Here is a 56,934-nt window from a genome sequence, read left to right as displayed (position 1 = left end):
AACAGCGTCGCGGCACTCAGGATGCCGATGCTGGCGTTCGCCTGCGCCTTGTTCAGCCCGACCAGCGTCAGCGTCCGCGTTTGCGCCGACGATGGGCAGTAAAAGCCCGCGAAGTTGCTGCCGCACTGCGCAAGCGAGCTATCGCCGAAGAAGTAGGCGTTCGAGCCCGAATCGAGGAAGGCTTGTACCTGCGTGCCGTTGAACACGCTGTTGTCCATGTCGCCGAAAGCGTCGGTGGTGAAAAGCTGGACCCCGGTGAGCGCGTTGTTCGCCTGCGTGCCGACGCCGAACACCAGTGTGCCGGTGGCCGACGCTGCGCCGGTATTCGACACCGGCGGCATCTGCACGATCACGCCGTTGTTGTCCACCGGGAAAAACGGGACCGGATTGGCCACCTGCTGCGCGAGTGGCACCGCCGTGCGGGCGCAAGACACGCCGCCCGGACAGGCGAAGTAATTGCTGAATTTGGCGGCCTGCGCCGGGTCCGAGCAGGTCGTACCGCAATCGGTGGGCGACGTGCCGATGCCGAGAATACCGTTGGCGCCGAGATCGTCAACCTTGTTCTCGGCCTGGCCGCTGCCGCAGCCGGGCGTGGGCACCGTGCTCGAATCCTTGTCGCCGATGATCTGCATCGGAACCGCCGCCGTCGTGGTCTCGCCGCCGATCGCGATGGTCGCCGTGCGCACCGTGCCCCACGTGAAGCCGTCCGCGAAGGTCGCGCACTCGGCGAGCTGCGCGCCGCTGCCGCTGATGGTGCTGACCGGCAACGCATTGAGCAGCGAGGCGTTCAGGACCGAGCTGACCACGCGCAGCCCGTAGGAACCGGTATCGACCTGGATGTTGTCAATGGTCTGACAATTGGTAGTTGAGCCGGGCGCGCAGATTCTCACGCTGACCGCCGGGATATTGATGACGCCGTTCACGCCCCGGCCGACGGTGATGGGCACTGTATTCGCCGCAGTCGCAGCGATCGGCTGCTGGGTCGGACTGGCCGGCAGCGAGCCGCCGTTCAACGTGGCCGAAGAATCGTTACTGGAGCCGCCACCGCCGCCGCACGCGACGAGCGCGGACACCAGCGCCACGGCCACGACGGCCTGCATCCAACCCTCGAGCTTCACAGCAATATGCTTGGTTCGCATGTCTCGTCCTCGCTATTACTGGATGTCTGAACCGCTGACGCCGGCGGGCAGCGCAGGGGGCAACCACGCCTGGCCATTGAACGAGCCCATGTGACCGCCGGAGCGCACCACGAGGCCGCTCTGGTCGACCGCGACCGGGCCGCGGCCGCCGCCGCGCGCCGCGCGCACCGCTTTCACGCCGGCCACGTACTGCGGGAAATAGCTGCCGAGCAGATCGTTCAGATCCGGCATTTGCGGGCCGCGCCAGGCGATGCCGAACACAGAGCCGTCCGAGGCGAGATATTCGCGGACCACGGTGCCGTTGCCAAGCGCCGTCTCACGCACGGTGTAAGACGTGGAAGCTGTAGCGGACGACCCGGCGTTGGACGCGGAACGCATCACGCTCTGCGCCGCGTTGACAGCGCTGTTGCCGGGCTGAACGGTACGCGACGAGACGGACGCGCCCGTGGGCGGTGTCATGGGGGCGCCGCCCAGTCCAGCATGAGCGGACTGCACGACGATTAGCGAACAGGGCAAGGCAAGCGCCGTAACAATCCCGGCGCGGCGTACACGACTCCACATAACAAGGCTCCTCCCGAGCGGCCGCTCGGTTCGCACGTGATGCAAACCGGCTGCATGTACGCAGATCATACGGCACCGCTGCGGTCGCACCGTGGAGGGTTTCTCCCCATCGTGCCACCGACCGGCATGTGTCTTCACCGGAGCGCCGTGCCGCTGCTTGAGCCCGTAGTATGCCTGTGGTTTGTGTCGGCAGACAGCAAGCACACGCGGGGGCGTGGCTCGCTATGGGTCCCGGTTGGACCCGGCGCCTTTGGTGGGCGGGCGCGACGTGGCGTCGCGCCGACGGGGTCAGAAGCCGAGGCTGGCCAGAAGATCGTCCACTTGCGACTGGTCCTGCACCACGTCCGTTTTGCCTTCCGGATTGATTTGCGGACCGTTCAGCAGATGCTCGGGGCTGCCGGTCGACGAGACTTCGGCCGCCAGTGCCGCCGCGTTCGCCGCGAACTGCTCGCGCCGTTCGAGCGCGATGTTCTCGACCAGCACGCCGAGCAGCTGTTGCTCGATCAGATACACGACATCCGTGATCTTCTTGATGACCTGGCCGGTCAGATCCTGGAAGTCCTGCGCCAGCATGATCTCCATGAGCTGCGAGTTGGTCCCGCTGGTCGCCTCGGGCACGCCGCGCAGAAAGGTCCGCGTGTCGTTCATCAACGCGCGCACTTCCTCGCGCTCGATCGGCGCCGCGTACCACTGCTCCCAACGCGCGTCGAGTTCGCCCGCGTCTTTCTGCAGCTGCTCCTGAATCGGCTTGGCGATGTCGATAGCGGACAGGACGCGCTCAGCGGCCTGCTCCGTCATATCCGCGATGTACTTCAGGCGGTCGCGGGCATCGGGCACGGCTTCGGCCGCACGCTCGACATGCTTGTCGAGCCCGAGCTCGCGCATCGAGTCGCGCAGCGTGCGCGTCAGTTGTCCAATGCGAGCCAGGATACGGTCGGACGCGAAGTCGCCGCTCTCGTTGCCCGCGTCGGCGCCTTGCGCGTTGGTCGGCAGATTCACATCAGCTCCCGGTCTTGGCCATCTTCTCGAGAATCTTGTTGAGCTTCTCGTCGAGCGTCGCGGCCGTGAACGGCTTGACGACATAACCGCTCGCGCCGGCCTGCGCCGCCGCGATGATGTTTTCCTTCTTCGATTCGGCCGTCACCATCAGCACCGGCAGGTGCGTGAGGTTGGCGTCGGCGCGGATCTCCTTGAGCATGGCCAGACCGTCGAGGTTCGGCATGTTCCAGTCGGAGATCACGAAGTCGTACGTGCCACCACGCAAGCGCGCGAGACCGGCTTGACCGTCTTCCGCCTCGTCGACGTTCGAATAGCCGAGTTCCTTGAGGAGGTTGCGGACGATCCGGCGCATCGTCGGAAAGTCGTCAACAACCAGAATCTTCATTCCCTTATCCATTTCATTCCCTTTGCTTGATCCATGGTGCGGCGCCTGACCGCTCAACTCGCGCCTCAAACCAGCGCCTCAAATCCTACCGGCCCGCATCATACCCGCTGAACGCGGTCGCCCATTGCCGAGAGACGCGCCATCACACGTCGGCTCATTTCCGGCAACGCGGCAATCTCGTCCGCCGCGCCAAGCGCAATCGCTTCACGCGGCATGCCGAACACAATACAGCTCGCCTCGTCCTGCGCAAGGGTGTACGCCCCTGCCTTTTTCATGTCCAGCAGTCCGGCGGCGCCGTCGCGCCCCATCCCGGTCAGAATCACGCCGACCGCGTTCTTGCCCGCGTGCTGCGCGGCCGAACGGAACAGCACGTCCACCGACGGACGATGCCGGTTGACCGGCGGCTCGTCCGACAGGTGAGCAATATAGTTCGCGCCACTACGCGCAAGCAACAGATGGGCATGGCCGGGTGCAATGTAAGCATGTCCCGGCAGCACGCGTTCGCCGTGCTCTGCCTCTTTAACGGTAATCCGGCACAAACCATTGAGGCGTTGTGCAAAAGATTTTGTGAAGCCCGGCGGCATATGCTGCGCGATCAACACCGCGGGCGCATCCGGCGGCAGCGGCACCAGCACTTCGCGGATCGCTTCCGTGCCGCCCGTCGACGCGCCGACGATGATCAGCTTCTCGGTACTGAGCAGCGGATTGTTGAACAGCGGTGCGGCGCCGACCGTCGCCTGCGCGGCATGTGCAGCCGCGTGCTGCACCGGCGCGGCCTGGCGCACGCGTGCGCGCGCGGCGGCGCGAATCTTGTCGGCGAGCTTTTCCGAATAGTCGAGCATGCCGTCGCGGATGCCGACCTTCGGTTTGGTGACGAAGTCGACCGCGCCGAGTTCCAGCGCGCGCAGCGTGATTTCATTGCCGCGTTCGGTCAGCGACGAGACCATCACAACGGGCATCGGCCGCAGGCGCATCAGCTTCTCGAGGAAGTCGAGGCCATCCATGCGCGGCATTTCGACGTCGAGCGTCAGCACATCGGGGTTGTGCTGCTTGATGAGATCGCGCGCGACCAGCGGGTCCGGTGCGGTCGCCACTACCGTCATATCCGGCTGGCCGTTGATGATTTCCGTCATCAGGCTGCGGATCAGCGCCGAATCGTCGACGCACAGTACTTTGATCTTTTGCACAGCGCTCACGCCTCCTCTGTAGTTCTGGCGTTGTTTGAATTAATCGGGCGCGTGCCGAACAGTTCGATGCGCGGCTTTGCTGCCCCTGCGCCCGCACTGCTCGCTGCTGTTCCCGTTGCTCCGCCGGCCGCCGAGCCGAACAGTTCGACCTTGGCTCTCGACGCGGCCGGCGCCGAGAACAGTTCCACCCGCTTGCGCGCCGCGGCGAGCCGCTCGGCGCGTGCCTCGGCGCTCCGCCGCATCAGCGCCTGTTCGCGCTCGGCCACGCCCGCTTCCTGCTGCAGGCGCAACTTCTTCACCATCACCTGGCCGGTGCGCGGCATGAACGCCACCTTGCGCGGATGCGAGCCCTGCAAGTCCTCGGCGACGATGCGGATCTTCTCCACCGCGAGATAGCGGCGCACGAACTCCGAATTGCGATCGCCGATGTTCATCGTCGTCATGCCGGCGAGCACCGCGCCGCCGCCGAATACCTTGGCCTCGAAGCGCTCGCGCCGGCCGCCGGCCTTGATCAGTTCGTTGATCAGCACTTCCATCGCGTAAGCGCCGTAGCGCATCGAATCCGATGCGGCCTGCGCGACGTCCGCGCCGTCGTCGGGCAACATGAAGTGATTCATGCCGCCGATGCCGGCCGTGCGATCCTGGATGCAGGCCGCGACGCAGGAACCGAGCACGGTGACCAGCACCATGTCTTCGTGCGTGGTGTAAAACTCGTTCGGCAACAACTTCACGCCGGGGCGCTGGAAGTGGTTGTCGAAATACAGATTGGTGGCGATCGGCAGGGCGCTGCTCATACCGTCACCCCGCTCGCCGCTTGATGCGATGCCGGCGCCGAGCCGCGGGTCGCCGTCGGCGTACGCGCGCCGCTTGCATCACGCGTCAATTCATATACGGTCTGGCCGCGCAGCTTGAATGCCTGCGTGACGTACGTGAAGTTCTCCGAGTGGCCGGCGAACAGCAGGCCGCCCGCCTTCATCAGTGGCTCGAAGCGCGCGAGCACTTGCGCTTGCGTCGGCTTGTCGAAATAGATCATCACGTTACGACAGAAGATCGCGTCGAACTGCGAACGCAACTGGTAATCGCGGTCGGTGAGATTGAGTTGCTCGAAGCGCACCAGCGCACGCACTTCCGGGCGCACCTTGACCATGCCCGCGTGCGCGCCAGTGCCCTTCAGGAAGAAGCGCTTGAGCCGCTCGGGCGAGAGATGCTTCACCTGATCGAACTGATACATGCCGGCTTCGGCCTTGGCCAGCACCTGGGTGTCGATGTCGGTGGCGAGCACCGATGCCTGACGCGCGCCGCTGTCGCCGAGCGCTTCGATCAGCGTCATCGCGATCGAGTACGGCTCTTCACCGGTCGAGGCCGCCGAGCACCACACCGAAACCGGCTGCGGGCGGCGCGGCACGAAATCGGCGAGGATCGGAAAGTGATGCGCCTCGCGGAAAAACGCCGTCAGGTTGGTGGTCAGCGCATTGGTGAACGCTTCCCACTCGGCCGGATCGTTTTCCGCTTCGAGCAGATCGAGATACTGCTTGAAGGTGTCGAGACCGCGGGTGCGCAGACGGCGCGCCAGACGGCTGTATGCCATATCGCGCTTGTGATCCGACAGCGAAATGCCCGCGCTGCGGTGAATCAGTTCGCGAATGCGAGCGAAGTCCGCCGACGTGAATTCGAAATCCCGCGACTGTTCGCCGGATCTAACCGGGTCTGGACGTTCGGGACGTTGCTGTGCGCGCGTTGCCATCATGAGTGTTCCTGCCTGCGATACGAGCCATCCCGTATTCCGCCCAGCAACTCGCCTTGGGAAGAAGGGATTGTGTTCGCGGGGTCGCGCCCGCCCGCGAGTTCCGCCACCATGCAGTCGGCCCGCGACACGCCGATAAAGCGTGCTTCGATGATTCGCCCCTCATGGAGCGAGATGCCGAATGACCGCATGTCTTCGTGCCACTTCCTAGAATGTTTCCCAGTCCGCGTCCGAGCCCGCCGTGGCTGCGCTGACCGCGGCCGGACGTGCTGCGGATTCGGATGCCGCGCGGGCTGTCTTCGGCCTGAGTGCCGGTTCGACGCGCGCGGCGCCTGCGTCGTGATTGCCCGGCGCCGATGGGGTGCTCGTTGCGGCTGTGCCTGTCGCCGGATGCGCTGCGCCGCCGTTCACGCCTGCATGCTGCGCGAGCTTGGCAGCCGGCTTGCTCTTGCTGCTCGTCACGCGGGATGCGGCCGGTTGCGGACGGGTTGCCGCCGCGCTACCGTGTGCCACGCCGCCGGCCACTTTCCAGCCATTCACCACGGCCTGCAACTGACGCGTCTGATCTTCGAGCGAGGCCGCCGCGGCCGCCGCCTGTTCGACCAGCGCGGCGTTCTGCTGCGTGACTTCGTCCATCTGCACGACCGCGCGGTTCACCTGTTCGATGCCGCCCGACTGCTCTTCGGACGCCGCGCTGATTTCGCCCATGATGTCGGTCACGCGGCGCACGGCCTGCACGATCTCGTCCATCGTCGTGCCGGCACGGCCGACCAAAGTTGAGCCGCTTTGCACCTTGTCGACCGAGTCGCCGATCAGTTCCTTGATTTCCTTCGCGGCGCTGGCGCTGCGCTGCGCGAGACTGCGAACTTCGCCCGCCACCACGGCGAAGCCACGGCCCTGTTCGCCGGCGCGCGCGGCTTCGACCGCCGCGTTCAGCGCGAGAATATTGGTCTGGAAGGCAATGCCTTCGATCACGCCGATAATGTCCACGACCTTGTTCGAACTGGTCGCGATGTCCTGCATGGTCGTGACGACCTGGCTCACCACGTCGCCGCCGCGCGTGGCGATGTCGGATGCGTTGACGGCCAGCTGGCTCGCCTGACGCGCGTTCTCGGCGTTCTGCCGCACGGTGCCGGTCAACTGCTCCATGCTCGATGCGGTTTCCTGCAGCGAGGCGGCTTGCTGTTCGGTGCGCTGGGACAGGTCGGTGTTGCCCATCGCGATTTCGCGCGCGCCGGTGTCGATCGATTCCGTGCTGCTGTGAACCGCCCTCACCATTGTCGACATGCTGTCCTGCATGCGCTTGATGCCGGCGAACAGCCGCCCGATTTCATTGCGGCTGAAGACGTTGATCGATTCGGACAGATCGCCTGCGGCGATGCGCTCGAAGCACGCGGTCGCGTCGGCGAGCGGCTGCACGATCAGGCCGCGCAGCGCGAAGCGGACACCCACCACCACCAGCAGCGCGAGCACGGTGACGGCGATGATCAGCGTCGTCATCAGCGAGATGTTCGATTGCGCGCTCGCCTGCTGATCCACGGCCTGCTGCTGCAAGCTCTTGACGACCGCCGAGGCCGCGTTGTCGTAGGACACGAACATCGGGCTGATCTTCGTATCCGCAATTGCGTGATAGGCGGCCAGATCGTTCGCGCGCAGCGCGGCGAACTCCGGCTCGAGGCCTTCACGCATCACCACCGTACGGCGCGCCAGCAGTTCGTCGAGCTGCGCCTGCGCCACGCCGTTTTTGGGCGCGTCGAGATACGTCTGCCAGCTCTGATTGCCCTTGCCGTACAACTCCTCCGCACGATCGAGCACCTTCTTCGCCTGCTCGGTGTCGCCCGACGCGCTCAATGCATTGAAGCGGTCCAGCGACACGCGCGAGCGCAGCAGGTACGCCGAAGCATCGTCGAGCGCGTGAATGGCGACCAGATCGCCGCGCGCAATGCGGTCGAGCGATTGGCTCGCGCCATTCAGCGCGCTCAGCCCAAGTACGCCGACCACCACGGTCAGCGCGACCAGAATGATCCCCATCATCGTCAACGACGTGCGAATCGACCACCTGCTCAACATTTCGATGCTCCCTGTCCCAATCGTTTCGTGAAATCTGCCGCTGTCAGGCGCCGAGCGTTTCGATCAGCGCCATTTCGCGGCTGGTCATGAGCTTCTCGATGTCCATCAGGATCAGCATGCGGCCGTCGACGGTGCCCAGACCCGTGAGGTACTCGGTCGTCAGCGTGGCGCCGAATTCCGGCGCCGGCATGATCTGGTCGATGGCGAGCGTCAGCACATCCGACACGCCGTCCACCACCATCCCGACCACGCGATGCGCGACGTTCAGGATGATCACCACCGTCTGGTGGTCGTACTCGACGCGGCCCAGATGGAACTTGATGCGCATGTCCACGATCGGCACGATGATGCCGCGCAGATTGATCACGCCCTTGATGAACTCGGGCGCATTGGCGATCCGCGTTACATTGTCGTAGCCGCGGATTTCCTGCACCTTGAGAATGTCGATGCCGTACTCTTCGGCGCCGAGCGTGAAGACGAGGAATTCCTGACCGCCGGCGTCTGCCTGCTGCGCGTCGCGGCGGCTATTGGCACCGCTCGCATTCGCGACGCTCGAATTGATGGATTGGACTTCTGCCACGTTAGCCCCCAAACGGTTGGGATGAAATGAGTTGAGTAAGTGTTACTGTTGCGGCGAATGTGACGGACATCATGCGAGGCTCATTGCGCCATGCGCGTGGCGTGTTTCGCGGTTCAGCGCCGCCACGTCCACGATCAGCGCGACGCTGCCGTCGCCGAGAATGGTCGCGGCGGAAATGCCGTGCACCTTGCGGTAATTCGTTTCCAGGTTCTTCACGACCACCTGCTGCTGGCCCACCAGTTCGTCGATGAGCATCGCAAAGCGGCGCCCCTCGGTTTGCATGATGGTGACGATGCCTTGCGTCGGTTCCTGCTTCGCCCCGTCGACGTTGAACACTTCGTGCAACGCCACGAGCGGCAGATATTCACCGCGCACCCGCACCACGCGCTCGCCGTTGGCCACCGTATAAATGTCTTCGGCTTGCGGCTGCAGCGACTCCATCACGAAGTTCAGCGGCAGAATGAAGATCTCGTTACCGACCTTGACCGACATGCCGTCGAGAATCGCCAAGGTGAGCGGCAACACGATGCGCGTGGTGCTGCCCTTGCCGGCGTGCGAGGTGATTTCCACGTGACCACCCATCGACTGGATGTTCCGCTTCACCACGTCCATACCCACGCCGCGGCCCGACACATCGGTGACCTGCTCCGCCGTCGAGAAGCCCGGCAGGAAGATCAGGTTCCAGACTTCTTCGTCGCTCATGGTCTCGCTGACCTGCATGCCCTGCTTGGCCGCCTTCGCGAGAATCTTGTCGCGGCGCAGGCCCGCGCCGTCGTCGCTCACTTCGATGACGATGTTGCCGCCGTGATGCGCCGCCGACAGCACCAGCTGACCGGTCGAATCCTTGCCCGCCGCGCGCCGTGCTTCCACGGTTTCGATGCCGTGGTCGAGACTGTTGCGCACGAGGTGAGTCAACGGATCGATGATCCGTTCGATAAGGCTCTTGTCGAGTTCAGTCGCTTGACCGAAGGTGACGAGTTCCACTTCCTTGCCGAGTTTCGCCGCCAGATCGCGCACCAGTCGCGGGAAGCGGCTGAACACGTAATCCATCGGCATCATGCGGATCGACATCACCGCTTCCTGCAGATCGCGCGCGTTGCGCTCGAGCTGCGCCATGCCGTTGAAGAGGCGATCGTGCAGCGCCGGGTCGAACGTGCTGGTGGTTTCCGCGAGCATGGCTTGCGTGATCACCAGTTCGCCGACCAGGTTGATCAATTGATCGACCTTTTCGACGCCGACCCGAATCGAGCTGCCTTCCGCGCCGCCGGCTGCCGCAGCCGGACGTGCTGCTTTGCGATCCTGCTCCGCGGGCGTGGCTGCGCTCGCTGCGCTTGCCGCTGCCGCGGGTTGCGCCGCTGGTTGAGCCACAGCCGGCGCGGCCGCGGCCGGTGCGTCGAACAGGCCGTGCGTGGCCGTTGATGCGGGCGCAGCGGTGCCGGCCGCCGGTGCCGGCGATGCTGCATGGTCCGCCTGAGTTGCCTGTGCTGCTTGCGCCGGGGACGAATCGGCAGCGTCGGGCGTTCCAGGTTCGCCTTGCTGCGCGTCGTCCGCCGGTGCGGTGCCGCGGCCGATCACGATCTGACTTTCGTCGATCACGAAACAGCACACGGCGATGATGTCATCGGAGGTCACATCGGTCGCGAGCCACAGCGTGAGATCGCCGCCGCTCTTGACCTGCCCGACGATGTTGCCCAGGTTGCCGAGCTCTTCAGCCAGCAGTTCCTGGTCCTTCTCACCAACGCCCCGTAGCGTAATTTTCAGATGGGGACCGGTTTCCGCGCCGTCTCCCGTGGCTTGCCCGGTCTGTGCCGGTTCGCCGTCAATCCATTCACCCGCCGCCTGCACCGCCTGTTCGACGACGTGCTCCGGCGGGGTACCGCCTTCAACTGCTTGTGTTTCAACGGGCGCCACGCTCGCGGCAGCGGACGCGGACGCGGACGCAGCCGGTGCCACGCCGTCACGGCTTTCCGCGTTCAGGCGTTCGAGCTTCGCGCAGATCGCCTTCGCAGTCGCCGCGTCCGGCTCGGCGCTCGCGCGGTAATCGGCGAGCTGGCCGGACAACACGTCCTTGGTTTCGAGGAACGTGTCGATCATGTCCTTGCGCAGCACGAGTTCGTTATTGCGCGCGCGGTCGAGCAGCGATTCGAGAATGTGCGTCGTTTCCGTCAGCGCGGTAAAACCGAACGTCGCCGCGCCACCCTTGATCGAATGCGCCGCGCGGAAAATGGCCGCGAGGTCTTCGGGGTCCGGGTGAGCGATATCCAGATTGAGCAGCAACTGCTCCATCTGCGCGAGCAGTTCGTCCGCTTCGTCGAAGAACGTCTGATAGAACTGAGTGATGTCGAGTGTCATGCCTGGGTCACCGCGAGAGTTCCTGTCTTGGCTTGGGCTGCCGTGCCGCCGCGTCGAGAGCTTCTATAACTGGGTCTATGTGTGGCGCTTACGCGTGGTCTGGCTCGGCTAGCGCCGCCACCAGTTCGGTCAGCATGTCCGGGTCGAGCGGCTTTTCGATCCAGCCGGTCGCGCCCGCAGCCCGTGCCGCTTCCTTGAACGGCTCGCCCGATTCCGTCGTGAGGACGAGGATGGGCGTGGCCTGGTAAGCCGGGTTGTTGCGCAGCGCGGCGATCAGATCGAGGCCGGTCTTGCCCGGCATGTACTGGTCGGTGAGCACGAGGTCGAACGACATGGCGAGCGCGTTTTCGAGCCCTTCGTTGCCGTCCGCCGCGAGCGTCACCTCGTAGCCTGCCGTCGTCAGCGTCGCGGCGAGAATCTGCCGCATCGATGCCGAATCGTCGATTGCCAGGATGTGCCTGATCATGAAAACCTCGCTGCACGTACGCTATGGTTCGTCCCGCCGTCCGCGCCGGCAGGGCGCGTGAAGCGGCGGGGCAACCGCTGTCTGTTACTGGGCCGACGGCACTGCCGCCGGCAACTTCGGTGCAACCGTTACCGGCTGCGCAAGCTTTTGCAGCAACGGCTTGGAGCCGGCTGCGTCGTCCGACAAGGTGGTCGTGGTGGAGTCGTCATGATTCAGCGCCTCCTCCGACTTCCTGTTCAGCACGATGATGCTGATGCGGCGGTTCTCCGGATCCATGGGGTCCGCCTTGTTCAGGTTCTGCGTCGACGCGAGGCCGAGCACGCGCATCACCTTCGCTTCGTCCATGCCGCCGCCGATCAGCTCGCGGCGCGACGCATTGGCGCGGTCCGCGGACAGTTCCCAGTTGCTGTAGCCCTTCTCGCCGCCGGCGTACTGCGCGGCGTCGGTGTGGCCTTGCACGATGATGCGGTTCGGCACGTCGTTCAGCGTGTGGCCGATTTCGCGCAGGATGTCGCGCATATACGGCTCGACCTGGTCTTTCGCGGTTGCGAACATGGGCCGCTTCTGCGAGTCGACAATCTCGATGCGCAAGCCGGTCAGCGTCGAGTCGATACGGATCTGCTGCCTGAACTGGCGCAGCACCGGATTCGCCTCGATCGCGGCCATCAGCTTGACCTGCAGATCGTGCAGGCGGACCTGCTCGCGACGCTCCAGTTCGCCCTGCAACTGCTTCACCGAGTCTTCGCTGCCGTGCGCGACGCTATGCTCGGCGCGGTTGTTCGAGCCTTCGCTGGTACGCGTCACGCCTTGCGCGTCGGTCGAGATATCGCGGCCGCCGCCTTTCAGGATGCTCGAATCTTCCGCGCTGCGGTCGCCGCCCCACAGCGTGATCTTCAGCGGCTGGTTGAAGTAGTCGGCAATGCCTTTCAACTGCACCGTGGACGCCGAACTCAGCAGCCACATCAGCAGGAAGAACGCCATCATCGCGGTCATGAAGTCCGCATATGCGAGCTTCCACGCGCCGCCGTGGTGGCCGGCTTTCTTCGGCGCGGCGCGCTTGACGATAATGGCGCGGTCTTTGTCCTTGCTCATCGGTTCGGTTCCCGGCGCCCTTTATTTGGCCTTGACGCGGCGCACGTGCTCTTCCAGCTCGGCGAACGACGGGCGTTCGGTCGAGAAGAGCACCTTGCGGCCGAACTCGACGGCGATCGCCGGCGCGTAACCGTTCAGGCTGGCCAGAATCGTCACCTTGATGCACTGGAACATCTTGGTCGACTCGGTCACGCGCTGTTCGGCGACGCTCGCGAGCGGCCCGATCAGCCCGTACGAAAGCAGAATCCCGAGGAAGGTGCCGACCAGCGCCTGGGCGATCATCTCGCCGAGCACCGCGGGCGGCTTGTCGGCGGAGGCCATGGTGTGCACCACGCCCATCACCGCAGCCACGATACCGAACGCCGGCATGGCGTCGCCAACCTTGTTCAGCGCGTGAGCCGGCGCTTCACCTTCCTGGTGATGCGTCTCGATCTCCTCGTCCATCAGGCTTTCGATCTCGAACGCATTCATGTTGCCGCCCACCATCAAGCGCAGGTAGTCGGTCAGGAATTCGATGATGTGATGGTCGGCGAGAATCTTCGGATACTGGGTGAAGATCGGACTCTTCGACGGATCGTCGATGTCCGCTTCCAGCGTCAGCGTGCCTTCCTTGCGCGCCTTGGCCAGCAGGACGTAGAGGAGCGCCATCAGCTCCATATAGACGTCCTTGTTGTACTTCGCGCCCTTGAACAGGGTTGGAATGACGCGCAGCGTCGCCTTGATCGTCTTCATTCCGTTACCCAGAATGAATGCGCCGACGCCAGCGCCGACGATCATCAGCACTTCAACGGGCTGCAGCAGCGCGCCGAGATGGCCGCCTTCCAGCGCGTAACCGCCGAAAACGGACAAAAGCGTCACGAGTGTTCCCACGAAAATCAGCACTGCCGAGCCCTCACAAAGAAGCGACGGTGACCGTCGTTAATCTGGTTTACGGCAACGAAGCGGAAAACTTTGGCGGAAAAGCGGCTCGTCGCTCCGGTGTAAACCAGAGGCGGATGCGCCGGTCCGGCTGGACCGGGGGTCTCGCGGACGGGCTGGAAGGCCCGCCACACGGGAGATGCAAGGCGGCTCGCACGGCGGCGGCCGCCCTGTGGGTCAGGCTTCGAGAGAGGCGAGGCTCTCGCGGACCTGGGCGTCGGCGAATTTCTTTGTCTTACCGGCGCGTGAGGGCGGCTGGCACAGGCCGCAGACGAACGCATGCTGCGGATCGTGCGCATGCGCGACAAAATGCCCCCCGCAGCGGCAGCAGGCTGTCATTTGCAGCATTCCGGAACTGAAAAAGCGCACCAGAGTCCAGGCGCGCGTGAGACTGAGCACAGGCTCGTCGTCGTGCAACTGGACGTGTTCCAGGTAGAGCCGGTAGCTCTTCACGATCGACTGGATTGTCGGGCAGCCGCCGTGGCCGGCCATGAACCGGTAGATGTTGTAGAACAGCGAGGAGTGAAAGTTCGGCTGCCAGGTCATGAACCAGTCGGTCGAAAATGGCAGCATGCCCTTGGGCGGCGAAACCCCTTTCAGTTCTTTATAGAGCTTGATGAGCCGGTCGCGCGACAGGCTGGTTTCCGCTTCCAGCAATTGCAAACGCGCGCCGAGCTCGATCAGTTCGATCGCCAGGGTGATTTCCCTGACTTCGAGCACAACACTTTTATAGGCCATCCGTTTGCGTTTCCCCCGTCCTGATCGCTTTGTTTGAATTACAAGGTGCCATCAGCCGAGGTGCTCGACTGGCTGGCTTGCCATCAGGATCGCGGAATGCGCCTGGGCCACGGCGCTGGATTTGCCTTTGTCCGCCAGAGCGGACAGCACGGCATGGTCGTCGAAACGGAAACGGCACAACACCTGATTGGACGCCGCCAGCTTGACGGTCTGCGCCAACGACAGATTGGCGAGCACATCGGCTAACTGGTCCGAAATCCCCATGCGAAACATGCCCATTGGCTTGTCTTCGCGCAGCAATCGCTGGGCGAGCAGGAGATAAGACAGGTTGACTTCTCTGATCTCATTGAGCATTTCGCTTGTCGCGCTCATGATTCCCCCGGGGTGTATCTGGCTGGTCAGGCCGTTACGGAAACGTTTGCTCGGACGCGCGCACTTAAACGCACGAATCGGCTCGTTTCTGGTCTTGCGAGCATTGTGTCGAAATGGGGAGCGGACGAAAATCGGACAGACACCCAGCCTTGTTGACGGATTAATCCGTCATTCGTGTAGGAATTTTTCCTACAAAGACAAGCCGGGGAGCGGTATGGGAAGGAGTAAAGGCGCGCGATGCGAACATTTCCATGCGCCCTAAACACGCTGCCTTCTCTGATGTGGACCAAACGGTGAGTTTGATCGACTCATGGCCCGCACCGTTACAGCGGTGAGTGAGAATTATAAGACGTTTTCACTTCCCTGCAATGCGCACTGTGTAGGCGCCACGTTCCACGTTTCAGGCCCGCGCCTTGCTGGTGGCCTTTCGGCGTTCGAATAATCATCGGGCGGCGTTCGCTATTCAGGGAACTGCGCGGCCGGGCGACCTGTAACGCGCCATGTTTCGCGCTGTAACAACATTAAGCGTTTGAAAAATAGCTCGAATTAGCGCGGCCGATCCCGATAATGAAGCTAAGGGATTACCCGATGCAGGTTCGGAACACCCCGGGCGGCGGCTTACCGCGCCCAACCGTCCGTTAGGCATTCGCTCCTCGCTCTACTCGAGCGCCGCTGTGCGATGCCGTTCTGATTAGGAGAAAACGAATGCGAATCGCACAAATTGCGCCGTTGTATGAAGCTGTTCCGCCGAAACTTTACGGTGGCACCGAACGCGTCGTGTCGTATCTGACTGAAGCGCTGGTCGATCTCGGCCACGATGTCACGCTGTTTGCGAGCGGCGACTCGGTCACCTCGGCGAATCTCGACGCCTGCTGGCCTCGTGCGCTGCGTCTGGACCCGACGATCCGCGATGCGCTCGCTCCGCACGTCCTGATGATGGAGAAGGTGCGGAAGGTCGCGCATGAATTCGACGTGCTTCACTTCCACCTCGACTACATGCCGTTCCCGCTCTTCACGACAATGGACACGCCGTTCGTGACGACGCTGCACGGTCGCCTCGACTTGCCGGAACTGCAACCGGTGTTCGATGCATTTTCCAACGTGCCGGTGGTTTCTATTTCGGATTCGCAGCGCGCGCCGCTGCCGCAAGCGAATTGGCTCAACACGATTTACCACGGTCTGCCGGAGCAACTGCTCACGCCGCAAACCCACAAGAAGCCGGAGTACCTGGCGTTCCTCGGCCGTATTTGTCCGGAGAAGCGCGTCGATACAGCTATCAAGATCGCTGCACAAAGCGGTTTGCCGCTGAAGATCGCCGCCAAGGTGGACAAGGCCGACCAGGAATACTTCAAGCGCGAAATTGAGCCGTTGCTGTCGTTGGCGCATGTGGAATTCGTCGGCGAGATTAACGAAGCGCAGAAGCCCGAATTCCTTTCCGGCGCCAAGGCGCTGCTGTTCCCGATCGACTGGTCGGAACCGTTCGGCCTCGTGATGATCGAGTCGATGGCGTGCGGCACGCCGGTGATCGCATTCAACCGCGGTTCGGTGCCGGAAGTGATCGACCACGGCGTGACGGGTTACATCGTCGAGGACGTGCAAGGCGCAGTCGCGGCGCTGCAGCGCCTGGACGAATTGTCGCGCACCGAAATCCGCGCGCAGTTCGAACGCCGCTTCAGCTCGAAGACGATGGCTCAGAATTACGTGGACGGCTATTCGGCACTGATCGACGCCACGCGCCGCCCGGTATTGCGTCAAGTCGCGGTGGGCTAAACGCCGCGTTCAAGCGGCCGGGCAGTTCTCGCTCGGCCGCTTGAATGTCGAAAGTCGCCGCTTACGGCGTTTCCGATTTGCCGACCGATAACCAGCCGATTTGTCGTGTGAATCGTTTGCGCGATCGGCAAACCTAGATTATCCCGCTTCTTTGTCCAAAAAGCCGCCCCTCGAGGGCGGCTTTTTAATACGGGTATGGATGCGCTTCCATCGCAGATTAGCACTCAACGAATAAAGGCCGAGTGCCAATCAACCTTCAGTTGGCTTTCGCCCCGACCGGCGATCAGCTTAAGCCGCGCCAATCAGAAAACGCTCGCGATTCTTACCGACGATCCACTTGGGCGGTTTGCCACGCCCGCTCCACGTATTGCCCGACTTCGGATCCTGGTATTTCGCCGGCAACGGCGCCTTCTTGGGTGGGCGGCCCCGCTTGGCGGCGACCGCAAAGCCGAGGTCTTGAGCCGTCAGACCATATTCAGCGATCTTTTGGCGGATGTCGGCGACCACATTGTCGATTTCAGTGCGCCGCGCTTCTTCTGCCTGTGCCTGCAATTTAGCGATCTGCGCCTTGAGGTCTGCATATTGAGACATTCCGGTTCTCCCTTTTTCTAGAACTCATTGGCTCGCAGACTAACTGCAATTATAAAAATTCGCAATGGACAAGAATACCGATTTAGCAAGATATCCTCTGATAATTATTAAGACCGGCCAATTGTAAAACGCCATCTTTATCTCGCAATAAAAAGGTAAAGGCGACACCACATTGACAATTCTTGACACCTGATTTGGCGGCCTTTCCCTAGAATTGCCCGCTCAAGGCATGCAGACGGATTTAGTCGCGCGTGCCAGCGGAAGGCCCCATCTTTTTAGGATTACCAATCATGCAGTTGTCAAAGCGCCTCGCTGCCGAGTTGTTCGGCACTTTCTGGCTCGTGCTCGGGGGCTGCGGCAGCGCTGTCCTCGCCGCCAATTTCGCCGGCCCGGTTCACGGTCTGGGCATCGGCTTCGTGGGCGTGTCGCTCGCGTTCGGCCTGACCGTCCTGACTATGGCTTATGCAATCAGCCACATCTCCGGCTGCCATCTGAATCCGGCGGTAAGCGTCGGCCTGACCGTCGCGGGCCGCTTTCCGGCGCGCGATCTGCTGCCGTACATCGTCGCCCAGTTGATCGGCGCGGTGCTGGGTGCGCTGGTGCTGTCGCTCATCGCGTCGGGCAAACCCGGCTTCGACCTCGTTGCCAGCGGCTTTGCCAGCAACGGCTATGGCGAACGCTCGCCGGGCCACTACTCGCTCACCGCGGCATTCATTTGCGAAGTGGTGATGACCGGCTTCTTCCTCTTCGTCATTCTCGGCTCGACCGACAAGCGCGCGCCGGCTGGCTTCGCGCCGATCGCCATCGGCCTGTGCCTCACGCTGATTCACCTGATCTCGATTCCGGTCACCAACACGTCGGTCAATCCGGCACGTTCCACGGGGCCGGCGCTGTTCGTCGGCGGTGCGGCGATGGATCAATTGTGGCTGTTCTGGGTTGCGCCGATCCTCGGCGCAGTGATCGCGGGCGTGTTGTACCCGGTCATCGCTGAAAGCCGCAGCGGCAATTCGCAGAAGCTGGCGCTCGACTAATTCGCGCGCAGTCATTTCGGCAATAAAGCGGGCGCCTCGGCGCCCGCTTTATTTTGCGGCCGATGGCGCCGGGTCTCGATATCGCCGCGATGACGCACTCGCGCCCGCTGCTAGAATCGTGCGACTTCCCAAGCTCGCACAGGTGCTCCCTATGAAGCGTTTCCGCGGATTCCTGCATGGCGTCGCGCTTGCCATCGGCGGCTTGTGCTCCGGTGTGCTGGCGCTACCCACGGCGCATGCGGCCGACGGCCGGACGGAAACGCTCGTGTTCGTGCGGCACGGCGAGAAACCCGCCCAAGGCTATGGGCAGCTGAACTGCCAGGGACTCAACCGCGCGCTGGCCTTGCCGGCGGTGATCGCGGCCAAGTTCGGCAAACCGGATGCGATCTACGCACCCGATCCCGGCCAGCAGAAAGACGATGGCGGCAAGCCCTACTACTATATCCGGCCGCTTGCGACGATCGAGCCGACCGCCATCCAGTTCCAGATGCCGGTGCAAACGCCGTATGGTTTCGCTCAAATCGACCAGCTCGGCACCGCGCTCGTCAACCCGGCCAATCGCAACAAGCTCATTGTCGTCGCGTGGGAACACAAGCTAATCGTGAAGCTATTGCGCCAGATGATGACCGCGCATGGCGGTAATGCCGCCGATGTCCCGAACTGGAAGAGCGACGACTTCGACAGTATTTATATTGTTCGCCTCGACTGGGATAACGGCACCGCGCGCGCCAGCTTCAAACACGATCGACAGGGGTTGGACGGGCGCGCGACCGATTGCCCTTGCGCGCAGTTGCAGGGGACGTCGCCGGCGGCTTCGTCGGCGGCTTCTTCGAGTGCGGCAGATTAATCGGGTAATACAGATGTAAGCCGCAATTACGCAAGCGGCCATTTGATTTGAGTACAGCGAGGCGACGGGCGCGATCCGGTGTGGTCCAAGTAGCCGCGAATCCCTATCTGACGGGGCTTTGACCGAGCGGCTCTCGGCGCGCGGTGTGCCTATGCAGGGCTCCCCACACCTTTCAAATCCTGCGGCGATGCTTGCAGTCCGTAACATCTCGTCGCAGTCCCCATCGACCGGAATGCGTAGATTGATCCTGTGCGACAAACATACGTCGCCTCACAGGAGAACAAACATGAAACGCATCGTCACTCACTTGCTGGTTGCTGCAGGACTCGCGGCGGGCGCATGCGGTGTCGCGCAAGCGCATACGGATCTGAACATCGGCCTGTCGCTCGGCGCACCGGTTTATACCCGCCCGGCTCCGGTCTATGTCGCGCCGCAGCCCGTCTACTACGGCAACGGTGGCTGGGACCACCGCTACGATCGCGGCGACTACTACCGTGGCGACCATCGATATGATCGCGACTGGCACCACAATGATCGCGGCTGGGGCCACGATAACCGGGGCGACCATGACAACCGCCGTGGCGGATGGCACGGGTAATCTTCCGGCTGCGCCTGCCGTTGGCCGGTGAGACAGTTTGCCGACTTTGATGGACCTTTAGTCGCGCAACGCCGTGACTCGCAGCCTGAACCGACCGGCGTGCCCACGTGAAAGAAGCGGCCTGCATCCATGAAACTGGATGCGGGCCGTTTCCATTTCCGCTCAGGACATCAGTTCGTCGTCGAGCGAGAAAAGCTTGCGCAGATGGTGCGCGACGCCCGCTTCGAAGTTGTTGCCGATGCGCGGCACGTTCGGCAAACGCGTGATGAGGTCGGGATTGGCGTTGTTCATCATGAAGGGATGGCCGGCCGTTTCCAGCAGATCGATATCGTTCATGTTGTCGCCGAAAGCGACGCATTGCGAGGTGTCCACGCCAAGGCGTTCGAGCACGATGCGCAGCGCGCGGCCTTTCGAGACGTTCGCCGTCATCACTTCCAGACAGTCCGGCAGCGAATAGGTCACGTATAAGGCATCGCCGAATTCGCTGGCGAGATTGGCCGCGACCTGCGCAAGATCAGCGGGATCGCCGATGTAGAGGGCCTTCGCGATGTCGACGCCGTCGTGTTTCGGCAGGTCGGTCACCTCGTAGGTGAAGCCCGAGTCCTGGTGAAACTTCAGCAGATCCGGCGCGTCGCGGTCGATCAGCCACGCCTGATCGGCGAACAGGTTGACGATCACGCGACCATGCGCGCCAGCGACTTCCGGCTGTACCAGTCGTTGCACGATAGCCGGAGGCAGGTCGTCGGCGTGGATCACCGTGTTGTCCGGCGCGTGGATGCGCGCGCCATTGGATGTAATCAGATACGGATTGATGCCCAGCACGTCGCGGATGCCGGCGACATCGCAATAGTGACGGCCGGTTGCAATCACGAACCGCAACCCGTCGCTTTCAAGTTTGCGCACAGTGGCGATCGTAAACGGGTCCACCTGGTGATCCGCGTTGAGCAGCGTGCCGTCGAGATCCGTGGCGATGACTTTGTACATAGTTTGGGCAGGCGGGCAGCGTCGAAGCTGCGTATTTTACCGTTGCCGGCCGCATTCGCCTGAACGTGTTCGCCGTGCGCGACTATTCTCGGCCGCAAGCGTACGACTCACGCGCGCCGCGGTTCACCGTTTTCAGGCGCCAATGCGGGCTGCTTCACGTTGCGCCAACTGCAATCCACCGTGCGCCGAGTCGGCCAGCGGTTCGCGCAAACGCGCCTGATAAATCGGTGGCACGTACTCGCGCAGCGGCGCGCCGAGGCCGCCGCACAACGCGACCGGCAGGCTCGCCGACGGGTCCAGCGCGGCAATCATCTTGCCCACCTCGATGCCGGCCTCGCCGAGCAAACGCGCCGCGAACGGATGCGCGCGGTGGGCAATGACAATCGGCGCGAGCCTCGCATAAGCCGTCTGGTTGGCTTCGCAGAGCCAGACGACGAGGCTGTCGCGGTCGTGCGCGCCGGTGTGCGCGACCAGGGCCCGCGCAAATTCGTCGATGGGACCGCGGCCGTCCAGCGCATGCTGGGCATGCACGATGGCCCGCAGTCCAAGCCACGCGCCGCTTGCTTCGTCGCCCGATGGAAAGCCGTAGCCGCTGACCTGGCGGCATTCGCCCTCGCCGTCCAGCACGGCCGCCACGCTGCCGGTGCCGAGCGCGACGATCACGCCGCGCGCGCCGCCGTGTGCGCCCACCAAGGTGGTGTAGGCGTCGCTTTCCACGGCGAGTCCCGCTAGCGCGGGCGCTTGTGCGCGAAACGCCGCCAGCCAGTCGCGATTGTTGACGCCTGCCAATCCGCAGCCGAGCACGCAGCGCGACCAGTCCAGTGCCTTGCCGGCGCTCGCAAATGCTTCGCCGCAGCCGGCCGCGATAGCCTGCCACGCACGTTCGACGCCGAGCCCCAAGCCCGACGGCCCGCTTGCCGCCTGCGCCAGCTCGCGGCCTTGCGCGTCGCCGAGCACGACCCGGGTGCCGCTGCCGCCGCCGTCAATGCCGATCAGAAAGAAGTCTGTGTTCATGGAAACGAGTGAGTTCCGTGGATGAATAACGCATAGCGTGGCAGGTCAGTTTCAATCCGGCAATCGGCCGAATGGCCAGCTTGCAGTGCGCTCGGCTTCGGCTATGCTGGCGGGCGACATCAAAACGCAGGAGCGCGACAGTGACACAGCGATGCAACTGGGTATCGAGCGAAGCGCTCGCACAGTATCACGACGCCGAATGGGGCGTCCCCTCGCGCGACGACCAGCATCTGTTCGAGATGCTCGTGCTGGAAGGCGCTCAGGCCGGCTTGTCGTGGTCGACGATTCTCAACAAACGGGCCGGCTATCGCCGCGCATTTGCGGACTTCGACATCGCCAAGGTTGCGCGGTTTACGCCGAAGCACGTGGACGCGCTGGTGGTAGACGAAGGTATCGTGCGCCACCGCGGCAAGATCGAAGCGGCCATTACCAACGCGCGTGCCGTCCAGCAGATTCAGAGCGAACACGGCTCGCTCGCCAACTTCGTGTGGTCGTTCGTCGATCAAACGCCTATCCAGAACGATTGGACTTCTTACAAGCAGGCGCCTGCGTCGACCGACATTTCGGACGCGCTGAGCAAGGGGCTGAAGCGCTACGGCTGCAAGTTCGTCGGCTCGACGATCTGTTACGCGTTCATGCAAGCAGTCGGCATGGTGAACGACCACGAGGCGAGTTGCATGTGTCGCGCGCGATGCGCGGCGCTTGGCAAGAAAGGCCGCAATCGTAAAGCGGGCTGAGGCGGCCCGGCATTCGCCCTCGCTTAGTGCCGCTGTTCTAACAAAGGACGGCGGCTCAGGGAAACTCCCAGGCGTTACGCCGCGTGCCCGGCCAGCACCTCGCGGCGCAAGGCCTGGAGCACGCGAACACGACAACTCACGACGCCGGGTTCGGCGCGATGCGCCCATCCGGTAAAGCCCTGCTGCGCGTTCCGGGCATGTCGGTCGTTATACGGTTATGAGTTGCGGCTGCGGCAGACGGCGAAACCTGCGGCATGGAGTGCATCGCGCAAGACGAGCCAAACCGGGAATTGGCGCCTTTTCGTCACGCTAGTCCGGCGTTCGCCGAATGGAGCACGCTCGATACTGCAAGTCATGCGCTCGAACAACGAATAACCGCTGCGTAACGCGTGGGAGACCAACCATGAAAACTCTTAGCTTCCTGACGCATCAGGAGATTTTCGACCAGGCCGTGGATCATTTGTTGGGCCAGAAGCGCGCCGCGCTACTGCCGCGAGGCGGCGGCGCTTATCGCGGCTACTGTGGCGGCTGCCCGGTCGGCAGCTTCATCAAACCGCGCGACTACATGACCGCGATGGAAGGCATTCCGGTGCGCTTCATCGGCAAAACGCCTGCGGAGATGCCTGCATATATGGACGTCGGCGTGTCCGCACTGAAGAAGGCGCTGCTGCGCTCGCGCATCAACGTGTACGACGCGGCCACCGTCGACCTGCTCAGTTGCCTGCAAAACGTGCACGACGTATTCGGCACTTGGGAATGGCTGGAACGCCTGGCCTCGATCGCCCGTCAGTTTGGCTTGTCCGCTGACCGGCTGAAAAGCGCGGCGTAGGCAGAAAAAAACCCGCTTGGATGCCGCAGCGGCGCCACGCTGCGTTGTCGCGGCGCACCGGCAACGGTTCCGCAAACCCGAGCTCCCGAGTCACCAAGGCCGCCTTCGCCCATTCCAGACTGAGCGCTCCATTTGACGCCCAAAAAGCAAAACGGCGATGTGGCTTCTTTCGAAGCTCACACCGCCGTTCGGCCGTGCGGAAAACGCGTGCTTAGTGCAGCTTTTTCGGCAGCATCTGGCTGCGCAGGCGCTTGTGCAGGCGCTTCACAGCAGCAGCCTTCTTGCGCTTACGTGCCGTGGTCGGCTTTTCGTACGATTGACGCTCACGCAGTTCAGCGATCAGGCCATTCTTTTCGATTGCGCGACGAAAGCGGCGAATCGCCACTTCGAACGGCTCGTTTTCTTTCAGAAGAATCGTCGTCATTTAATTCCTAACTCAATCACTTGATAGGGGTAAATTGCGTGGCGGCATACCGCTCACGCGCCGGCCCTCCGGTCGTTTCAGTTCATGGCCAGTAACAGGCAAACGCGGGCAGAACCCGGCCAAACCACGAATGAAACGGAGGCAAAGCGGCCACGGAGGCCGGAAAAGAGAGGTGGGGAGTTCACCGCGGAACGCGGACAGACATAATGCAAAAGCCGCGTCTGCTGCTGTTTCGCCAACCTTTCATCAATAAAAAGCTTTGACGAAACAGGCAAAGATCTCAATTCACTCCCGATGATATCAGGAAACTCTCCATCCTACCAGGGGTTTAGGGATTGCGCCAGGTCGCCTATTGCATGCTCAGGCGCTCGCTTCGTCCAGTTCACGGATATCGGCGCCCGTGAGCATCAGATGCACAGCGGCCGCGAGGCTTTTGAGTTGCTCGACAGAAGTCGCGCTGGCAATCGGGGCCGTAACACTGGGTCGCGCGATCAACCAAGCCAGAGCGACGGTGGCCGGTGTGCTGCCATGAGCGTCCGCGACCCGATCCAGCGCGTCGAGAATTCGCAAACCGCGATCATTCAGATACTTTTCGACCCGGCTGCCGCGCGCCTTATCGGCCAGATCCGCCTGCGAACGGTATTTCCCGGACAGAAAGCCGCTCGCCAGACTGTAGTACACCACCACGCCGAGCTGGTTGGCGAGCGCCACCGGTTCGATGTCGCGCTCATATTCGGCGCGATCATACAGGTTGTACTCCGGTTGCAGCACCTGGTATTCGGGCAGGCCGTGCTGCCGGGATACGGCCAGCGCTTCTTCCACCCGCGCGCCGCTGTAGTTCGACGCGCCGATCACCCGCACCTTGCCCGCCTCGATCAGCTTCTGATACGCGCCCAGTGTTTCGGCGAGCGGCGTTTCGGTGTCGTCGTCGTGAGAAAAGTAGACGTCGATGTAGTCGGTCTGCAAGCGCCGCAGCGAATCCTCGACGGCCGCCTGTATGTTGGCCACCGACAACCCTTTGCGCTGCGGATGCTTCGAGACCTTGGTAGCGAGCACGATCTTGTCGCGCTTGCCGCTCTGGCGGAACCACTTGCCGATGATCGTTTCCGATTCGCCGCCCTGGTTGCCGGGCACCCATGCGGAATAGACATCGGCGGTATCGATAAAGTCGAGACCGGCGTCGACAAACGCATCCAGAATCGAAAACGAGGTGGCTTCATCGGCGGTCCAGCCGAAAACATTGCCGCCGAACATAAGCGGCGCGACCTGTAATTCCGAACGCCCAATCCTGCGCTTTTGCATGATTTCTCCAGGGTTTGTCACAAGAGAAAACGAGAATACGCCGTCTTTTCAATACCTGCAGCGCATCTGCCGAATAAGGCTGCAAGGGGCTTTGAGCCACATTGCAATATGCCCGGCGTGGAAAGCGTTAGGTCCGTCATTGCATAAGTCCCTCAAGTTTTTTTTAGTGGGGCCGTCAACCTTCACTGAGGCGGCCAGCAATGAACGAGTGCTTCCGCCGATGCCAACGTGGCGTATTGGGCTCAAGGCTTATTTAGGAGATTTTCCATGCTCGGAATCAATAGCAACATCAACTCGCTGGTTGCACAGCAAAACCTTAATGGCTCGCAAAGCGCCCTTTCGCAAGCCATCACCCGCCTGTCGTCGGGCAAGCGCATCAACAGCGCGGCTGACGATGCAGCAGGCCTGGCAATCTCGACGCGTATGCAAACGCAGATCAACGGCCTGAACCAGGGCGTGTCGAATGCGAATGACGGCGTGTCGATGATTCAAACCGCATCGAGCGCACTGTCCTCGCTGACCTCCAGCCTGCAACGTATCCGTCAGCTGGCGGTGCAAGCATCGACCGGTTCGCTGTCGTCGAGCGACCAGGCAGCGCTGCAGAAGGAAGTTTCGGCGCAGATCGCTGAAGTGAACCGTATCGCATCGCAAACGACATACAACGGCACGAACATTCTGGACGGCTCGGCAGGCAGCGTGTCGTTCCAGGTCGGCGCAAACGTCGGTCAGACGATCAGCCTGGACCTGAGCCAATCGATGTCGGCAGCGAAGATCGGTGGCGGTCTGGTGCAAACGGGTCAAACGGTTGGCACGATCGCGGTCAGCCTGGACGCAGCCGGCGCATACACCAGCACCGGCGCGACGATCACGTCGGTCAACGTTCTGTCGGACGGCAAGGGCGGCTACACCTTCACGGACCAGAACAACACTGCCATCACGGCGGGCGTTGCAAGCGCAATCTTCAGCGCAGGCACGGGCGCGGGCTCCGGCACGGCCATCACCAGCCTCGCCATCAGCACGGCAGCTCTGCCGACGACCGGCGCAGCTTCCGGTGCCGCCATCGCCGCAGTCAATCAGATCAACGCGATCAACGCGCCGCCGACGGTTTCGGGCCTCGACATCAGCACGGTCACGGGCGCGAACGAAGCGATGGTCTCGATCGACAACGCATTGCAGACGGTCAACACGCTGCAAGCCGCACTGGGCGCCGCGCAAAACCGCTTCACCGCAATCGCGACGTCGCAGCAAGCGGAGTCGACCGACCTGTCGTCGGCACAATCGCAAATCACGGACGCCAACTTCGCACAAGAAACGGCGAACCTGAGCAAGGCGCAAGTGCTGCAACAAGCTGGTATCTCGGTGTTGGCGCAAGCTAACTCGAACCCGCAGCAAGTTCTGAAGCTCCTGCAGTAAGAGCTGATGCGGTAACGGCGATGCGTCGCGCGTAAGCGGGGCGCATCGCCGGGTTTGAAACGACGGGAGGCATGCCTCCCGCTGTGCATTTCGATCACATAGTGATGTAGCATCGCGCACCACCTAATACAGATTTCCAGACGCCCGGAGCCTCTGCATGTCCTCGATCTCAACCTCGTCTTCTACAGCTAGCGCCAACGCCGCGCTGCAGTCGGCTGCTCAATCGATCATCAGCGGCTCGACGGGCAATTCGTCGATGGACGTGTCGACGCTCGTCACGGCACTCGTGAACGCGAAGGTCGCCGGGCAAACTTCGGCTCTGGCGGCACGACAAACCACCGACAGCACCACGCTGTCGGCGTACGGCGCCCTAAGCTCCGCGCTCAGCGCATTGCAGTCGGGCATCACGAATCTCGCCAACGGCAACACGCTGGCAACATTCGCGGCAACCGCGAGCGGCACCGGGTTGACCGCGACAGCCGGCGTCGGCGCCGTGGCCGGCAGTTATTCGATCGCCGTCACGCAGATCGCCAGCTCGCAAGCCTTGTCGTCGGCGGCCTTCGGCTCCACGACGCAACTGGGCACCGGCACGTTGTCGATTTCGATGAACGGCAAGTCGATGGATATCAACGTCGACAGCACCAACAACACACTCTCGGGCATCGCGTCGGCGATCAACGCGAGCAGCAGCAACCCCGGCGTCACAGCAACCATCGTCACCGGCACGGACGGTGCCCACCTCGTGCTGCGCGCGGCGAACACGGGGGCGGCCAATGTCATCAATGTTTCGACCAGCAACATCACGAGCGACACCGGCCTGTCGAGCCTCGGCGTGACGTCGACGGCAAGCACCACGGGCGGCCAGTCGACAATAACGTCGGCTAATTCGAGCAGCGCGTGGACGCAGAGCGGCTACGCGCAAGACGCGGAGTACACGATCGGCGGAATCGCGGGCAGCAGCGCGAGCAACGCGGTGACGGGCGCCATTTCAGGCGTGACGATCAACCTGACGGCGGCGGCGGTCGGCACGCCCGCAGGCACCCCGCAGACGCTGACCATCGCGCAGGACACCACCGCACAGAACACCGCGATCAACAATTTCGTGAGCCTGTACAACACCGTCGTCACGACGATGTCCACGCTCACTTCGTTCAGCGCCGGCTCGACGTCGCAAGGCCCGCTGCTGGGCGACTCCACGCTGCAGACCATCAAGAACACGCTGGCCAACATCATCGGCGGCGCGGTCGGCTCGGGCAGCACCGGCACCACGCTGGCGGCGATCGGCATCACGCTGAAGGACGATCCGGCCGACGGCACGATGGTGGTCGACAACAACGCGCTGAACACGGCGCTGACCAGCAGCCCGGCCACGGTCGCATCGCTCTTCAACTCGACCAACGGCATCGCCGAGCAGTTGAACGCCAGCATCACCACCTTCACGCAGACCGGCGGCATCATTGATACGCGCAACAGCGCGCTGAACGCCGACCTGAAGAGCATCACCACGCAACAAACCGCGCTCGCCGACTACACGACACAATTGACGAACCAGTATCAGGCGCAGTTCACCGCCCTGAACACGTTGATGGCGACCATGAACAACAATTCGCAATACCTGACCGCGCTGTTCGGCGGCACCAACAGCGCAGGCGCGCTGGCCACGAACAAGGGCTAAGCCATGACCGCGCACAACCTGAACCAGATGGAATTGGTCGAACGTGTGCTTTCGATCACGCGGCAAATCGAGCAGGCCGCCTCGCTGGCGGACTGGCCGGAAGCCGCCCGCCTGACCGAAACGCGTTCGCCGCTGCTGATGTCGCTCACCGCGGATCAGGAACCGGCGGCGCTAGACATGATCCGCCAGATCCAGACGATCGACGCGGCGCTCCTCGCGGACGCGGCAGTCACCCAGAACGAACTGCATTTCGAGTTCGAAGCGGCGATCGGACGCACCAAGGCCGCCGGCGAATATCAGCGGATGGCCCGCCTGTAAAAAACCCGGAGCGGAGCCGCGCAAGGCGGCATCCGTTCCCGGAAAGCCGGTTCAGCCGGCCGACCCAATAATAAGAACTACGTGCCGAAGTGAGGCGCGCTCGTTCCCTCGGCCCGCCTCGTGCGGGCTTTTTTCTTGCCTTTCGGCTTTCCGGCCCCTTCCTCCATACGCTAAACAGGCGGCCTTTTTACCGTCATCTCCGCGCATCGGAAAGACCGGCCTCGTCGCACAATTTCCTCCATAGAACATTTTGCGCCGAGACCATGACTCTCCTGTACGAGCAGCCGCCTGCTGAACCCCTGACGCCCGAACAACAACTCGAGCAGGACATTGCGCTTGTGTTGCAAACGGCGCTCGACCATCACCACAAGGGCGAATTCGAGGACGCCGAAGCGCTCTACCGGGCGATCCTCGATGCAAAGCCGCAGCACGCGGATGCCCTGTATGACCTAGGTGTGTTGCTCGGTCAAACCGGCCGCCCAGAAAACGCCGTGCCTGTGTTCGAGTTAGCGCTGGGCCAACAGCCGCATAACGGCCAGTATTGGGCGGCATATGTCAGTGCGTTGATCGACGCCGGTGAAAGCGCCGCTGCGTGGCTTGCACTGGAAATGGGCCAGAAGCAGGGTCTGAAGGGTCCGGCGGTAGACGGCCTGATCGTACGAATGGCCAATCCCGGCAAGGTCATCGCGACGCAGCCTGTGGCAGTACAGAACTCGCAGGCCGGCGGCAGCGCCGCTGTCGAGACAGATACCGGCGCGGCAAATACAGCGGCCGAAACCGGTAAATCCACAATCGCGGCCGGACGGCGCGTGAGCCAACAGGAAACGACGCGATTCACGTCGCTGTACAACAAAGGCCAAATCGCCGACGCCGTCAAACTGGCGCGAACGTTCACCCAGCGGTTTCCCGCCGACGGTAACGCGTGGCGCTGGCTCGGCATTGCACTGCATCGTCTAGGCCGGTACGACGACGCGCTCATTCCCTTGCGCAAAGCTGCCGAACTGCTGCCGGAGGAACTGGAAAGCCGCACTGTACTCGCGGATACGCTGCGCCTGAAAGGCCTGCACAAGGATGCCGAAGAAGTCTGCCGCGCGATCATCGCGATCAATCCGGCGTACGCCGAAGCGCAACGAATCTACGGCATGTCGCTGGTTCACCAGGGACGCGTGGCCGAGGGTCTGGCAGCCGCGCGGCGCGCAATCGAACTGGCGCCGGACACGTCCGGCATGCACAACACGCTGGGCGTGCTGCTGCTCGATCTGGGCATGGTGAGCGAGGCTGAAAAAAGCTTTCGCGTCGCGCTGGAGAAGGACCCGAAAGATGCGATCGCAGCGGACAATTATCTGTTTTCGCTCACTCACAATCCCGCAGTCAAGCAGGACACGCTGTTCGCCGAACACCTCAAATTCGCTCAACAGCACGAAGCGCCAGTGCGCGCGCAATGGCCGCGTCATGTGAACAAGCGCACGCCGAATCGCAAGCTGAAAATCGGCCTCGTTTCCGGCGACTTGTTCCGTCACGCGGTTGCCTCTTATCTGCTGCCGATCATGGAGCGCCTCGCGACCGATCCCGGTGTCTCACTGCATGTGTACAACAACCACATTGCGGTAGACGACTACACCCATCTGCTGCGCAAATGCGCCCATGAGTGGCACCAGGTCACCGGCATGCCGGACGCGCAGTTGGCGAACCGGATTCGCGAAGACAGAATCGACATTCTGTTCGACCTGTCCGGCCATACGGGCCGCAACCGCCTTCTCACGTTCGCGCGCAGGCCCGCGCCGATCCAGGTCAGCTGGCTCGGCTACCCTGCCACGACCGGGCTAAGTGCGATGGACTATTACCTCGTGGACCGGTTCGGCGTGCCGTTCGGCCCGGCGGAGCAAATGTTCTCCGAAAAGATCGTGCATTTGCCGGCGAATGCGCCCTTCCTGCCGGAAGAAAGCGCGCCGCCGGTCAATATTCTGCCGGCCATGCACAACGGCTATGTGACATTCGGCAGCTTCAACCGCCTCAACAAATTGCGCCCCGATGTGATCGCTCTCTGGGCGCAATTGCTGCACGCACAACCGTCGTCGCGAATGTTGCTGGGCGCGATTGCAACCGACGAGGATGAGCAGCTTCTGATTGACTGGTTTGCCGACGCAGGCATCTCGCGCGAGCGCCTGCTGTTCCGCCGCCGTTCGAGCATTCCGGTCTACCTGCAACAGCATTTTCACGTCGACATCTGCCTCGACACGTTCCCGTACACGGGCTCGACCACTGTGCTGAACTCATTGTGGATGGGCGTGCCGACCTTGACGATTGCAGGCGACACGTTGCCCAGCCGCGCCGGCACCACCTGGATGTCGCATGTCGGGCTGGAACAGTTTCTCGCCACGGACAAGGCGGATTTCGTCACCAAGGGCGTCGCGTTGTCCTCCGATATCGCCACGCTCGCCGCGCTGCGTACGGGCTTGCGCGAGCGCTGCATGGCGTCGGCGGCATTCCGGCCTGAAGTGGTCGCTGCCGGTTTGTCGCGCGCGTTGAGAATCATGTGGCAACGCTGGTGTGACGATCAGCCGCCCGTCGCATTCGAAGTCACGGCGGAAGAAGCCGTTGCCGCCACGGTCGACACCGCCGCTCCGTCCAGATCAGAGGAAAACAAATGAATGCAGCCTTACCACTTGGGGCCGTCGCGCCGCAGATCGACGAGCGCATTTACGTTACCCAGCCGCATCTCCCGCCGCTCGAAGACTTCATTCCCTATCTTCAACAGATCTGGGACAGCAAGATCCTGACCAATGCCGGCCCGTTTCACCAGCAGTTCGAAGCGGCGCTGTGCAAGTATCTCGGCGTCAAGCATCTTGCGCTGTTCACCAACGGCACGCTGGCGCTGCTCACCGCGCTGCAGGCGTTGCGCGTGACCGGCGAAGTGATCACCACGCCCTATTCGTTCGTTGCCACCGCGCACTCGCTGGTCTGGAACGGTATCAAGCCGGTATTCGTCGACGTCGATCCGCACACGCTGAATCTCGACCCTGCGAAGATCGAGGCAGCGATCACGCCGCAGACCACCGCGATCATGCCGGTGCATTGCTACGGCAAGCCGTGCGACGTCGACGCGATTCAGAAGATCGCCGACAACTACAATCTGAAGGTGATCTACGACGCGGCCCATGCTTTCGGCGTGCAGACCGAAACCGGCAGCGTGCTCGAGCACGGCGACCTCGCCGTTCTGAGCTTCCACGCGACCAAGGTCTTCAACACGTTCGAAGGCGGCGCGATCATCTGTCAGGACGCCAAGACAAAGCAGCGCATCGACCATCTGAAGAACTTCGGTTTCGTGGATGAAGTGACCGTGGTGGCGTCAGGCATCAACGGCAAGATGAGCGAGATCAACGCGGCATTCGGCTTGCTGCAATTGCAGCACATTGATGAAGCGCTGGCACGGCGCGCGCGGATCGATGCGCTCTACCGCGAACGGTTGCGCGACGTGCCCGGTATCAGCTGCGTGCCGAAAGGGGGCGAGAAAGTGGCGAACCACTCGTATTTTCCGATTCTCGTCGGCCCGGAGTACCCAATCAGCCGCGACGTGCTGTATCAGAAGTTCCGCGACGCGAACATTTACGCGCGCCGCTATTTCTATCCGCTGATCTCGGACTTTCCGATTTATCGCGGCCTGCCTTCCGCACGCCCGGAAAACCTGCCGGTCGCGCACGCCGCTTCACAGAAGATACTGTGTCTGCCGATCTTCCCGGCACTGACGGACGACATGCTCGACCGCATCGTCGGGATCATCGCGGGTAGCTGAACGTCATGAAGCTCGCGATCATGCAGCCCTACCTGTTTCCGTACATCGGATATTTCCAGCTGGCGGCGGCAGTCGACAAGTTCGTCTTTTACGACGACGTGAACTTCATCAAGAATGGCTGGATCAACCGCAACCGGATGTTGCTGGGCGACCAGGTGCGTTATCTCACCGTGCCGCTCCGCGGTGCGAGTCCTTCGTTAAAGATCAACGAGGTACTGGTCGAACCGCGCGAGCGCTGGCTGCGCAAGCTGCTGGAATCGATTCGGCATGCGTATGCCAAAGCGCCTCACTACGCGCAGGTCAGCGCGTTGGTCGGGCGGATTCTGGCAGAGCCTCTCGCACCTGTTTCGCAGCTCGCGTCGCACACTGTCATGGAAATTTGCAAGTACCTCGAGATCGATACAGAATTCGTCCCGTCTTCGACGAAGTACGGCAATGCGCAACTCAAAGGTGCCGAGCGGGTCATCGATATCTGCGCGAGAGAGCACGCGAGCACCTATGTGAATCTGCCGGGTGGCCGCGCACTTTACGATAGTGCGGCATTCTTGACGCGCGGCGTGGAGCTCGCCTTCGTTGAACCGAACCTGTGTCCCTATACGCAGTTTGACGATACTTTTCACCCCGCCTTATCGATTCTCGACGTCCTGATGTTCAACAGCAAAAACAGCGTCAGAGATATGCTGTGCGTCGAGGTGAACGCATGATCCCGCGCGAGCCGCGCGCAATCGGCGGATATTTCGAACTGGAACTTCCACGAGCAGGAGCGACGCTTCACGACGACGCGTTGCGTTTCCAGTCGTCGCGCGCGGCGTTTCTTGCGCTGCTTCGGGCAGTGCGGCCGACTGCCGTCTGGATGCCCTGGTACATTTGCGACGCGATGATCGAGCCACTGCGCATGACCGGCACGCCGTTCAAACGCTATCGGCTCGACGCCGAATTGCGCGTGCAGCCTGTCGATATCGCACAAGGTGAGTGGCTAGTTTACGTCAACTATTTCGGCTTGTGCGCTCAACAGGTCGACGATGTGCTCAGCCGGTTCCCACGCGAACGCGTCGTGATCGACAATGCGCAGGCGTTGTTCGCGCGGTCCGCGGATTGCCTCGCCACGCTGTACTCGCCGCGCAAATTCCTTGGCGTGCCGGATGGCGGATACCTCGTTACACGGCAGCCGATCGCAATGCCGGAAGCTGTCGACGATGCCTCGTTGCTGCGCAGCGGCTATCTGCTGACAAGGCTCGCGAAAGATGCGGAAGCAGGTTACTCCGACTACGCCGCGGCCGAAGAAAGCCTCAAGCACCAGGAACCGTTGCGCATGTCGGCACTGACGCAACGGCTGCTCGCCGGCGTCGACTACGAAAGCGTCCGCGCACGGCGAGCAGAAAATTTCGCCTATCTGCACGATAAATTGCAGCGCTATAACCGCTTCACGTTTCGTTACGACGAAGATGCGGCGCCGCTCTGCTACCCGTTTTTCGGCGCGCCGCCCGGCATGCGCGAGGTTCTTCGAGCGCAACGCATCTATACGCCCACTTACTGGCCGGATATCGCAACCGCTGCAGGCGCACCGGACTTCGAGCGCAGGCTTCCCGAATCGACCTTGTGCCTTCCTTGCGATCAGCGGCTGACGCACAGCGATCTGGCGCCGATGGTGCAACACCTACTGGACCGACTCGCATGAGCGACAACACGATATTCCTGCGCGAGATCGAACGAGGCGACCTGTCGACCATCAACACATGGCGCGCCGACAAGACGCTGGTCAGTCATTTGGGCGGCGCCTTCCGATACGTGGGCACCGAGATCGACAGTAAATGGTTCGATAGCTATCTCGGCTCCCGGACGAACAACGTGCGTCTCGCCGTGTGCCTCGCGTCTACACAGGAAGTTGTCGGCGTGACGTATCTGCTAGGAATCGACTGGGTGAGCCGCTGCGCGGAGTTCTCGATTCAGATCGGCGCCGAGACGGCTCGCGGCCGGGGCATTGGCGAGGCCGCCACGCGCCAGACGCTCGAGCACGCATTTGGCGACCTCAACCTCCACCGTATTTCGCTGACCGTGCTCGCGTCAAATGCGCGCGCCATCGCGCTCTACGAGAAAGTGGGCTTTCGCGCCGAAGGTCTTTTACGCCAGGCCGTCTTCAAAGGCGACCGCTATCTCGACGTCATGCCGATGGCCATTCTGGCCGCCGATCGACACTGAGCCTTTTGCTTTTGCCGTTACCTCGCTCCATTCATGAACACGATTGACGCTCGACACCACACCGAACTCGCCACGGCGGGATGGACGGTGCTCCCCGGACTGATTCACACCGAATTGCTCGATTCGCTGGTGAAGGCGCTCGGTCCTTCGCTCGCGTTGCGCGACCAGATCAGGCGACGCAACGGCGTGCTGGAAAACAGCGCCGGCACTTTGCATCATCTGCTGATGGATGACCCGAGCTACGTCGAATTGCTGGCGCAATTCTCAGCGCTCGAGCCGCTTTTCAAAGAATACTTCGAAGGCAACTTCGTTCTGAATTCGTACGGCGGCGTGATCAACGAGCGCGACTCGCGCTCTTACGTGCAGAACGTGCACCGCGATATCCGTTTCGGCTCCGACTCGCGGCGCTTCATGGTGAACGCATTGGTGATGCTCGACGATTTCACGCTGGCCAATGGCGCGACGCATATTCTTTCGCACTCGCAGAATCTCCAGCAGCAGCCCACCGACGAGCATTTCTACGCGCAGGCTGCGCGGGCGACCGGAAAGCGCGGTTCGGTTCTGCTGTTCGATTCCCGCATGTGGCACGCCACCGGCCGCAATACCACCGATGCGCCGCGCCGTGCGCTGACACTGACGTTCACCAGCCCCTTCTTCAAGCCGCAGCTCGACTACGCGCGGCTATTCGGATACCGCAATCTCGACCGCTGCAACGCATGGATGCGCCAGGTGCTCGGCTTCAACGCCCGGGTGCCGGAGTCGCTCGACGAGTTTTATGTGCCGGTTGAGCAGCGGTTCTATCAACGTGGACAGGATTGACGACCATGAACAGAGACTACGACGCGGAAGCGAAAGATCATCCCGAACATCGCTACGCTTACGACTTCGATTATCTGATGCACGAATACATGCTTCGGACATTCGTACCGTTCGTCGTCGGCGGCAACGCGCTCGAACTCGGATGCTTCGAAGGTAACTTCACGCGACTCCTGGCACAGCGCTTCGATTCACTGGAAGTCGTCGAGGCATCGGCAGACTGCATTGCCGTTGCGTCGGACAGGACGAAAGGCGCTGTCAAATTCCATCACTCGACGTTCGAGACTTTCGAACCGGCGCAACGCTACGACAACATCTTCCTGATTCATACGCTCGAACACCTCGATCATCCGGTCGAAGTCCTGAGCCGGATCGGCAACTGGCTATCGAAAGGCGGCCGCCTGTTCGTGGCCGCGCCAAATGCGCGCGCCGGATCGCGGCAGATCGCAGTCAACATGGGGCTGATCGACCATCACGCGGCCGTGACGGCGGCTGAAGCCGCACACGGTCATCGCGTGACGTATTCAATCGACACGCTGCGAGCCGATCTGCGTGCGGCAAAGCTTCGCCCGGTCACCGAAGGCGGGGTCTTTTTCAAGGGCCTCGCCAACTTCCAGATCGATGCGGCATTGCAGGCCGGCATCATATCCAGAGAGTATCTGGATGGCTGTTTTGAGCTCGGGCGTGTCTATCCCGACTTGTGCTCGAGCGTATATGCGATCTGCGAGCGCGGCACGGGCGGCTGATCGATTTCGGTTCAGCTGCGAAGATCAGCCCACGGATGTCCCTTCGCATCCTCACTGCCGTTGTTCCGCGCGCCAGCGCGCCTGGTGTCCTTGTTAGCCGCAATGCCGCGCGAACCCGCCTCTTGCTCGCCTGGAAGTAAGCGCCTCACACCTCGCATGCCGCGACGTTACTTAAACGTCGCATTAACCGACAACTGCACCGCGTTACCCTTCGGCCGATTGCTGGTGTTGAATTCGTTGACCCAGCGCAGCGCAGCCGAAATGGGGGTTTTCTGCACCTTGCCCGACCACGTGATCATCGGCCCGAGCCCCACGGAATGACCCTGGTCGCCACCGACAATATCCGCAATGCCGCCGCTGTCATGGCCAATCTGCTGGATATAGCCGCCCACGACGCCGACGCCCCAGCCGCTGCTGAACCGCTTGAGCACGAGCAGATCGAGCACGCTGACCGGTGCGTTGTGATAGTGGGTGTCCTTATTGGGCGTATAGAACTCGAGGCCGTAATTCAACGACAGTTCGATGTTCTCCTTCGGCAGCAATTTCGTATAGGCGATTGTCGGCGTGAAGGTCCACGTGTTCTGTCCGGCATTGGCAAGCCGATTCGAGTTGTACGCACCGGTCGGCGCGTAGATCTGCACGCTCAACGCGACGTGGTCGGTCTTGGTCAGGTGATAGCCGGCAATGACTGGCGTAAAGAAGAAATCGGCGAACTGGGTGCCGTGGTCGTTCGGCAAGCGACCATGAAACGACGAGATGTTGGTGTACTGAACCGGCACCCCGAACGACGACGCGAAGTTCCAGCCGCCCATGGTAATCCCCCACGTCTTGACTGCGGCGAGGATCGTGTATTCGGCCTTCGCATTGACGCCTTGCGTGACCTGTCCGGCAATCGGAATCGACTTGCTCGCGCTTAGCGAGCCTTCGTAATAGATCGTGGCGGCCGACACGATCCAGTCGCTGGTGGGCGGCACGATGCCACCGTACGGCGTCACCTGCTGGCCGGTGATCGGACGGCCTATGCCGCCTTCCGTCGCCCACGCACTCTGGGAGAGGCTCACACCGACGGTGGTCAGAAGCGCGCCTTTGCACAATCCGGCAACGAGCCGCCCGGCTGCGAACAAACAGTTAGGTTGACTCATAATCGTCCTCATCGAATGGATGTTCGGCATTCTCACTCTTCCGGCACCGCATCTGGGCAGCCTGCGTCCGCAAGCCACACTGCGCGCGTGTGCGCAGGCACCAGGCTTCGCGCGCAATTGGCGGTGTGACCGACGCCAGCACGGCCGTCGTCACCCACGTCGCCGCCTTCCTGTGCATATCGATGTCCGGGTCGTCCATGCGCGCCTCAGCGCTCTGCGGCGTGGGAACATCCAGTTGTGGTCGAGCACGGTGCCGAACACGTTCGGCGTGTAGTGGTTATGGATATTGAATGGGACGGCGAAATTGAGCGAGAGATTATCTTTATCGACGTCGGCGGCGGATGCCTGAGCCAAGACCCGCGACCACGCGAACGCAGCGGCGTTTAACGTCCTCATCCGAAACGCGCAACGGTAACCCATTATCGAGCCTTGTTTTATGGTTATTTCTTCTAGGCGTGCACCCGCCTTTCCACGACGAAAAATCATTTCAAAGGAATGGCGTTCGGGTGGCCGATTCAAGCCCAATTGATTTCGCGCGTGTTTGCGAATTCGGGCAGCTACACGCGGCCGGACGCCACATCGCGCAAATGAAGCGCGTTATATCACTCGAACAGTCTGGAAAGGTGGCGCAGCTGAGTACGGGGCTTGCATGAACGGTCCTTGAAACGAGAGACGCCGCATCAAACGAAGCATGCGGAAAGGGGAAGATTCACCACGCTGGCATCGTTAGGAATACTAGCAACGATTTCTGCAATCACGGAGATAATTTTGTAACACGGCAGAAGCCAGATCAGTCGCGACCGGCTTGCCCGCTTATTCAATCGGCATTGTGTTTTGCCGAGGCAAGCTCAAGCCTCAATGTCGAAAAAATCCCACAACGGCTGCAATAAACCCTTTGGCCCATTAGACTGGCGCTCGCTTGAGTTCGACCCACCGTTTTCGATGAGGCTTTCATGATTCGCACGCTGCACCGCTACTGCATCGCCTTCGCCGTTGTCCTTCTTTCTGCCTGTTCCGTGACGCCGCGACAGGACGGGGTGTCGCAGGCCGGCGCATCGGCGGCCGCCGCGTTGGCGTCATGGAACGACACGAAGACCAAACGCTCGATTGTCGACTTCGTGACGCTCGTGACTACGCCCGAGTCCAAGGACTTCATCCCGCGTGCCGACCGGATCGCCGTATTCGATAACGACGGCACACTGTGGCCCGAGCAGCCCGCATCGGTGCAACTGGTGTTCGCGCTGCAACGTGTGAAGACGGTGGCCGGACGGCATCCGGAATGGAAGCGTCAGGAGCCGTTCCGCTCGATCCTCAAAGGCAATCTCAGGAATGTGGCGGCAACCGGCGACAGCGGCTCGATGCGGGTGTTGGCGGCGGCCCACGCCGGCATGACGGGCGATCAGTTCGCCGCACTCGTGCACGAATGGTTCGATTCCGCGGCTGACCCGCACTTCAACCGGCCCTACGCCGATCTCGCCTATCAGCCCATGCTCGAGTTGCTCGCCTATCTGCGCGCGAACGGCTTCAAGACCTATCTGGTGACGGGCGGCGACGCCGAGTTCGCCCGCGACGTCGCCCAACGCATGTACGGCATTCCGCCCGAGCAGGTGATCGGCAGCACCGTTAAGTATCGGTATGGCCAGAGCAACGGTGCGGTCTCGCTGACGCGCCTCGCACAAGTCGACACGCTGGTCGACGGCTCGGCCAAACCGCTCGCCATCGAGCGCGTGATCGGCAGACGTCCGGTGATCGCGTTCGGTAACGCGGATGGCGACGTGCCAATGCTCGAATGGACCTCGGCAGGCGCTGGCCCGCGCCTCGCCGCGCTCGTGCATCACACGGACGCGGAACGCGAACACGCATACGACCGCACGGCGAAGAGCGGCAAACTCGACAAAGGTCTGGACGAGGCCGGCGCGAAAGGCTGGCTTGTCGTCGATATGAAAGATGACTGGAGAGTCGTGTTCAAGCCGGACGGCGCGGCAGCGACCGCAGCGCCGACAACGGCCCGGCCGAACTGAACCTGAAACTCAGAAGGCCGTGGGCCAAGCGGCCTTCTGCGACTGATTCGAACGTCGCCGACGGCTCGTCTAGCGGCTCAGCGTGATCGCCAGATAAGTTGCATACAACACCCCGCAAACCAGTAACGCCCACACCGGCACGCCGCGCTCACGCACATTGATCCGCAGCCACGCCGCGGCGGCCAGCGTGATCACGATGCCGGTCACCACTTCGATACGCGGCACCCACGGCGTCAGCAGGATACCGATTGCCGGCAGCAAGGTGCCCTGAAACACCATCGCACCGGTGATGTTGCCGAACGCCAGCGTGTCCTTGCCGCGGCGAATCCAGAGAATGCTGTTGACCTTCTCGGGCAGTTCGGTCGCGATCGGAATGATCAGCAGCGAGAGCAGCAGCGGCGACACGCCGAGCGCCTGCGAGACACCGCGCACACCATGGATGAAGCCTTCCGCGCCCCACACCAGCAACGCGACGGCGAGCGCCAGTTGCACCACGATGGTCGCGAGGTTGGTCGGCACGCCGAGGCGCGAGATCAACATCTTGCCCGGCGCTTCAGTGCCGTGACCGGCATCGACCAGGTCATTCGATGCACGGAAGGTCATCACCACGTAGGTGACGTACACGCCGACCAGTGCGACGCTGAAGAGCGCGCGTACGATCATTTGCTCATGCGGCACGTACATCGCCGCGGCGGCCAGCACGAACGCACACAGGAAATAGTTGAGGTCGCGCGTGAAACCCGTACGCTCCGGCGCGACCCAGCCGCGCGCGCCGCGTGAGCCGAGAATCGCGAGCGTCATGAGGAAGGTGGAGAGGGTGGAGAGCATCAGCGGCGCACCGAGAATCGCGCCGACGCCGATTTCCTGGTTGACCACGTTATCGGTCGTGCCGCCGGCGATCGCGAGCAGCGGTACGAGCGTCTCGGGCAACGCCGTGCCGACGGCGGCGAATAGTGAACCCGTCACGCCTTCGGAAATCTTGAGGCGTTCGCCCAGATGCTCGAGCGCATTGGTGAAGAGCTCGGCCGCCACCAGAATGACGACCAGCATGATGGCAAGTTCGAACAGGAGACCCGTCATGCGCGGCGCTCCGCGGACAGGCAGAAGTAGAGGCGCGGCGGACGGACGAGAGGGGAGACTTGCTGGATGCGACGATGTTTCACAGGGCAACTCTGCGGCCGGACGTAGATGACAAACCAATGACGCACCGCCGCCCGTCCGACCAGAACGAGGCAGTGCGTCAATGGTCTCGCCAAACCGACCCGGTCGAACGCGCCATGACCCGCAGGCCAAGTATGTTGACGCGCTCTCCTTCAAGGCATGAAGGAAGGCTACTCCCCAGTGACCGGGGGATTCTAACGGTAGGGGGCGCTTTCAACAACCTTGTTGCGGGCAAGGCGGTTGTTCGAGCCCGATCGGTTAGCCGCGCGGTTGCGAATCCAGCACGTCAGTTGAAGTGATATTGCACGCCGATTGTGAGGCTGTTATTCGTTCTTCGGGTGCCGTCGTGATTGCTGGTGTCGGTTGTCCATTCGCCCACCGCACTCACGTGCTTAGCGAATTTATATTCGACGCCTAAACCCCAATGAGGGCGGATGTTCGGCCAATCCGTTGTCAACCCAATACGGACATAGGGCATGAACTGATTGAACGGCATGCCGAATTTCGCATCGATTCCACCGTCTTTATAGGTTGTCGAGCCATGATGCAGATCGGCAAAAACTTCGGCGCCTGCGACGAAACGGTCGACGTCAAAGTTATATCCCGCCGTGAAACCAGGAAAAACCGTGGTGTGCGATGCTTTACTGTCAACGCCTGAGGCATCGGAGGTATTCACACCCAACTTGAAACCCACATAGGGACCGGCAAACTCGCTCGCACCTGTTTGAGGCGCCGCCGATTGCGCGTGGACGAGATTGGATAGCATCATGATCGATGCGGTTAAGATCAGCCGGGTTATTTTGTACATGACCTGCAATAAAACGATCGGCGCGCGGATTGATCGCCACACCTTTATTAATCAGTGAAGCGATGTCGAAATGCCGCTCCGGGGTATTCATGCGATGGAAATTGCATGAGCAAACCATGCTAATTAAGGGGATAGGGTGGGGCAATGCGAAATGTCCGCATGGAGACCTTCAAACGTCCGATTCTTAATTTCAATACAGACAAAGTGCATGTTTCTAGGATTATTCTGCGAAGCGCATGCGAGCGTACGCAGGGCGTCGAGGGACGATTACTTGCAGGAATGTGGGAGCTTAGGCGGCAGTCGTCTGAACACGACATGACCGTAAAAACAAAAGGGCTTAGCGCATATTGCGTAAGCCCTTGAGCGAGATCGACTCTTTTTTGGTGCGCCCGGCTGGGATCGAACCAGCAACCCCTGCCTTCGGAGGGCCTCGCGCAAGCGTATAGTTGCTGTTTCGACCCAGCAAAATCAAGGACTTACCTTACCCTGAGTTGCTGCATGTTACCGCGATTTACTGCAGCGTGTGCAGCAAAATTGCAGCATGCCGCGCGGAAAGTAGCTGCAGGAAGATGGCGGTAACTTTCAACTATACTCAGTGCAGTCATGTGACTGCTTGAATAGCCATGTGACCTGTGGAACACCTTCTCACTCCAAAGGCTCTTGCAGCCGCACTCGGTCTTGCCGAGCAAACAATCTATAACCGCCATTCGAACGGCGGCGATTTGCCGACATGCATCAAGCTCGGCCGACTGTTGCGCTTCCGTCCGGGTGACGTTGAAGTTTGGTTGGCAAAACAACTCTCTGCGACCGAGGAACCAGCTCCGAAAGAGCAGGCGCACATGCGCCGCCGCCGGGGCCGCCCAACCAAGGCTGAGCAAATCGCCACCCGTCAAGCTCAGCACTCCCGTGCAGGCCAGTAGGACAATCGCCTGGGATTCGACACGACTTTAACTTCTGGCTGCGTGCTCACGGGGCTCGCGCAGCGGCGGAGTATGAGTCCGACACGTCATATGTCCGGTACCAGGCCCGAACACGCTCTTGCGCCATCCTTCAGCACGGGCCATGACCACCACGGGTACTCATCGGTGGCGCCGTCGGACTGCGCGCTGCCACCGTTTCTTGCCTACCGCTCATAGCAGAACGCATCGATAAACGCCATGCGTGAGTCCCAGATGCGCCCGTCCAGGTTGTTGATTTGCACCGAATCCTGACCCAGCCTGCGCAGTAATTTGCATCGAATATTGACCCACGTAGAACACTGACCTGCTCGGCAACGGGCAGGGGAAACGGAGTGATCGACGTGGCTATATTGAGCATCATCCGACGCTGGCACTTTCGCGATCATGTCTCGTTGCGCGAGATTGCCAAACGGCTGGGCGTGTCCAGAAACACGGTCAGGCGTTACATACGGGCCGGCACCGTACTGCCCGCCTATCCCGAACGCCACAGCCCCAGCAAGCTCGACGGGTTTGCTGCGAAGCTTGCTGGGTGGTTGAAGACCGAGGCGACGCGGCCCCGCAAACAGCGTAGAACCCTCAAGCAGATTCACGCGGACCTCTGCGTGCTGGGCTTTACTGGCTCCTATGACCGTGTTGCGGCGTTTGCCCGGCGCTGGCGACAGGAGCAGCACGAGCAGGCAAATACGACCGGGCGCGGGACGTTCGTTCCCCTCCGGTTTGCCGCTGGCGAAGCGTTCCAGTTCGACTGGAGCGAGGACTGGGCCGTCATCAACGGCGAGCGTACCAAGCTGCAGGTCGCGCAACTCAAGCTCAGCCACAGCCGTGCCTTCTTCCTGAGGGCTTATCTACTACAGACCCACGAGATGCTGTTCGACGCGCACCATCATGCGTTCGTAGCGTGGGGCGGCATTCCGCGCCGCGGCATCTACGACAACATGAAGACCGCCGTCGACAGGGTGCGCCCCGGCAAGGTCCGCGAGGTCAACGCGCGGTTCAGCGCGATGGTAAGCCACTACCTGTTTGACGCCGAGTTCTGCAACGTCGCCTCCGGCTGGGAGAAGGGGCAGATCGAGAAGAACGTCCAGGACAGTCGCCACCGGCTCTGGCAGAAGGTGCCGACGTTTGGCTCGCTGGCGGCGTTGAACGACTGGCTGGCCGATCAGTGCGTGCTGCTCTGGCAGCAGACGCGGCACCCCGAGCAGGACACGACGATCTGGGATGCGTGGTCCGCCGAGCGTCCCCATCTGATGCCGGTGGGCCAGCCGTTCGATGGTTTCGTTGAACACACCAAACGCGTCTCGCCGACCTGCCTTGTGAACTTCGAGCGCAACCGCTACAGCGTGCCGGCGTCGTTCGCCAACCGGCCCATCAGTCTGCGCGTCTACGCAGCCAGACTCGTGTTCGTCGCCGAAGGCCAGGTGATTGCCGAGCACGAGCGCTGTATCAACCGCAGCCATGACCACGGCGAAACCATTTACGACTGGCGTCACTACCTGGCAGTCCTGCAGCGCAAACCGGGAGCGCTTCGCAACGGTGCACCCTTCGCCGAGTTTCCAGCTGGCTTCCGCAAGCTGCAGGGCGTGCTGATGAAGCGCCCCGGCGGCGACCGGGAGATGGTCGAGATTCTGGCGCTGGTCCTGCTGCACGATGAACAGATGGTGCTCACTGCAGTCGAGCTGGCCTTTGAGGCCGGCGCACCGAACAAGCAGACGGTGCTGAACATCCTGAGCCGGCTGCTCGACAGCCCGCCTGTGCCGCCGCTGCAGACGCCACAGGCCTTCGCACTGAAGGTTGAGCCACAGGCCAACGTGGGCCGCTACGACCGCCTGAGGAATCGGGAGGACGATCATGCAGCCTGACGTCATGATGCAGATGCTCAAGTCCCTCAAGCTGCACGGTATGGCACAGGCGTTAGGCGAGCTCGCCGCGCAGGACTCGCCGGCCTACAAGTCAGCTTCGCTGGTGCTTGCCGGGTTGCTCAAGGCGGAAATCGCAGAGCGCGAAGTGCGCTCGCTCGCGTACCAGATGAAGGCGGCACGCTTCCCGGCGTATCGCGACATCGGCGGCTTCGATTTCAGCTGCAGCGACGCCAACGAAGCGCTGGTGCGTCAGTTGTACGAGTGTGAGTTCATCGACTCGGCGCACAACATCGTTCTGGTGGGTGGGCCGGGCACTGGAAAGACCCATCTGGCAACCGCGATCGGAGTGCAGGCGCTTGAGCATCATCGCCGCCGCGTGCGCTTCTTCTCCACCATCGAACTGGTCAATGCCCTTGAGCAGGAGAAGCTCGTGGGCAAGCCCGGACAGCTCGCAACACGACTTGTGTATGCCGACCTCGTGGTGCTGGATGAACTCGGCTATCTGCCATTCAGCCAGACCGGCGGTGCGCTGCTGTTCCACCTGCTCAGCAAGCTCTACGAACGAACCAGCATCATCATCACCACCAATCTGAGCTTCGCCGAATGGGCCAGTGTGTTTGGCGACGCAAAGATGACGACGGCGCTGCTCGACCGGCTCACGCACCACTGCCACATTGTAGAAACAGGCAACGATAGCTATCGTTTCAGAAACAGCACGACGCAACCAAAGAAGGAGAGAAAGAAGACCCAGATACCCACCGAATAACCCGCAAGCTGCTCCAACGGGTGGGTCAGAATTCAATGCAAATCGTGGGTCAGGATTCAGTGCAAATCAACAACCTGAACTTAATGCCTCGCTCCTCGAGCTCATTAACAATGCGAATCAGGTCCTGGAGATTGCGGCCCAACCGGTCCAGTCTCCAGACGACCAGCGTGTCGCCGTTTCTCAGCGCTCTCACACAATGCTGAAGTTCGAGCCGGTCAGCTGATTTGCCGCTCGCCTTGTCTTCATAGATGCTGACTGCGCCGGCGGCATTAAGTGCATCGCGCTGCAGGTCGAGCGTCTGCTCGAACGTACTGACGCGAGCATATCCAATAATTGACATTGATACCCCTTTTGTAGACGTAGATTGTTGAAGCGGTTGTTGTGCATCTACAGTGGTATAACGCGGCACCGGGACCATCATTGCCAACATGTCGAATAAACCGTCGTTTCTCGACAACCTACATCGTTTCGCCTGTGGGGTGTGTTGGGGCGACAAAGTCGCATGGAAAGAGCGACCCGGCCCGTTCGGATGGTCAGCTGAGACTTGGTCCTTGCTCGCAGCCGACATGTCGCCTACTCTTCAGTGCCCACGGAGGGAGGCAGCGTGTCAAGAAATGGCGGCGGCAGTTCGTCGAATGCGAACTCATTCATGTCCACGGCGCAGGCGGCGAAGTTCCTGTTCGTCTCGCGTCCACATGTGGTCACGCTTATCGACCAGGGCAAGCTCGAGATTCACCACAAAACAGCGAACAACTGTTTCGTGACGAAGGTCTCCGTGCTTGCCTATCAAACCACCCTGCAGGAAGCAATGATGGCGTACCACGCTTCGAACAGTGACGAGAAATGACTGGGCTGAGGCAAGATGTCTCGGCCGTGGCCGACACTCGTCGCTCCTGGCACAAAGTCGGTGAAAGCGAATTAATACTTTCAACAACCAGCGTTTTTACGTTCCTAGCGAACGCGGCCCTGAGGCGCCGTCCGTAAAGTTGTCCAACGTTGGACACTCATCAGCGCCTTTCGGCACGTATCGCAGAGTGTCCAACCGTGGACACTCATCCGCGCGCTTCATTCCAGGTGATTCAAGACGAGCCTTACCGAAAAGTGTGCCACCTGGACACACTTCGCGCCTGCGCCCGAGAATGCTATCAGCGGGTCGCGCCGCGGCCAGTCACTGCCGTGATACGTCTTACGAGCTTAGTTCTTGTCCGGCTTCCAAAACCGTCCTGCATATGAATTTCCAATTGCCGCTTCAGGATGCGAACCTTGGCAGCCGTCAAAGTCGGTTAAGGCCAGCGGACCGTCAGGAAAGTGTGCCACCTGGACACACATTCTTGTGACGGTCTCCTTGCGTCAAGCGCGCGGGTTGCAGTCCGTAATACCTGTCGAGGCGACGACATACCCACTGTTCCATCGTCGCAACGATAAAACTACCTTCGTATAGCGTCAAATATGTAATTTGCCAAGCAGTGCGAAGTATTGGTTGACGGTAATCGGGCTGGCTTGTTAGCTTTGTGCTGTGTGTGCCAACCAGCTCTGTGACCGAAACTCCGGTCATCATTCGTCAGCTTCGGCGCTTCTGGTTTGCGCGAGCATTTTGTGCTCAAAAAGAAAGGAATGACATGCCACGGTCAGCGCGGGAATCGACGGAAACTGTTTCAGTCAACGACGCACGCTTGGAACATGCATTTCGACTTGCCGCTACCGCTGCCATCCTGTTCGACCCAACGGGTGCTGAAGCACTTCTCGCCCTTCCGGACGCGGAGGTTGGTCGGATGCTCAAAAAAAAGCTACGTGAAATCATCGGCGTGGCCACGGTGTATAACTTAGACCTTCCTTCGCTGCGTCAAGAAGGAGAGACGCTACGCGAGCGCTATCCGCTGGTTCAGGAGGGCAAGGTATTACGCACGGAAGACTTCTGCCAAGCCGCACAAATTACAAGGAAACAGCTGAAAAAGCGCATCGCTTCCGGACACATCTTCAGCGTTGATGTCGGGCCAGAGCCCTACTACCCCGCATTCTTTCTTTCGCCGCAGATTTCCAGCGATGACCTCGCGAAGGTCATCCGGCGCTTGCGCAATACGCCCGCGTGGAGCAAATGGAATTTTTTCACCACTCCGACAGATGCTGTTGGCGGCCCCACGCCGCTTCAACTTCTCGCGGCCCAGCAGGTCAGAACCGTGCTTAAGGCTGCCGGAGACTTTGCCAAGCGCTTCGCCTAAGGCAGCAATTACAAGCAAGCTTGATAAGCGAGTTGGTGAAGGCTCATGCAAGTACAATTCATGCAGCGGTTCGCCGCGGTGGTTACTCGTCACGTCAGTGAGCCGACTTACGGAGACGGTTGCCGTCCTGAGTACCAAGAGCGTTCAAAAAAAAGCGGTTCTATTTGCGCTTTGCATTGCCACGCTTGCAATACGTTTTTTTCAATACGTTTTTCAGGTAGCACGGTAAATGGAGGTAAGTCGCGCATGGTGTTCCCCGCGCAATCAATGCCTGGTCGGCCATCTCATCTACGCGAACGTGGGCGGCCGTCAATCCGCTTGCAAACCGTCGCCCAATCCATGCAATAAACCGCCGTTTGCTGGACTAGCTAAATGCGGGGAGCGAGGCCGGCGACAGGCCTCCTCACCCTCGCGCCTTGCGTCGCTTGCCTAGCGCTGGCGTAGTGGGCATGGCGCTAGAGCGATAAGGTTCATTGCACGTGGGAAACCGTGGTCGCGCAGGGACAGATAGCTATCTCGGCGTACGGCGTGCTCGCTGGAACAGCGTACAAACCAGGTTCCTTACTCGGGTTCGTAGGTTAGCAGCGTTACCTTGTGCCCATATTCCTGAATCAAAGTCTGCTCGTAGATTGTCTCGGGCTGATTAGCGCGGCCTGGCGGTTCCGCAAGCCACCAGTGGGCTTCAATTTCGTGCCATTCGTCCGGGTCACTAATGGCGTTACTGCTGGGGCTTTGAGCAGGTAGCCGGTCCCCCTTTCGGACACTCAGCCATTCCGTAAAGTATTCGCTACGAATCGAGTAGCGGACCATGTTGTCCTTGGAGAAGACAACCGCGCAGGCATAGTCATTGAGTTCGACGACTCGCCGAGCGGTCATCTCAAAACTGGTTGCGAACTCGTCCCGCAGCTTGAGTATGTGGGCGAGCTCAGGCTCCCTGAGTTGGCGAAGCATGCGCCGAACCAACGGTTCAGGCGTGAGCAATTCTGCGGAAAATTGGTTCGCTTGGATTTCCCAATCCTTTTTGCTGCGCGAACTGATGTCATCCGCGGTGCACTGAAAGGAGGCCTGTCGATGCCACGGGAGCAAAAAATGTCCAAGCTCATGGCCAATGGTGAAGCGCTGGCGCGGCCGAGGGCTCAGTGAGCTGAAAAAGATGGCTCCTTCCGATTTGGTCGCGTTGGTCAGGAGCGCGCCTTCAAATCCAACGCTGTCGAAAGCCTCAATCTTCGAGATGCCAGCCAGGCGCGCCAATTCCTCAATGGGCACCGGGATTGGGAGCTGCGGATTCTGCCTAAGGATTTCCGCGACAAGTTGCTCCGGCCGAGCGAGGTCGGCAAGTTCAATCAGGTCAAGCTGGACCATCTACCCGCGCCTTTTTGCTTTTAAAAAGCTGCAGCGTTTGCTTCAAAACAGCCTGCTCAGCTTCAGATAGTGACTTGAAGTCGCGGAAAAACTGTTGCGCCTCGACATCCTCGAGTGAGGACTCGCCGTCTGTGCCTGCTAGATAGGATACAGGCACAGAAAAATGCTCAGCCAGGTTGCGAAGTAGCTCCAGGGAAGGGTTCCCACTGTTTCCCTTCTCCATGTGCCATATGTGAGTCTTGGAGACGCCCGCTGCATTGGCAACGTCTTGCAATGACTCGCCCTTGCGCAGGCGCAACTCTGCCAGTTTCGCACCGAAGGACATGTGTCTCCCTACTAACGTAGCGGAATGATTCTCAAGTGCGACATTATATACGAAGAACGGCGCGTATCACAATAGTTGACGGCAGCCCCTTCGTTAACTTAATATAACGATGCGTTCTCGGCGTGGCTTCCGAGAGCTTCCGCACCTCGGGCACTTTCCAAAAAGGGGCAATAAGCTATGAACTCTGAAAACTCCGCACCACAGTCAGCCGGCGAACCCGGCAAACAAAAGACGTACAACCTCGTCATCAACGGCCAGCAAGAGACCGTATCCGACCATCAGCTGACATATGAGCAGGTGGTCCGCCTCGCCTTCCCTGCAGGGCCATTCGACATCCTCTACTCCGTCAGCTACGCGAACCCGCATGGCCATGACGGCACCCTGGCGCCGGGCCAGAAAACCGTGGTCAAAGACGGGATGAGCTTCAATGTCATCAAAACCAATCGCTCCTGATTCGGGCCTGCAGCAGCTTGTGGACGCCGGCTACGAGGTTGAAGTGCGCCAGCAGCATCTTTTGGTGCATCGGGTGCCTTATGTAACGGCCGACAGGCAAGTCAAGCTCGGCACGATGGTATGCCTCTACCTTCAAAGCGGTGGCAGCGTGCTGCCGCCCAATACAGGCGGCGATACGCACCAGGTTTGGTGGGCGGGCGAGTATCCGTGCTTCGCTGATGGCTCGCCAATGTCGCAGCTTGAAAACGAACACACCCGCCAAGAGCTCTTTCCCGGCTGCACCATTGACCACCGATTCTCGAATAAGCCCTTTGGCGTTGACGCCTATTCGGACCACTACCAAAAGGTCACTCACTACGCGAATCTGATTCAGGCTCAGGCGCGCGTGTTGGAGCCTTTGGCCACTGCGCAGACAGGGCGTCTCACCATTGCAGAGGATGGAACATCGGTTTTCCGGTATGCGGATACGGCTTCGGCCAGGGCGGAAATCATGACGACGTCCGCGCGTCTAGCAATGGGGAAGGTCGCTATCGTGGGCTTGGGCGGCACGGGGTCCTATGTGCTTGACCAGCTCGCGAAGACGCCCATCCACGAGATTCATCTATTTGATGGCGACCTCTACCTGCAGCACAATGCCTTTCGGTCGCCCGGTGCAGCTACCGCGGAGGAAATCGACGCAAAGCAGCCAAAGACGGAATACTTCCAGGGCAAATATGACGCCATGCATCGGGGCGTGAAAAGCCATCCGTACTATCTGGACGCGTCGAACATCAGCGAGCTGCAAGGTTTCAACTTCGTGTTCGTCTGCGTGGACAAGGGCGAAGCGCGCAAACTTATCTTCAACTACCTCTTGGCGCAGGGCATTGCCTTCGTTGACGTTGGGATGAATTTGCAACTGGTGAAGCCGTCCATGAAATTGCTGGGTAGCTGCCGGGTGACTATCGCGACGCCGGAGAAGCACGACCACCTGGGGCAGTGTGTTCCGACGGAAGATGGTGACGATGATGTCCTATATCGGCAGAACATTCAGGTGGCGGATATGAACGCCCTGAATGCTCAGCTCGCAGTCATGCGGTGGAAACAATACTGCGGTTTTTACCAGGCCGATTTCGACACATACAACATGCTCTTCTCCGTCAACATGACTTCCCTCGCAAGGCAAGTCACCATCGCCGAGACGCAGCCATGAAGTTGGACGCCGTCGAACCAAGGTACGTAGAGTTTGTCCCAAAGGTGCTCGAGCCAGGGGTCTTGTATGTCAGCGAAAAGTACAAGACCGCATCGCATCTTTGTGCTTGTGGGTGCGGGGAGAAAGTGGTGACGCCTCTCTCCCCCGCAGAATGGCAATTGCGAAATGACGGTGGATTCGTGAGCCTTCACCCCTCCATAGGCAACTGGAACTACGCGTGCCGGTCGCACTACTGGATTCGTCGTAATCGCATCACCTGGTCCGGGGGCATGACCCGGCAGCAGATTGAGCGGGTTCAGGCACGGGACCGTGCGGATAAGGCCCGATACGTTGCAGCCCTCAATAGAGAGAAGGATGAAGCTGCGCGGACAGAAAACGTAAAAATTAAGACGTCGAGTTCGCTTATCCAGTGGCTGTGGACGGCATTGCAACGCTGGTGGAGAGGTAACTGACGGGTTTCCACGCACGTTGCCACTTCGCATCTCAGTGGTTTGATGAACGAGCATGGTCCCGGCATACCTATACTCAACGAGCACCAAATGAAACGCCCCGGCTGGAACCGGGGCGCGGTGCACGCAAGGCGCGTCGATACACAATGCTCAATTGAGTATAGGCGCGGAACTCTCATCTCGCCGCATTCAGCGCGAGGAAATATTTTTTTGCAGTACCGAGAGCATAGCCGTTAATTGCTGGTGCGGCACACCACGACAGGTGTGCCTATGCCGTTTCAGCTTCACCCGGTCGAGACCCAATCGACCTCCGCTCCAGAACCTGCCGCTCGCTGCGTTGAACTTGTCAAATATAAGACCGCAACAAGTGCGACGCTGGTAGCCAGGAAGCGACGTTCCCATAGCCAACGGAAACTCTCACGCCTCACGAAGGAACAGCATCGAGCGGCCAGGCGAGCCGGGTTGTACGCCGTCGCCGTCACGCTTACGTATCGCAACAACGACGAATTCTCCTCGCGGCATATCAGCGAATTTCTCGCCAGACTGCGTCAATTTCTCAAGCGGAAAGGCCACAACCTGCCGTATGCCTGGGTGCTCGAGCGTGCTGGGCAGCTGCATTACCACATGATTCTGTGGTTGCCGCGCGGTGTCCGGATTGATGATGCTCGTCTTTGCAAATGGTGGCCGTGGGGCAGCACGTGGCGCGAAAGCTGCCGCAGCGTCCGTGACTGGAGCAAGTACATGTCGAAGTTCGACGGCTACGCAAAACTGCCCAAGGGAGCCCGACTGCTCGGATACGGCGGGCTGGACGAGGAAGGTCAGGCTGCAGTTATGCGTGCGGCGCTGCCGCGTTGGCTGCAGAAGCTGCTGCCACATGGCCATCGTGCCCGCAGGTTCCCGGGTGCAGGTTGGGTTGACCTCGAAACAGGGGAGTTGCATCACTCCCCGTACGCCTGGACGCCATGGGGAGTGATGCTCACAACTGCCAACCCGCGAACCTGTCCGCAAGTAGGTGGAACGCGTCGCAGCCGCCAACCCACTCGATAATTGCTGGTCACGGCGGCAGGCATCTAATCCATGTAGACAGACCGCGGACACAGCGCGACCGTCTGGATGAACTTCAATCACCACGGCCCCGAAATCGGTTCCATAGAGACGAACTTCCTCTGCCCACCTGTCATAATTCAGCGCTAACCAAAAGGAGTTGACGTGTCCCGACTGACCGACTTGATTGCCCAAGCCAAAGCCAAAGACCCCACGATGGGTGCCGACTTAGAGCGGGAATTCAAGGTGCTGTCCGCACGCCTGCCGTTCGGCCTGAATTTCGAGCGGCATCGGCCAGAGGCCGTCGAGTTGCCCCTTCGCCCTGTCCGCAAAGGAGACAAGGTTCGCGTGCTACCGGAGCGAGGTTCGACCAAGATAGGAGACGAGCGGCTTTGGCTAGTCAAGAGAGTGACCAAGTCCGGCGGCGGTAAGGTTGCCGACATTGAATCGCTCGATTCAGACGAGGTTGAGACGCTAAGCGTGGTCGTGGACGACCTCGTGGTTGTGGCGGAATTTGGGGATGCAATTTACCCCGGCTTGGTCAGTACCGGCCAAGTGAGCCGTGGTGGCGAAAAGCCGTATCACACAGTCATCACTGGTGAGAACTATCACGTTCTCAAGGCTCTGACTTACACTCACCGCGGCAAGGTAGATGCCATCTACATTGACCCGCCATACAACACCGGTGCCAGGGACTGGAAATATAACAACGACTATGTCGAAGGCGATGACCTGTATCGACATAGCAAATGGCTGGCCTTTATCGAGCGTCGCTTGCTCATTGCAAAGACATTGTTGAACCCGTCGAATTCTGTATTAATTGTTTCTATCGATGAAAAGGAATACCTCCGACTGGGGCTGTTGCTGGAACAACTGTTTCCTGAAGCGTCGATTGAAATGGTAACTTCAGTAATTAGTGCAAAAGGGGTCGCCAGAATTGGGCAATTCTCCCGCGTAGAAGAATTTATTTATTTTGTTAGGATTGGTTCTTCAATAGTGCAAGTCGGCGAGCAGAATATGCTAGACGATTCTCGGTCTGCCACTGCCCATATAGGAAAGCCAGTCGATTGGCTTGGGATGCGCCGCCGTGAGCCGACGGCGAGACGGGGTGCGCGACCCAATCAATTCTATCCAATTTTCGTTCATTTAGACTCGGGATATATTCACTCCATTGGTGAACCGATTTCTGATGAAATAGATAGGCATAGTGTTTCAGTGCCTCCCGGTACTTTTGCTGTTTGGCCACTTCGGCCTAACGGCGAAGAGGGACTTTGGGGAATTACTCCTGACACGGCAAAACGATATTTGAACGATGGTTTTATCCGCTCGCGCAATCACAAACCCGAGCAGGGACAATCTGCTATTCACTATTTGCCGAGTGGTACGGTTGATGCGATTTTGGATGGCAGAATTGAAGTGGTTGGGCGTGACGAAGATGGAGCTGTTCAGGCGATTCACCGCGAACGCAAAGGCGTAATACCAAAGCGAGTATGGAATATGCCGTCTCACAACGCGGAAAATGGCGGCTCCCTTATTTTGTCGAAATTAATTCCAAGTCGTCGATTTCCGTTTCCAAAATCACTTTATGCAGTAGAGGATTCGCTTAGATTCTTCGTTGGCGATAAACGGGATGCCATCATTTTAGATTTCTTTGCTGGCTCAGGTACCGCTGCGCATGCTGTTATGCGGCTCAATCGTCAAGATGGCGGTCATCGGCAGTGCATTTCTATAACAAACAACGAGGTTGCAGCGGATGAACAACTGGATTTACGTAAGCAGAGGCTTCGTCCTGGCGACTCTGAATGGGAAAAATGGGGAATCTGTGATTACATTACCAAGCCTCGGGTGGCTGCAGCTATCTCGGGTAGAACGCCAGATAACCAGCCAATCAGCGGAGACTATAAATTTAACGATGAATTTCCAATGGCGGAAGGTTTCAAAGAAAACGCTGAGTTCTTCACATTGACCTATGAAACCGCAATCGCCGTCAGCTACAACATGGCGTTCGCGCGTATTGCCCCACTCTTGTGGATGCGTGCGGGAAGTCGTGGCCGCCGAATCAACAAACTGCCAGACGCTGGTTGGGAAGTAGTAGACACATATGGTCTGCTCGTCGACATCGATGCCGCAGAACCATTCTGCAATGCGGTCGAGCATGCTTCCGGGCTACGTATCGCGTACATCGTCACGGATGATGACCGGCGCTTCCAGGCAATTGCACGTCGGCTGCCAGTGCCCGTTGAACCTGTCCGACTGTACGAGTCGTACCTGACCAATTTCAGCTTTGCCAATGGGGATTAAGGGATGAAGTTCACCCTGAAGGATTACCAGTCGGACGCGGTGCGCGAGGTCCTTGTCAACCTGAAGAAGGCGCGCACACGCTGGCATGCAGAAGGGGAACGCAATGCATTCTCCCTGACCGCAGTGACCGGTGCCGGCAAAACCGTAATGGCCGCCGCTGTGTTCGAGGCCCTGTTTCACGGTGACGATGAATACGACTTCGATGCAGACCCTGGTGCGGTTGTACTCTGGTTCAGCGACGACCCCGCACTGAATGAGCAGACTCGCTTCCGCTTAATGGAGGCCTCTGACCGTATCGACCCATCGGACCTCAAAGTCGTCGAATACAACAACTTCAATCGCGCCACGTTTGAAGCGAAGAAAATCTATTTCCTGAACACGCAAAAATTCAGCAAAAACAGCCTGCTGGTGCGTGGATTTGACCAAGAAGAGTTAGAAGCCAAGGCGGGCGACCTGCTCCCAGAAACTCGGCCTGATTTGCGCGCCTACACACTTTGGGACACGATTCGAAACACCATCGAAGACCCGAGCCTGACGGTGTACTTCGTGCTTGATGAGGCTCACCGCGGCATGGGTAACTTCACTGCTAACGCGCAGAACGCTCGTGCAACCATCGTGCGACGCATCATCAATGGCGCCAGCGGTGTACCCGGCATGCCTGTCGTGTGGGGAATTTCGGCTACGGTCGAACGCTTCGACCAGGCCATAAAAGCCTCCAACGAACATAACAAGCTGAAGAACGTTGTAGTTGATTCGGCCAAGGTGCAGGAATCCGGTCTACTCAAGGACGTCATCATCCTGGACATCCCGGATGCAGCGGGTGATTTCGACACTGTGCTCGTTCGTCGTGCGACGGAAAGGCTGAGGGAGTCCACTGAGGGATGGGTGGCATACGCCAAGCAACAGGCTGAAACGAACGTCGTAGCACCATTGATGGTACTGCAAATCCCGAACAAACCTGACCCGAATCTTGTTGGCCAAGCTTTACAGACCGTCTTCCGGACATGGCCAGAACTGCGCACCGATTGCGTAGCAAATGTGCTTGGTGAGCACCGCGTTGAGAAATTTGGGGACTACACGGTTCCCTACATCTCGCCCGAGCAAGTCCAGGACCATACGTGGATACGCGTGCTTATTGCCAAGGACGCAATCAGTACGGGCTGGGACTGTCCTCGAGCTGAAGTCATGGTGTCGTTTCGTGCGGCGGCAGACCGTACCCATATCACCCAGTTGCTTGGGCGTATGGTGCGCTCCCCCCTGGCGCGGCGTATTCCTGGCAATGAGCGGTTGAACTCGGTGTTCTGCCTGCTGCCACACTTCGACAAAAAGACGGCGGAATCCGTTGTCGATGCTTTGATGAAGGGTGGAGATGACGAGACCCAGCCCAGCTTCGCTCGCGTGCTGGTCAATCCGCGAGAGATGACGCCTCATCCCGAAGTGTCAGATGCGGTATGGGAAAAATTCGAGTCGCTACCTTCCCAGACTCGACCGCAGAAGGGAGCGAAACCAGTCAAGCGACTGACGGCACTGGCCCACGAACTGGCTGTAGACGGACTGCTGGCAGATGCCGGCAAGAAGGCTCATGCCGCCATGCACAAGGTGCTTGATGCTGCCCAAGACAAATTCAGGGACGACATCGTTGCTCGACGTCAGTCGGTCATCACCGTTGACGGCACAACACTCCACGCGAATCTGCAGAGCAAGAAAAGGTCGTTCGATGAATTCCATGAAGCGGCAGACATGGCCGTTATTAACGATTTCTTCCATCGTGCTGCCCGCGTCTTTGGCTTGCCTGTCGCGAATACATACGCACAATTTTTAGCTCAGAAAGCTGCCGACCCTGACGACCCGGACTCGCTTCTCGATGCGCTTGACGACGCTCGGACAGACATTGCTGCGTTGGGTCTAGTCTCCAATGTACAGCCCTTCTTCGATACTGCCGCGGACCGGCAGGCCAAAGCCTGGCTGGAAGAGTACCGCACGGCCATCAAGCAGTTGCCGGATGACCGGCAGGAGTCGTATCGTCAAATTCGGGAGATGAGTACCGAACCGCAAGATGTCGACCTAGTCCGTCCGGAACGGAAGGATGAAATGTCGGAGGAGCGACTTGGCGAAACTACCAAGCGGCTGCCCACATATAAGAACCACCTCCTCTGCGATTCGGAGGGCAACTATCCCGCGAAATTGAATGACTGGGAGGAGGCCGTGCTAGCCAAGGAAAGTAAGCGCGATGGCTTCAAATTCTGGTATCGCAATCCACAGCAACCTGGGCAGTCGTCGCTCGGCATTGCATATCTCGATGACGCCGAATACAAAATTGTTCGGCCGGACTTCATCTTTTTCGCTGTCGAGAATGATGGCGCTGTTGTGGCTGACCTTGTCGACCCACATGGTACTCAGTACAGCGATGCAGTGCCAAAACTACGGGGCCTCGCGCAATACGCCGCGACTCATCCGGCGGCATTCCGCCGGGTCGAATCCGTGGCCGAGGTAAATGGCAAATGGCGGGTACTGGACCTGACCCGAGCAGAGGTTCGCCAGGCCATCGCAACGACCACGTTATCTGCCGCCGCGTTGTTTGAGAGCGAGGTTGCCAACGATTACGTCTAGTCGCATGTTAGCGCGCTGCATGCGACCAGCCGGATGGGGGAAATTTCGTGAGCAGCCTCCGCAGTCAGGTTCTTGTTGAACAATTTAGATTCGCCATTACGGTTTTCTGTACTCCAAGTCCTGTCGGCGGCTTCAGGTGGAGAGCGCCAAGCGCTCTCCATGACTGACCTTCTGAACATGGAAGAGGTTCGGCAAATCCCCGTTGTAACCACGTCGGCGTGCTTCCTGAAACAGCCCCCACGATTGGGCGCGCACGCCGTGAAACCCTGGCTGCCGGGCGATACACACAAGCGTATCAGCTAGCGCCTTGTAGTGCCTTTGTCCAGCCTGGAAAGCTACAAGCGCGTGCAACTCGGCCATCTCGTCCCGCGTGCGCCGCCAAGTCCACGCGGCCCGGCCACGCGACGGATGCCGAATCAATTCATATCCCAGCCAAGTCAGGCGCGGCGACTCGTCCACCGGGAGAAGCGCCTCGCCATCCAACCCGCTACCGCCGGTCGCCAGCAGCAACCACTCGACACGCTCCGCCGTCTCCGGCCAGTACATCACGAGCACAGCATTGGCCATCCCTTTGCT

Annotated in this window: 55 protein-coding genes, 1 pseudogene and 1 riboswitch (2 of these 57 running past the window's edge); of the genes and pseudogenes, 28 read left to right on the top strand and 28 right to left on the bottom strand. The window is 60.6% G+C overall.

The features are described from left to right. The 15 genes from B0G82_RS06755 to flhD form a co-directional block, all read right to left on the bottom strand. On the bottom strand, window positions 1–1,139 hold the 5' portion of the coding sequence (locus B0G82_RS06755) for a DUF3443 domain-containing protein (protein ID WP_121307013.1). The gene continues 157 nt to the left of window position 1, outside the view; the window shows 1,139 of its 1,296 coding nt (coding positions 1–1,139); it begins with the start codon at window positions 1,137–1,139; the stop codon falls past the left edge of the window. Between the two features lie 15 nt (window positions 1,140–1,154). Continuing rightward, window positions 1,155–1,700 carry a DUF2844 domain-containing protein gene (locus B0G82_RS06750; protein ID WP_121307012.1) on the bottom strand — a complete coding sequence of 182 codons (546 nt, stop codon included), beginning with the start codon at window positions 1,698–1,700 and terminating at the stop codon, window positions 1,155–1,157. Between the two features lie 288 nt (window positions 1,701–1,988). Beyond that, window positions 1,989–2,699 (bottom strand): protein phosphatase CheZ, encoded by a 711-nt coding sequence (gene cheZ, locus B0G82_RS06745; RefSeq protein WP_106284788.1) that lies wholly within the window; start codon window positions 2,697–2,699, stop codon window positions 1,989–1,991. A 1-nt stretch (window position 2,700) separates the two neighbouring features. Then, on the bottom strand, window positions 2,701–3,096 hold the full coding sequence (gene cheY, locus B0G82_RS06740) for a chemotaxis response regulator CheY (RefSeq protein WP_095417937.1): 396 nt from the start codon (window positions 3,094–3,096) through the stop codon (window positions 2,701–2,703). Between the two features lie 86 nt (window positions 3,097–3,182). Further along, complete coding sequence (locus B0G82_RS06735; protein WP_166679057.1) at window positions 3,183–4,271, bottom strand: chemotaxis response regulator protein-glutamate methylesterase; 1,089 nt, start codon at window positions 4,269–4,271, stop codon at window positions 3,183–3,185. Between the two features lie 5 nt (window positions 4,272–4,276). Next, the gene (cheD, locus tag B0G82_RS06730) at window positions 4,277–5,065 is read right to left on the bottom strand and encodes a chemoreceptor glutamine deamidase CheD (RefSeq protein WP_106284786.1); all 789 of its coding nucleotides are present in this window, start codon (window positions 5,063–5,065) and stop codon (window positions 4,277–4,279) included. Next, window positions 5,062–6,018: a CheR family methyltransferase gene (locus tag B0G82_RS06725; protein ID WP_121307011.1), complete on the bottom strand. Its 957-nt coding sequence runs from the start codon at window positions 6,016–6,018 to the stop codon at window positions 5,062–5,064. Before B0G82_RS06725 ends, cheD begins: the two co-directional genes overlap by 4 nt. A gap of 204 nt (window positions 6,019–6,222) precedes the next feature. Further along, a complete protein-coding gene (locus B0G82_RS06715) occupies window positions 6,223–8,085 on the bottom strand; it encodes a methyl-accepting chemotaxis protein (protein WP_121307009.1) in 1,863 nt (620 codons plus the stop codon). A 43-nt stretch (window positions 8,086–8,128) separates the two neighbouring features. Then, window positions 8,129–8,665: a chemotaxis protein CheW gene (locus B0G82_RS06710; protein WP_116143661.1), complete on the bottom strand. Its 537-nt coding sequence runs from the start codon at window positions 8,663–8,665 to the stop codon at window positions 8,129–8,131. A gap of 69 nt (window positions 8,666–8,734) precedes the next feature. Then, window positions 8,735–11,017, bottom strand: a complete 2,283-nt coding sequence (gene cheA / locus B0G82_RS06705; protein WP_121307008.1) for a chemotaxis protein CheA — start codon at window positions 11,015–11,017, stop codon at window positions 8,735–8,737. Window positions 11,018–11,105: 88 nt separating this feature from the next. Then, the gene (locus tag B0G82_RS06700; RefSeq protein ID WP_007179975.1) at window positions 11,106–11,483 is read right to left on the bottom strand and encodes a response regulator; all 378 of its coding nucleotides are present in this window, start codon (window positions 11,481–11,483) and stop codon (window positions 11,106–11,108) included. Window positions 11,484–11,567: 84 nt separating this feature from the next. After that, window positions 11,568–12,575: a flagellar motor protein MotB gene (motB, locus tag B0G82_RS06695; RefSeq protein ID WP_121307007.1), complete on the bottom strand. Its 1,008-nt coding sequence runs from the start codon at window positions 12,573–12,575 to the stop codon at window positions 11,568–11,570. Window positions 12,576–12,596: 21 nt separating this feature from the next. After that, window positions 12,597–13,457, bottom strand: coding sequence for a flagellar motor stator protein MotA (gene motA / locus B0G82_RS06690; protein ID WP_006050895.1), 861 nt, complete (start codon window positions 13,455–13,457; stop codon window positions 12,597–12,599). 213 nt (window positions 13,458–13,670) lie between these two features. Then, window positions 13,671–14,231, bottom strand: a complete 561-nt coding sequence (flhC, locus tag B0G82_RS06685) for a flagellar transcriptional regulator FlhC (protein WP_116143653.1) — start codon at window positions 14,229–14,231, stop codon at window positions 13,671–13,673. 51 nt (window positions 14,232–14,282) lie between these two features. Further along, the gene (gene flhD, locus B0G82_RS06680; protein ID WP_168795559.1) at window positions 14,283–14,603 is read right to left on the bottom strand and encodes a flagellar transcriptional regulator FlhD; all 321 of its coding nucleotides are present in this window, start codon (window positions 14,601–14,603) and stop codon (window positions 14,283–14,285) included. A gap of 705 nt (window positions 14,604–15,308) precedes the next feature. On the opposite strand from flhD, the gene B0G82_RS06675 reads away from it, so the two are divergent. Then, on the top strand, window positions 15,309–16,373 hold the full coding sequence (locus B0G82_RS06675; RefSeq protein WP_106284776.1) for a glycosyltransferase family 4 protein: 1,065 nt from the start codon (window positions 15,309–15,311) through the stop codon (window positions 16,371–16,373). A gap of 288 nt (window positions 16,374–16,661) precedes the next feature. On the opposite strand, the gene B0G82_RS06670 is transcribed toward B0G82_RS06675, so the two are convergent. After that, a complete protein-coding gene (locus tag B0G82_RS06670; protein ID WP_007179981.1) occupies window positions 16,662–16,964 on the bottom strand; it encodes an H-NS histone family protein in 303 nt (100 codons plus the stop codon). Window positions 16,965–17,254: 290 nt separating this feature from the next. On the opposite strand from B0G82_RS06670, the gene aqpZ reads away from it, so the two are divergent. From aqpZ to B0G82_RS06655, 3 genes are all read left to right on the top strand, one after another. Further along, on the top strand, window positions 17,255–17,995 hold the full coding sequence (gene aqpZ, locus B0G82_RS06665) for an aquaporin Z (protein WP_121307006.1): 741 nt from the start codon (window positions 17,255–17,257) through the stop codon (window positions 17,993–17,995). A gap of 151 nt (window positions 17,996–18,146) precedes the next feature. Beyond that, window positions 18,147–18,842: a histidine phosphatase family protein gene (locus tag B0G82_RS06660; RefSeq protein ID WP_121307005.1), complete on the top strand. Its 696-nt coding sequence runs from the start codon at window positions 18,147–18,149 to the stop codon at window positions 18,840–18,842. 286 nt (window positions 18,843–19,128) lie between these two features. Beyond that, window positions 19,129–19,440 carry a PXPV repeat protein gene (locus B0G82_RS06655; RefSeq protein ID WP_106284773.1) on the top strand — a complete coding sequence of 104 codons (312 nt, stop codon included), beginning with the start codon at window positions 19,129–19,131 and terminating at the stop codon, window positions 19,438–19,440. A 162-nt stretch (window positions 19,441–19,602) separates the two neighbouring features. On the opposite strand, the gene B0G82_RS06650 is transcribed toward B0G82_RS06655, so the two are convergent. After that, complete coding sequence (locus B0G82_RS06650) at window positions 19,603–20,424, bottom strand: Cof-type HAD-IIB family hydrolase (protein ID WP_121307004.1); 822 nt, start codon at window positions 20,422–20,424, stop codon at window positions 19,603–19,605. A gap of 132 nt (window positions 20,425–20,556) precedes the next feature. Continuing rightward, a complete protein-coding gene (locus tag B0G82_RS06645) occupies window positions 20,557–21,438 on the bottom strand; it encodes a BadF/BadG/BcrA/BcrD ATPase family protein (RefSeq protein ID WP_121307003.1) in 882 nt (293 codons plus the stop codon). A gap of 140 nt (window positions 21,439–21,578) precedes the next feature. Between B0G82_RS06645 and B0G82_RS06640 the strand changes: the two genes are divergently transcribed. Continuing rightward, window positions 21,579–22,175 carry a DNA-3-methyladenine glycosylase I gene (locus B0G82_RS06640; protein ID WP_241974506.1) on the top strand — a complete coding sequence of 199 codons (597 nt, stop codon included), beginning with the start codon at window positions 21,579–21,581 and terminating at the stop codon, window positions 22,173–22,175. Between the two features lie 403 nt (window positions 22,176–22,578). Beyond that, window positions 22,579–23,004, top strand: coding sequence for a hypothetical protein (locus tag B0G82_RS06635; protein WP_106284769.1), 426 nt, complete (start codon window positions 22,579–22,581; stop codon window positions 23,002–23,004). A 211-nt stretch (window positions 23,005–23,215) separates the two neighbouring features. Here B0G82_RS06635 and rpsU read toward each other — a convergent pair whose 3' ends face one another. Further along, window positions 23,216–23,428 carry a 30S ribosomal protein S21 gene (gene rpsU / locus B0G82_RS06630; protein WP_006050883.1) on the bottom strand — a complete coding sequence of 71 codons (213 nt, stop codon included), beginning with the start codon at window positions 23,426–23,428 and terminating at the stop codon, window positions 23,216–23,218. A gap of 360 nt (window positions 23,429–23,788) precedes the next feature. Further along, the gene (locus tag B0G82_RS06625; RefSeq protein WP_121307001.1) at window positions 23,789–24,730 is read right to left on the bottom strand and encodes an aldo/keto reductase; all 942 of its coding nucleotides are present in this window, start codon (window positions 24,728–24,730) and stop codon (window positions 23,789–23,791) included. Between the two features lie 267 nt (window positions 24,731–24,997). On the opposite strand from B0G82_RS06625, the gene B0G82_RS06620 reads away from it, so the two are divergent. From B0G82_RS06620 to B0G82_RS06575, 10 genes are all read left to right on the top strand, one after another. After that, on the top strand, window positions 24,998–26,143 hold the full coding sequence (locus B0G82_RS06620; protein WP_116143632.1) for a flagellin: 1,146 nt from the start codon (window positions 24,998–25,000) through the stop codon (window positions 26,141–26,143). A gap of 157 nt (window positions 26,144–26,300) precedes the next feature. Next, on the top strand, window positions 26,301–27,818 hold the full coding sequence (fliD, locus tag B0G82_RS06615) for a flagellar filament capping protein FliD (protein WP_121307000.1): 1,518 nt from the start codon (window positions 26,301–26,303) through the stop codon (window positions 27,816–27,818). A 3-nt stretch (window positions 27,819–27,821) separates the two neighbouring features. Continuing rightward, complete coding sequence (fliT, locus tag B0G82_RS06610) at window positions 27,822–28,136, top strand: flagellar protein FliT (RefSeq protein WP_116143628.1); 315 nt, start codon at window positions 27,822–27,824, stop codon at window positions 28,134–28,136. Between the two features lie 263 nt (window positions 28,137–28,399). Continuing rightward, on the top strand, window positions 28,400–30,787 hold the full coding sequence (locus tag B0G82_RS06605) for a tetratricopeptide repeat protein (protein WP_116143626.1): 2,388 nt from the start codon (window positions 28,400–28,402) through the stop codon (window positions 30,785–30,787). Next, on the top strand, window positions 30,784–31,929 hold the full coding sequence (gene vioA / locus B0G82_RS06600) for a dTDP-4-amino-4,6-dideoxy-D-glucose aminotransferase VioA (protein WP_116143624.1): 1,146 nt from the start codon (window positions 30,784–30,786) through the stop codon (window positions 31,927–31,929). Before B0G82_RS06605 ends, vioA begins: the two co-directional genes overlap by 4 nt. 5 nt (window positions 31,930–31,934) lie before the next feature. After that, window positions 31,935–32,633 (top strand): WbqC family protein, encoded by a 699-nt coding sequence (locus B0G82_RS06595; RefSeq protein ID WP_116143622.1) that lies wholly within the window; start codon window positions 31,935–31,937, stop codon window positions 32,631–32,633. Then, window positions 32,630–33,607, top strand: a complete 978-nt coding sequence (locus B0G82_RS06590) for a hypothetical protein (protein ID WP_116143620.1) — start codon at window positions 32,630–32,632, stop codon at window positions 33,605–33,607. Before B0G82_RS06595 ends, B0G82_RS06590 begins: the two co-directional genes overlap by 4 nt. Next, on the top strand, window positions 33,604–34,128 hold the full coding sequence (locus tag B0G82_RS06585) for a GNAT family protein (protein WP_121306999.1): 525 nt from the start codon (window positions 33,604–33,606) through the stop codon (window positions 34,126–34,128). Before B0G82_RS06590 ends, B0G82_RS06585 begins: the two co-directional genes overlap by 4 nt. A 33-nt stretch (window positions 34,129–34,161) precedes the next feature. Continuing rightward, on the top strand, window positions 34,162–34,947 hold the full coding sequence (locus B0G82_RS06580) for a phytanoyl-CoA dioxygenase family protein (protein WP_116118540.1): 786 nt from the start codon (window positions 34,162–34,164) through the stop codon (window positions 34,945–34,947). A 5-nt stretch (window positions 34,948–34,952) separates the two neighbouring features. Next, complete coding sequence (locus B0G82_RS06575) at window positions 34,953–35,690, top strand: class I SAM-dependent methyltransferase (protein ID WP_121306998.1); 738 nt, start codon at window positions 34,953–34,955, stop codon at window positions 35,688–35,690. Window positions 35,691–35,857: 167 nt separating this feature from the next. On the opposite strand, the gene B0G82_RS06570 is transcribed toward B0G82_RS06575, so the two are convergent. Continuing rightward, complete coding sequence (locus B0G82_RS06570; RefSeq protein WP_241974503.1) at window positions 35,858–36,832, bottom strand: transporter; 975 nt, start codon at window positions 36,830–36,832, stop codon at window positions 35,858–35,860. After that, complete coding sequence (locus B0G82_RS40000) at window positions 36,819–37,031, bottom strand: hypothetical protein (protein WP_199730141.1); 213 nt, start codon at window positions 37,029–37,031, stop codon at window positions 36,819–36,821. Before B0G82_RS40000 ends, B0G82_RS06570 begins: the two co-directional genes overlap by 14 nt. Before the next feature lie 754 nt (window positions 37,032–37,785). Here B0G82_RS40000 and B0G82_RS06565 point away from each other — a divergent pair. Next, window positions 37,786–38,853 carry an HAD family hydrolase gene (locus B0G82_RS06565; RefSeq protein ID WP_121306996.1) on the top strand — a complete coding sequence of 356 codons (1,068 nt, stop codon included), beginning with the start codon at window positions 37,786–37,788 and terminating at the stop codon, window positions 38,851–38,853. 69 nt (window positions 38,854–38,922) lie between these two features. Here the strand turns inward: B0G82_RS06565 and B0G82_RS06560 are convergent, their stop codons facing one another. Both B0G82_RS06560 and B0G82_RS06555 read right to left on the bottom strand, forming a co-directional pair. Next, window positions 38,923–39,933: a sodium:calcium antiporter gene (locus tag B0G82_RS06560; protein ID WP_116143608.1), complete on the bottom strand. Its 1,011-nt coding sequence runs from the start codon at window positions 39,931–39,933 to the stop codon at window positions 38,923–38,925. 96 nt (window positions 39,934–40,029) lie between these two features. Further along, window positions 40,030–40,205: riboswitch (yybP-ykoY riboswitch) on the bottom strand. Between the two features lie 95 nt (window positions 40,206–40,300). Next, on the bottom strand, window positions 40,301–40,822 hold the full coding sequence (locus tag B0G82_RS06555) for an outer membrane beta-barrel protein (protein ID WP_121306995.1): 522 nt from the start codon (window positions 40,820–40,822) through the stop codon (window positions 40,301–40,303). Between the two features lie 632 nt (window positions 40,823–41,454). On the opposite strand from B0G82_RS06555, the gene B0G82_RS06550 reads away from it, so the two are divergent. From B0G82_RS06550 to istB, 3 genes are all read left to right on the top strand, one after another. Continuing rightward, entirely contained in the window at window positions 41,455–41,742 is a 288-nt protein-coding gene (locus tag B0G82_RS06550) for a helix-turn-helix domain-containing protein (protein ID WP_121306994.1), read from the top strand. Between the two features lie 371 nt (window positions 41,743–42,113). Continuing rightward, window positions 42,114–43,640, top strand: a complete 1,527-nt coding sequence (istA, locus tag B0G82_RS06545) for an IS21 family transposase (RefSeq protein WP_121306548.1) — start codon at window positions 42,114–42,116, stop codon at window positions 43,638–43,640. Then, the gene (gene istB / locus B0G82_RS06540; protein ID WP_121306549.1) at window positions 43,630–44,406 is read left to right on the top strand and encodes an IS21-like element helper ATPase IstB; all 777 of its coding nucleotides are present in this window, start codon (window positions 43,630–43,632) and stop codon (window positions 44,404–44,406) included. Before istA ends, istB begins: the two co-directional genes overlap by 11 nt. Before the next feature lie 76 nt (window positions 44,407–44,482). On the opposite strand, the pseudogene B0G82_RS06535 reads toward istB, so the two are convergent. Beyond that, window positions 44,483–44,746: pseudogene (locus B0G82_RS06535) on the bottom strand (recombinase family protein); the annotation flags it as partial. A gap of 264 nt (window positions 44,747–45,010) precedes the next feature. Between B0G82_RS06535 and B0G82_RS06530 the strand changes: the two are divergent. Together B0G82_RS06530 and B0G82_RS06525 are read left to right on the top strand one after the other, a co-directional pair. Next, entirely contained in the window at window positions 45,011–45,253 is a 243-nt protein-coding gene (locus tag B0G82_RS06530) for a helix-turn-helix domain-containing protein (protein ID WP_147439456.1), read from the top strand. Window positions 45,254–45,941: 688 nt separating this feature from the next. Next, window positions 45,942–46,625, top strand: a complete 684-nt coding sequence (locus tag B0G82_RS06525) for a hypothetical protein (protein ID WP_147439454.1) — start codon at window positions 45,942–45,944, stop codon at window positions 46,623–46,625. A gap of 561 nt (window positions 46,626–47,186) precedes the next feature. Here the strand turns inward: B0G82_RS06525 and B0G82_RS06520 are convergent. After that, window positions 47,187–47,987: an ImmA/IrrE family metallo-endopeptidase gene (locus B0G82_RS06520; RefSeq protein ID WP_121306991.1), complete on the bottom strand. Its 801-nt coding sequence runs from the start codon at window positions 47,985–47,987 to the stop codon at window positions 47,187–47,189. Beyond that, window positions 47,974–48,312 carry a helix-turn-helix transcriptional regulator gene (locus tag B0G82_RS06515; protein ID WP_121306990.1) on the bottom strand — a complete coding sequence of 113 codons (339 nt, stop codon included), beginning with the start codon at window positions 48,310–48,312 and terminating at the stop codon, window positions 47,974–47,976. The genes B0G82_RS06520 and B0G82_RS06515 overlap by 14 nt, the downstream gene beginning before the upstream one ends. A gap of 177 nt (window positions 48,313–48,489) precedes the next feature. Here B0G82_RS06515 and B0G82_RS06510 point away from each other — a divergent pair, with 177 nt between their 5' ends. The 6 genes from B0G82_RS06510 to B0G82_RS06485 all read left to right on the top strand — a co-directional run bounded on the left by B0G82_RS06510 (window position 48,490) and on the right by B0G82_RS06485 (window position 56,358). After that, window positions 48,490–48,765: a multiubiquitin domain-containing protein gene (locus B0G82_RS06510; RefSeq protein WP_121306989.1), complete on the top strand. Its 276-nt coding sequence runs from the start codon at window positions 48,490–48,492 to the stop codon at window positions 48,763–48,765. Then, a complete protein-coding gene (locus B0G82_RS06505; RefSeq protein WP_121306988.1) occupies window positions 48,740–49,954 on the top strand; it encodes a ThiF family adenylyltransferase in 1,215 nt (404 codons plus the stop codon). Before B0G82_RS06510 ends, B0G82_RS06505 begins: the two co-directional genes overlap by 26 nt. Continuing rightward, a complete protein-coding gene (locus B0G82_RS40285; protein ID WP_121306987.1) occupies window positions 49,951–50,406 on the top strand; it encodes a DUF6527 family protein in 456 nt (151 codons plus the stop codon). The genes B0G82_RS06505 and B0G82_RS40285 overlap by 4 nt, the downstream gene beginning before the upstream one ends. Before the next feature lie 459 nt (window positions 50,407–50,865). Continuing rightward, window positions 50,866–51,450 carry a hypothetical protein gene (locus tag B0G82_RS06495; protein ID WP_241974501.1) on the top strand — a complete coding sequence of 195 codons (585 nt, stop codon included), beginning with the start codon at window positions 50,866–50,868 and terminating at the stop codon, window positions 51,448–51,450. A gap of 162 nt (window positions 51,451–51,612) precedes the next feature. Then, window positions 51,613–53,748: a DNA methyltransferase gene (locus tag B0G82_RS06490; protein ID WP_241974499.1), complete on the top strand. Its 2,136-nt coding sequence runs from the start codon at window positions 51,613–51,615 to the stop codon at window positions 53,746–53,748. A gap of 3 nt (window positions 53,749–53,751) precedes the next feature. Then, window positions 53,752–56,358, top strand: coding sequence for a DEAD/DEAH box helicase family protein (locus tag B0G82_RS06485; RefSeq protein ID WP_121306986.1), 2,607 nt, complete (start codon window positions 53,752–53,754; stop codon window positions 56,356–56,358). A 132-nt stretch (window positions 56,359–56,490) separates the two neighbouring features. Here B0G82_RS06485 and B0G82_RS06480 read toward each other — a convergent pair whose 3' ends face one another. After that, window positions 56,491–56,934, bottom strand: partial view of a hypothetical protein gene (locus tag B0G82_RS06480; RefSeq protein ID WP_241974497.1) — the 3' portion only. Its footprint extends 189 nt past the window's final position; only the last 444 of its 633 coding nucleotides appear in the window; the start codon falls outside the window, past its right edge — the gene reads right to left on this strand; its stop codon occupies window positions 56,491–56,493.

The sequence above is a fragment of the Paraburkholderia sp. BL17N1 genome (assembly GCF_003634175.1).
GTDB lineage: Bacteria > Pseudomonadota > Gammaproteobacteria > Burkholderiales > Burkholderiaceae > Paraburkholderia.
Note: the sequence above shows the minus strand (reverse complement) of the source record. Positions and strands in the feature narration are given on the sequence as shown.

Excerpts from the sequence above, each read along its gene's own strand:
- B0G82_RS06560 (WP_116143608.1), bottom strand. The coding sequence starts at position 39,933 with ATGACGGGTCTCCTGTTCGAACTTGCCATCATGCTGGTCGTCATTCTG.
- flhC (WP_116143653.1), bottom strand. The coding sequence starts at position 14,231 with ATGGCCTATAAAAGTGTTGTGCTCGAAGTCAGGGAAATCACCCTGGCG.
- B0G82_RS06660 (WP_121307005.1), top strand. The coding sequence starts at position 18,147 with ATGAAGCGTTTCCGCGGATTCCTGCATGGCGTCGCGCTTGCCATCGGC.
- B0G82_RS06725 (WP_121307011.1), bottom strand. The coding sequence starts at position 6,018 with ATGATGGCAACGCGCGCACAGCAACGTCCCGAACGTCCAGACCCGGTT.
- B0G82_RS06505 (WP_121306988.1), top strand. The coding sequence starts at position 48,740 with ATGTCATCAAAACCAATCGCTCCTGATTCGGGCCTGCAGCAGCTTGTG.
- B0G82_RS06715 (WP_121307009.1), bottom strand. The coding sequence starts at position 8,085 with ATGTTGAGCAGGTGGTCGATTCGCACGTCGTTGACGATGATGGGGATC.
- B0G82_RS06515 (WP_121306990.1), bottom strand. The coding sequence starts at position 48,312 with ATGTCCTTCGGTGCGAAACTGGCAGAGTTGCGCCTGCGCAAGGGCGAG.
- B0G82_RS06590 (WP_116143620.1), top strand. The coding sequence starts at position 32,630 with ATGATCCCGCGCGAGCCGCGCGCAATCGGCGGATATTTCGAACTGGAA.
- B0G82_RS06580 (WP_116118540.1), top strand. The coding sequence starts at position 34,162 with ATGAACACGATTGACGCTCGACACCACACCGAACTCGCCACGGCGGGA.
- B0G82_RS06650 (WP_121307004.1), bottom strand. The coding sequence starts at position 20,424 with ATGTACAAAGTCATCGCCACGGATCTCGACGGCACGCTGCTCAACGCG.
- B0G82_RS06570 (WP_241974503.1), bottom strand. The coding sequence starts at position 36,832 with ATGAGTCAACCTAACTGTTTGTTCGCAGCCGGGCGGCTCGTTGCCGGA.
- B0G82_RS06670 (WP_007179981.1), bottom strand. The coding sequence starts at position 16,964 with ATGTCTCAATATGCAGACCTCAAGGCGCAGATCGCTAAATTGCAGGCA.
- B0G82_RS06510 (WP_121306989.1), top strand. The coding sequence starts at position 48,490 with ATGAACTCTGAAAACTCCGCACCACAGTCAGCCGGCGAACCCGGCAAA.
- cheA (WP_121307008.1), bottom strand. The coding sequence starts at position 11,017 with ATGACACTCGACATCACTCAGTTCTATCAGACGTTCTTCGACGAAGCG.
- B0G82_RS06700 (WP_007179975.1), bottom strand. The coding sequence starts at position 11,483 with ATGATCAGGCACATCCTGGCAATCGACGATTCGGCATCGATGCGGCAG.
- flhD (WP_168795559.1), bottom strand. The coding sequence starts at position 14,603 with ATGAGCGCGACAAGCGAAATGCTCAATGAGATCAGAGAAGTCAACCTG.
- B0G82_RS06625 (WP_121307001.1), bottom strand. The coding sequence starts at position 24,730 with ATGCAAAAGCGCAGGATTGGGCGTTCGGAATTACAGGTCGCGCCGCTT.
- B0G82_RS06595 (WP_116143622.1), top strand. The coding sequence starts at position 31,935 with ATGAAGCTCGCGATCATGCAGCCCTACCTGTTTCCGTACATCGGATAT.
- B0G82_RS06675 (WP_106284776.1), top strand. The coding sequence starts at position 15,309 with ATGCGAATCGCACAAATTGCGCCGTTGTATGAAGCTGTTCCGCCGAAA.
- B0G82_RS06585 (WP_121306999.1), top strand. The coding sequence starts at position 33,604 with ATGAGCGACAACACGATATTCCTGCGCGAGATCGAACGAGGCGACCTG.
- fliT (WP_116143628.1), top strand. The coding sequence starts at position 27,822 with ATGACCGCGCACAACCTGAACCAGATGGAATTGGTCGAACGTGTGCTT.
- aqpZ (WP_121307006.1), top strand. The coding sequence starts at position 17,255 with ATGCAGTTGTCAAAGCGCCTCGCTGCCGAGTTGTTCGGCACTTTCTGG.
- B0G82_RS40285 (WP_121306987.1), top strand. The coding sequence starts at position 49,951 with ATGAAGTTGGACGCCGTCGAACCAAGGTACGTAGAGTTTGTCCCAAAG.
- B0G82_RS06565 (WP_121306996.1), top strand. The coding sequence starts at position 37,786 with ATGATTCGCACGCTGCACCGCTACTGCATCGCCTTCGCCGTTGTCCTT.
- vioA (WP_116143624.1), top strand. The coding sequence starts at position 30,784 with ATGAATGCAGCCTTACCACTTGGGGCCGTCGCGCCGCAGATCGACGAG.
- motB (WP_121307007.1), bottom strand. The coding sequence starts at position 12,575 with ATGAGCAAGGACAAAGACCGCGCCATTATCGTCAAGCGCGCCGCGCCG.
- istB (WP_121306549.1), top strand. The coding sequence starts at position 43,630 with ATGCAGCCTGACGTCATGATGCAGATGCTCAAGTCCCTCAAGCTGCAC.
- B0G82_RS06575 (WP_121306998.1), top strand. The coding sequence starts at position 34,953 with ATGAACAGAGACTACGACGCGGAAGCGAAAGATCATCCCGAACATCGC.
- B0G82_RS06555 (WP_121306995.1), bottom strand. The coding sequence starts at position 40,822 with ATGTACAAAATAACCCGGCTGATCTTAACCGCATCGATCATGATGCTA.
- B0G82_RS06750 (WP_121307012.1), bottom strand. The coding sequence starts at position 1,700 with ATGTGGAGTCGTGTACGCCGCGCCGGGATTGTTACGGCGCTTGCCTTG.
- B0G82_RS06620 (WP_116143632.1), top strand. The coding sequence starts at position 24,998 with ATGCTCGGAATCAATAGCAACATCAACTCGCTGGTTGCACAGCAAAAC.
- B0G82_RS06520 (WP_121306991.1), bottom strand. The coding sequence starts at position 47,987 with ATGGTCCAGCTTGACCTGATTGAACTTGCCGACCTCGCTCGGCCGGAG.
- cheD (WP_106284786.1), bottom strand. The coding sequence starts at position 5,065 with ATGAGCAGCGCCCTGCCGATCGCCACCAATCTGTATTTCGACAACCAC.
- B0G82_RS40000 (WP_199730141.1), bottom strand. The coding sequence starts at position 37,031 with ATGGACGACCCGGACATCGATATGCACAGGAAGGCGGCGACGTGGGTG.
- B0G82_RS06605 (WP_116143626.1), top strand. The coding sequence starts at position 28,400 with ATGACTCTCCTGTACGAGCAGCCGCCTGCTGAACCCCTGACGCCCGAA.
- rpsU (WP_006050883.1), bottom strand. The coding sequence starts at position 23,428 with ATGACGACGATTCTTCTGAAAGAAAACGAGCCGTTCGAAGTGGCGATT.
- B0G82_RS06655 (WP_106284773.1), top strand. The coding sequence starts at position 19,129 with ATGAAACGCATCGTCACTCACTTGCTGGTTGCTGCAGGACTCGCGGCG.
- B0G82_RS06645 (WP_121307003.1), bottom strand. The coding sequence starts at position 21,438 with ATGAACACAGACTTCTTTCTGATCGGCATTGACGGCGGCGGCAGCGGC.
- B0G82_RS06635 (WP_106284769.1), top strand. The coding sequence starts at position 22,579 with ATGAAAACTCTTAGCTTCCTGACGCATCAGGAGATTTTCGACCAGGCC.
- cheY (WP_095417937.1), bottom strand. The coding sequence starts at position 3,096 with ATGGATAAGGGAATGAAGATTCTGGTTGTTGACGACTTTCCGACGATG.
- fliD (WP_121307000.1), top strand. The coding sequence starts at position 26,301 with ATGTCCTCGATCTCAACCTCGTCTTCTACAGCTAGCGCCAACGCCGCG.
- B0G82_RS06485 (WP_121306986.1), top strand. The coding sequence starts at position 53,752 with ATGAAGTTCACCCTGAAGGATTACCAGTCGGACGCGGTGCGCGAGGTC.